A 57,025-nucleotide genomic window follows, 5' to 3' on the forward strand; every position below is an offset into this window, starting at 1 on the left:
CCGCGTCGGGCTGCTTCTTCGGCGTTTCGCGCGCCTTCTTCTTCGACGGCGCCGAGCCTTTGCCGTCGACCGCGACCAGCGCGGGACCCGCGGGGCCGAATCCCTCGTAGCTCGCGGCGGTGGCCAGCGTTCCGGTGCGCACCTGCTCGGCGACCTCTGGGTCGGCGAGGGCCGCGGTCAGCGTCTGGCCCACCTCGCGCAGCGCGCTTTCGCTCAGCGGCTTGCTCACCTCGGCGGCCAGCGCCCCCGCCCGCCGGGCCAGTGCGTTGACCACCTGCTGCCGCTGCGTGGTGAGGGTGCGCAATTGCTCGCCGGACAGCTTGCGCTGCGCTGTGCGCAGGGCGTCGCCGAGCCGCAGCAGGCCGTCCACCTCGTCCGGGACCGAGCGCGCGAGCAGATTCACGGCCCACGCGGTCACCGTCGGCTTGCGCAGCTTGCCGATGGCGGACGCGAGCTCCTTGTCGCCTGCCTCTTTGGCCTCGGCGACCCGCGCGGCGCGCGCCGCGACGAACTCGGCGGGCTGCACCGCGTACAGCTCGCCCGCGACGTCCTCGAGCGTCATACCTGCCAAGAGTAACGACGCGCCGCTCGAGGACGACACAGTCGACGTATTGGACGAACGTCCACCAAGTGGACGATCTGCGGAAGGCATTGCTAGTGAACTACTTTGGTCTGCAACTGCTCGGTCAACTGCTCCCGCGAGTGCTCGGCTTCGCGATCTTGGGAATGTACGGCGCCGGCTTCTGAGCCACCGCCCGCCGTTCGACGAGGCTGATGCGGTCACCGCGATCGTGAAGGTATCCTCACCGCGTTCACGCCCGTGAACGAATTCGGTGAGAGAGGTTTTCCCGTGAAGTTCCCAGGAACGAGGCTGCTGGCACGTGTTGTGCTCGCCCTCCTGGCGGTGGCCGCGCTCGCGGTCGCGGTGACCGGCTGTTCGGCGATCGACAACGCAACCAAGTCCGACGTGGCCAAGACGAAGGTCGGTGACTGCATCAACATCACCGACAACTCGCCGACCGCCACCGAGGGCGAGCCGATCGATTGCTCCTCGCCCAAGGCTGTGTACAAGGTGCACCAGAGCTTCGACCAGCAGACCGAATGCGCGTCGAAGGAGTACACCAGCTACACCGAGCAGCTGGCCAGCGGCGGCACCGCGTTCCTGTGCCTAGCGCCCAACTTCGCCCAGGGCAGCTGCTACAACGACGTCGGCACCTCGCCGTACAAGTGGGTCGACTGCTCCTCGACCGAGGCCACGTTCAAGGTCCTGCAGCGCGTGGACGGTCAGACCGACGAACTGCTCTGCGAAAGCGCCGAGGAGTTCATCACCGTCTCGGACCCCAAGACCCTGTTCTGCGTGGGCAAGCCCAACAGCTGATCATTCCAGCAGCGCGACCGACGCGATCCGGTGCAACGTGAAGTGCCGGACCGCGCCTGTCACCGGGTCCAACGCGTCGAGCTGCCCGTTGCCGACCTTCAACGGCTCGACGACGCGCTGAGACGCGACGCCAGAGGCGTCGACATAGCCGATATTCACCGGCCGCCGCACTCGCGCCGCCAGTTGCAGCAGCGCGAGAGTGGCGGCCGTGCTGGTTCTGGTGCCGTCCGTGCGCACCGATTGGCCCGCGCGGGCGCTTGCCGCGCGCTCGCCCGCCCTGAGCTCGGCGACGAGCAGTTCGAGCTGTTCGGTGCTCGGCGGCGTCGGCCGGTAGGCCTGGCGCGCGTTCGGGCGCACCGAGATGCGGGCGCCGCGCGTGCGCAGATCGACGATCGCGCCCGCCGAATCCTCGCCCGCGGGCGCGAAACCGGCCGCGCGCAGCTGTTCGAGCACCTCGCCCAGCGGCGCCTGGGAGATCGCGACCGTGGGGGCCACCGCGCGCAGCGCCAGCGCGGAAGCGACCGGCGCGGCGAGCACCTGGGCGAGCAGCGTGGGGTCGTCGCTGCGCACGAACGCCTGCGCCATGCCCGCCCGCAGCCTGCCGTGCCTGCGGGCCACGTCATCGATGAGATAGGTCAGCGCCTGCGGGATCGGCGTGCGCGAGTGCGTGGTGAAGAGCGTGTGCAGCTCGGCGGCCGTGAGCCCGGCGTCGAGCGCGCGTCGCACCGAGTTCTCGCCGATTCGGTAAACCGTTGCCGCACCCGCCGATTCGACGTCGGCGACGAGCGCGACCCGCTGCTGTAGCTCGGCCGTCAGCGGACCGGGCGCGATCACGGTCAGGTCGGCCTGCACCAGCACATGGTCGACCGGGGCGGGCAGCGCCGCCTCCATGGCGGCCTCGGCATCGGCCGCACTGGTCACCCCGCCGTGCAGCAGCGCCCTGGCAGGCGACCCGAGCGCACCGCGTCCGACGAGACCGACCTCGGCCGCCTCGCGCACGGTGTTCTCGACCGCCTCGCGCCGGAAGTGCCTGCGCCTGCGCGGCTGCCGCCAGGCCAGGATGCGGCCGACGTCGGCGGGGGCTACGGCGGCGCCGGACGGATACTCGGCCAGCAGTTCGAGGACGGCGCGCCGGTCGCGCGGCGCGGTCGGGGTGCGCAGTTCCAGGGAGAGCGCGGCCAGCGGCTTGTCGTTGGCGTCGCGCATGCCGATCATCCACGGCATCCGGTCCAGGTCGAGCCACACCATGGCGAGCACCGTCCAGCGGCGGGCCGCCGGACCCTCCAGCCATCCGTCGGCGGCGGGAGTCGGCGCCCAGAAGTCGTCCACGGAGTCGAAATCCGGCGGTGGATCCGGTTGCCCCTTCTCGATGAGCTTCGCGGCCGCCAGCAGCTCGACGAGCAGGCCCGCCCGCATCTCGTCGATGCCGGTCTGCTTGGCGATGCGGCGCAGCTCGCGCACGCCGAGCCCGCCTGCGCGCAGGGCGGGCGCAGGCGCTTGTCCGAGCGCTTCCAGGATGTCGGTGCAATGGCGCAACAGCTCGCCCACCTCACCCGCGGCGACGGCGTTGACCTCGGCGGGGGCCTGCTTGGTCAGCTCCGGCTTCGGGGGCATGAGGGCATGCGGATGGCTCACCGGCTCGCGGCGCAGCACTTGGCCGACGGTGATCGGCAGCTCGACGGTCTCGTCATCGATGCGGTGCAACAGCCGGCGGGCGAGCAGCTGCTGGACCGGGCGGTCGGCGGGGGTGCCGGGTGCGGCGTCCCTGGTGCGGCCGCGCGGACCGGTGCCTGCCAGCTTCTCGAGCAGGGCGTGTTCGGCGGGGGAGATCTCGGCCAGCGCCGCGGTGGTCTCGGCTTCGGTGAGCGCGTCGGGCAGCTCGGTGCTGCTGCCCATCGGCCAGGGCAGCGCCTCGGCCGCGGTGGCGACCAGGTGCAGATCGTCACGGTCGAGCCAGACCAGTGCGCGGGCGGTCAGCCGATCGAGCGACTCCTCGATCGCGGCCTTGGTCGCGCGTCCTTTCAGTTGCGCGTGCAACGCCTTGCGGGTCAGCGGCGTGCTGTCGCCCGGCGCTCGCGTCGCACCGTGCACCGCAAGCGTTTCCACGAGGGCGAAGTCGAGGGTGTTCAAATCGTCGGTGGCGCGCAGCACCGAGGCGCGCTGTTCGGCCCTGGCCGCGAGCACCGCCATCGAGGATGGCAGCGGCACGGCGAGATCGGGCCGCAATTGCAGCAGGTGCACCAGTTGGTCATCGCTGCGCGCGCCGAGCCACGCGGCAAGGGCACTGGTCACGGTCATCCAATCCAGCCTAATCTGTCCCGCCTCTCCGCGTTCAAGGCCAGGCTCAGGTGCGGGGCTGGGTTGCGTTGGCGGCCGGCGGCAAGGAGATGGCTGAGTTGGCTCGTCCCCGGTGAGTTACCCGGGCCGTGCGAAATCTGTCGTCGCGTAAGGCATATCAGCGCTGCCGGCGGAGCGGGAGGTTCTCCGGTGGCGCGACCCGGCTCGAGCAGGTCAGAGGGGAAGGAGGCTCGAACGCGGGGGTTTGCACCTCCCGCTAGCATGAGGGCGTGGTGAACAAATCGAAGAAACCCTATGTCGACAACGGTTGGCCCCAGGTGGCCGATGGTGATCACGCGGTCACTGAGCTCTCGTCGACCCGTTCCGGTGGCCTGTCGCCCTACGGCGAGGACACCGAGTTCCCGGTCCCGGCCGAGCAACTGGCCTACGTGCACCCTCAGACGGTGATCAACCGCTGATCTCGCCGATCACGGCCGTAGGTACGAACAAGGCCCCCGCATCCTCGTTGATGCGGGGGCCTTGTTCGTGAACGGCGAAACTCAGGAGGGCAGCAGGCCCTTGTTCGCCTCGTAGAAGTTCACGACCGTGGGGTCCAGCGTGACCCCGTTCGCCTTGGCGGCGTTGAAGAAATCGAGTGCGGGCTGCGGGATCTGCACGCCCTGCTGCTGCACCGCGGCGATCGCGCGGTCGACGGCCTGGAAGATCTCCTGGTTGGCGTCGGCGGCCTGCGCCTGCTGCGGGGCGGATGCCTCGGGGGCCCACCGCGGGGTGTCGACGGTGGCCGGAGCGCTGCGCTGGCTCGGTGAGCTCTTGAGCCCCAGCTTGGACGAGCACGAGGGCCAAGCGCCCCAGCCCTGCGAGGCCAGGACCTTTTCGGCGACGACGATCTGCTCTTCGCGGCTGGCCTGGTTGGCGGTGGCCGCGTACTCCTGGCCGCCGTGGGAGTTCCAGGTGCTCGGGGAGAACTGCAGGCCGCCCTGGAAACCGTTGCCGGTGTTGATGCCCCAGTTGCCGCCCGCTTCACACTGCGCGAGGCGATCCCAGTCGGAGTCGGGAGCCGCGCTGGCGTTTCCCGCGAGGGCAACACCTGCGGTGCCGAAGATCGCGCCGGTGACGGCGACCTTGGCTACGGTGCGCCCGGTGGAGGTCGGCTTGCGATGGCGTCCACTCATATCGGGTTCTTCCTCTCGTCCGCACCTGCGAGGTTTCGCTCGGGTTCGGACTGAGAGGTCGTCCGTCCCGCCCCCGCCCCTGTTTCCGTCGGGGTCCGGTACCCGCGGGGCGAGGTTCGGTGCGGCGGGCCGGTGGTGCCGGGTGTCCCGGCTGGGATAGACCGTACGTCGATCGCCGCGAAAAATCACTATTTGATAACCGGCGTGTACCCGTCGGTCTCGATGTGGTCTCGGCCGCTGCGAAATCGCTTCCGCGCAGCTAGAAGCCGCGGCGCACGGATGGCTCCGGTCCGTTGCCGGTCCGTGACCCGTGCTTGATGTGACGAGGATCACACCGCAGGGTGGGTAACGAAAGGCTCGGGTACCCAGTTGCCGGTCATCTGGACCGGCGGCCGGACCAGAGCGCGAACACGAGCGCGCAGAGGAAACCGACGGGCGTCAGCATCGCGAGCAGATACAGCCACAGTCCCGGCTGCCCGTCGGTGAGGATCGGCGTCAGGAAGATCGCGATGATGGCCAGCAATCCGACCGCGAACAGGCCGAGCGCGAGCTTCAACAACCAATCTCCTGACCGGCGCGGCGAGCTGCTCGGCGGCGGCGGTACGGAAGGGTTCGTCACCTCTCGACGGTAAAACTGATGTGCTTCGGTTATCGCCACCGGGGTAGACTCGATGACAATCGCGTCCTACAGGCTTGTGGGGCGCGTTCTTTACGCAAACTGACAGGAACTGCTCCCGGCGGGAATTCGTCGCGCAGTTTCGAGCAGACAGGTGTGCTCGGACCGACCGGGTCCGGGTGTCGAATGATGAACGGGTGAGCGCAGTGCCGACCGGCAGGGTGAAGTGGTACGACGTCGAAAAGGGCTTCGGCTTCCTTTCCCAGGACGAGGGTGAGGACGTCTACGTCCGCTCGTCCGCGCTGCCCGACGGTGTCGAAGGCCTGAAGCCCGGGCAGCGTGTCGAATTCGGCATGGCCGCGGGCCGTCGCGGTCCGCAGGCGCTCAGCCTCAAGCTGCTCGAGGCGCCGCCGTCGGTGCGGCAGGGCCAGGAGCGCGACCGCAGTGCCCGCAAGGAGCCCACCGGCCCGCGCCGCACGCCCGACGAGCTGCACGGGATGGTCGAGGACATGATCACCCTGCTGGAGACCAAGGTGCAGCCGGACCTCCGCAAGGGCCGGTACCCGGATCGCAAGTCCGCGCGCACCATTTCCGAGGTCGTCCGCGCCGTCGCGCGCGAGCTCGACCACTGACGAGCCGCGAGCGCTCGCTCGGTCGAGCGCCGATGATCCGGTCCCTGTCGTGACCGATCCGCCGGGATGCCGTGTGCGCCCGGCGGATCGAGCGATCAGGCCGTGCGGATCGACCAAGCGGCGTGCGGAACGGTTGTCTCCCTGCCGTTCTCGTCGATCGCGGGCACCGGCAGCTGCAATTCCACGCCGATGAGCCTGAGTTCGGGCAGCGGCCGCGAATCGATGGTCAGCGCGAGCGCGCCCTCGGGGTAGTCGTTGTGGCTCACCACGCGGTCCACGACGTCGCCGTTCGGCAGCGCGTAGACCAGCTGCGCCAGCCACGGCGCGTCGGCGATCGAACGGGGCAGCGACAGTTGCAGCGGATAACCCGCGGGAACCTCGAGATCGATGGATTCGCCACCGCGGCAGTTGGACAGGTCGAGCTGGTCCTCGCCGACGATCCTGATGTCGCAGTACTGGTACGGCGGCACGGTGACCGACCTGCCGTGCGCGTAGGCGGTGATCTCGGGGTCGTGGTCGGGCGCGTTGCGCACCGTCACGGTCACCACGACGGCGACCGTGGCGGCGACCAGCAACAGCGCGACCGCGGACAGCGCGGCGATGGTGCGGCCAGTGAGCTTGTTCACCAGATCGGATCTCCCGTTTCTCGTTGGATGCTGTCGCCGTGCGGTTTACGCGCCGCGGGCACTTCCTGTTCCGCGTGCTGCGGCCGGTTCCCGCCGAAGCCGGGCAACAGCGAGTGGCCGCGATAGCTGACGAAGGTCTGGATCAGTCCGAGCACGAGTATTCCGGAGACGACCGCGAAACCCTTCCAGTAGTCGGTCGGCAGCAGCACGCCCGCCGCGCCGCCGACCACCCAGCTCAGCTGGAGCACGGTCTCCGAGCGGCCGAATCCGGAGGCGATCGACTCCGGCGGCAGGTCGTCCTGGATCGACGCGTCCAGCGACACCTTCGCCAGCGCGCTCGCGCCCGCCGCGACCAGGGTGGCCACCGCCGCGCCGAGCAGGTTGTCGGCGAACACCGCGAAGATCGCGACCCCGGTGCACGCGGCGGTGCAGCCGAGCACGATGAGCGATGGCCTGCCGAGGGCGAGGCGGGCGCCGGTGGCGTTGCCCGTGAAGTTGCCGATCGCGGCGGCCGCGCCGACCGCGCCGAGCATCGCCGCCTGCTGCACCGGCCGATGCTCGGTCGCCTTGGCCACGAACGCCACGTAGAAGGTGAGGAAACCGGTCAGCACGCGGATGGCGCCGTTGCCCCACAGTCCGGTCACCACGGCGCGGCCGAGCGGCTGCCTGCGTTTGCGTGCGGGCACCGCGGACTGCGCGCCCTGGCGCAGCACCTCGGTGTGCGCGTCGTCGCCGTGATAGCTCAGTGTCGCGGGCACCTCGCCCTCGGTCACCTCGACCCAGCTCGGGATGCGCAGGCTCAGATAGGTGCCCGCGCCCGCGATCAGGACGGCGAGCACGAGCGCCCCCGTGGAGCCCGCGATGGTCGCGATCAGCGCGGCGACGGTTCCGGCGCCGATGGTGCCGCCGACCAGACCGAAGACGGTGAGCCGGGAATTGGTGCGCACCAGGTCGATATCCGGTGGCAGCACGCGCGGTGTCACCGCGCTCTTGAGCACCGAGAACGACTTGCTGCCGATCATCATGCACAGCGCGAGCGGATAGAGCGCCCAGGTGTCGAACTGCATGATCAGCACCACCGCGAGCACGGCGCGCGCCCCGAACGAGGTCGCCAGCGCCAGCCTGCGGCCGCGCTGCAGACGGTCGAGCAGCGGGCCGATCAGCGGCGCGATCACCGCGAACGGCGCGATGGTGATCAAGAGATACAGCGCGACATTGGACTTGCTCTCCGCGGTTGCGCTGGCGAAGAACAGCGTGTTGGCCAGTGCCACCGCGATCGCGGCGTCCAGCGCGAAGTTCGCCATGGTGGCGTAGGTCAGCGCGGTGAGGCCGGACTTGTCCGCGCCGTCCGCCTTGGCGGCGCGCTGGAAGGTGGCGATGCCCTTCTCGGTGAGTTCCTTGCCGCGCAGTGCGGCGACCCTGGTGACGGTCAGTTTGCGCGGAGCGCGCTGCTCGCTCGGCGGTGCGGCGGGTTCCTGCCGTTCGGGTTCGGGGGGCCGGTCCTGCGCCTCGAAGCGCTTGGTGTCGGCGGGCCGTTGCGCGGGCGTGTGCGGGAAGACGCGGCGCGGGGTCTTGCGGGTCGGCTCGTCGGGCGGACCGGAGCGGGCGGGCGGCCTGTCCGTCCGTCCGGGCGGATCGAGTTCGGGCGGCGTCTTGCGCAACGGACCGAGTGGGTCGCGCTGCGGCGCGTGGCGGCGGGGATCCAGCGGCGGCAGCGGTCTGCGCCCGGACGGCGCGCTGGGCGGGGGATACCGGTCGTAGCCGGGATGCCGTTCGATCGGCGCTTCCTCGCCATCCCATGGACCACGCTCGGGACCGAAGGGATCGCGCGGAGTAGTCACCCCTCAATTCTGTCGTACTGCGCCGACAGGAACTCACCGGCGCTCCACGGTGCGGGCCAGAAGTGACGTTCCTCGCGTCCCGTGACGGCTCAGGCGGGCACGAAACGGACCTCGAACATGGCCGGCCAGTATTTCCCGGTGATCAGGAAGCGATCGGTGCCGGGCAGCTGGGCGATCCCGTTGAGCACCTCGGCGTCGGCGCGCTGCTCGCGGGTGAGCAGCGCGGAGGCGTCGGCGACGCCGAGCACGACGCCGGAATCGGGGTCGATGCGCAGGATCCGGTTCGTCGGGTAGTCGTTGGCGTAGACCGAACCGTCCGCGGCGCAGTCGAGTTCGTTCAGGTGCGCACCCCTCTGGCCACGGAGGGTGACCGAACCGGTCGGCGTGAAGGTGACCGGATCGCGGAAGGTCAGCGTGTTCGTCCCGTCGCTCATGACCAGCTGGCCGTCGCGGGCGCACAGTCCCCAGCCCTCACCCTGATAGGCGGCCTCTGTCCGGGTGTGGAGGGTGACCGGATCGCGGGCGAAGGCAACGCCGTCCTGCCAGGTCAGCTGCCACAGGGTGTCGCCCGCTCTGGCGATGCCTTCACCGAAATACGGCTCCGGCAACTCGACGCGGGTCAGCTCGGCGCCCGTCCGCAGATCGGTGGCGCGCACGGTGGAGCGGCCGCGCAGCCCGGTGCCTTCGTACAGGGTGTCGCCGTCCACCTCGAGCCCCTGTGTGAAGGCCCCTGGATCGTGTGGACGGACGCCGACGACCTCGATCCGCAGCCCCGGCGGCTCCGGCTCGGCGTCGCCGCAACCGCCCGTCAGGAGCGAACCGACCAGCACACCGATGGCCAACGCACGCGGATTCAGCTCCATACGGCAAAATGTAGGCCGTGAGCGCAGTTTCTGTTTCGGAGCCCGACGTCCGGCCGGTACTCGCCGAAGCCGTGGACCTGGCCCGCCGTGCGCTCCTGGAGTTGGAGCCCTCCGCCGTCGGCGCGCACCTAGGTGTCAGCGCCGAGGACGAGAGCGCGGCGACCCATCGGTTCGAGGCCACGCTGCCCGGCTATCGCGGCTGGCAGTGGGCCGTGGTCGTGGCGGCGCCGCCGGACGCGGACCGTGCGACGGTCAGCGAGTCCGCGTTGCTGCCCGGCCCCGACGCGCTCGTCGCGCCCGACTTCGTGCCGTGGGAGCAGCGCATCCGCCCGGGCGACCTGTCGCCGGGCGACCTGCTCGCCCCGGCGCAGGACGACCCGCGCCTTGCGCCCGGCTACGTGGCCAGCAGCGATCCCGAGATCGACGAGGTCGCGCTGGAGATCGGCCTCGGCCGCACCAAGGTGCTCAGCGAAGAGGGCCGCGTCGAGGCGGCCGAACGCTGGTACTCCGAATACGGCCCCGACACCGACATGGCCAAGGCCGCCCCCGCCACCTGCGGCACGTGCGGCTTCTACCTGCCGCTGGCGGGCGCGCTGCGCGCCGCCTTCGGCGTCTGCGGCAACGCGATGGGCGCCGACGGCCGCGTGGTGCACGCCGAATACGGCTGCGGAGCCCACTCCGACGTGGTCGCGCCGACCGGCAGCGGCTCCCCGCTCTACGAGGCCTACGACGACGCGGCCTTCGACGTGATTCCGTCCGAGGAGCTGGGCAAGCCCGCGAGCCGGTCCGACGTGGTCGCCGGTGACGGGGCGCAGTCCGCTCCCGAAGCCGTGAGTGCCGAAACTGCCGCGGACGAAGGTGTTTCCGCGGCCGCCGAGACCGAGGCACAGGTCGTCGACGGGGAGAGCGTTGCCGCCGCTGTCGATTCGATCGGCGAGCAGACCGCGACCATCGACACGTCGGCCGGTACCGAGGTCGGAGGCGATTCGGCCGAGGGCGTAGCCGCTGCCGAGGATCTCGGGGTCGAGCAGGCAAAGCCGGTCGCCGAAACCGCGGCCGTCGCCGAACCCGTTGCGCATCCGGAAGCGATTGCCGACGCCACCACCGCCGAATCGGCTGTGGCCGCCGCGGTGGATGCCGAAAAGGATTCGGAGCTCGGCGGTTCGGTCGCCGATGAGACCGTGACCCCCGAGCAGAGCGGCGTGCGCGAAGCGGCAGCCGAGGAGCGGGCCGCTGCCGATGCGCCGGTGTTCGACGAATCGGCGAACGCGGAGACGAACGCAGCTGAACCGGTGACCGGTGAAGTGCCGTCGTTGGATGCCGGCCCGGCGGCCGAATCGGTTGCTGACGTAGCGCCTGCGGCCGAGTCGGTTGCGGCTGAATCGGTGATCGGTGAAGCGGCATCGTTGGAGACGAGCCCAGCAGCCGAATCCGTGGCTGACACAGCGCCTGCCGCCGAGGCGAAGACGGCCGAAGCGGTGACCGGTGAAGCGTCGATGGTGGAGAGCAGCCCAGCGGCCGAGTCGGTGACCGACGCAGCCCTCGCCGTCGAGCCGGGCGCGGAAGCAGGCGAGGGGCCGACGGCCTCGGAGTCGAGCACTGCCGAGCCGGGTGTGGCTGAATCGGTGACTGGCGAAGCGTCGACGGTCGACAGCAGCCCGGCGGCCGACGCAACGCCCGCCCCCGAGTCGGGCGCGGTGAGCGTGGACGCAGGCGACGTGCAGCCGTCGACCTCGGATGACGCCTCGGCACCCTCGGAGTCGAATGCCGCCGAGCCGGTGACAGCTGAGGTGCCGTCGCTGGAGGCGACCCCGGCCGAATCCCCGACCGATGCAACACCTGTCGCCGAGTCGAGCGCGGTGAGCGTGGAAGCGGAGGATGTGCCACCAACGGTTTCGGATGATGCCTCGGCCCCCTCGGAGTCGGACGCTGACGAGCCGGTGACGGGTGAAGTGCCGCCGCTGGAGACGAGCCCGGCCGAATCCCTGGCTGATGCAACACCTGCCGCCGAGTCGACCGCGGTCAACGCGGAAGCCGACGATGTGCAGCCGTCGCTTTCGGAGGACGCCGCCACAGCCGCGGGCACCGAAGCGCCCGCGAGCGACGTTGCCGCCGAGCCGGGTTCGACGCCCGCCGCGCAGGCGGGTGCGGATGACGAGGCGGAATCGCGGCCGGAGTCCGGGTCATAGCCGCGGAACTGGTCGGCTCGGCCGACCCGTTCGGCACCGAAGGGCTGCGCGCCGCCGTTCTCGCCTCGTGGCGTGATTCGCCGACCCGGCTTCGGGAGGACGCCGCCACCGAGGCGGATCTGGTCCGCGCCGGTTACCGTGACCGGCTGCTGACCGAGATGGCGCAGAACGCCGCCGACGCCGCGGCCAAGGCGGGCGTCCCCGGCCGGGTTCGCGTCCAGCTGGACGGTCGTACGTTGTCCATCGCGAACACCGGTGCGCCATTGGACGTTTCCGGCGTGCACGCCCTCACGGCTCTGCGGGCTTCCGGAAAGGCCGAGGCAGCCACGGTCGGTCGTTTCGGCGTCGGGTTCACCGCCGTGCTCGCGGTGAGCGACGACATCGAGTTCCGCTCCACCACCGGATCGCTGCACCTCTCCCGCGACAGAACGCGAGAGGCGCTGAGCGAGGGCGGAATAGCCACGCCGAACGCGGTGCGTCCTGATCGGCCTGCCGATGCGGACCCTGCCGCGCCGACCTTCCAACCCCCTGCGCTTCGCTTGGCCTGGCCCGTCGAGGCCCGCCCCGCACCGGGCTTCGATACCGAGGTCGTGGTGCGCCTGCGCGCCGACGTGGACGCCGAGGCCCTACTCACCGCCATGCACGACGAGGCCGCGGATCTGCTCCTGGAACTGCCCGCCCTGCAAGTCCTTCGGATCGATGACGCCGAGTTCACCTCCGTGGTGCGCGAACTCGGCGACGGTCTGGCGGAACTGGGGGTGACCGGTCCGGACGATCGCCGCCGCACCTGGTGGCAGTTCCGTACGCCGCGCGCGCGATGGCTGCTGCCGCTGCGCGACGGCAAGCCCCACGCCGCGCCGCACGACGTCCTGCGGGCACCCACTCGTTCCGACGAGGAACTGTCCCTGCCCGCCCTGCTGATCGCCGATATCCCGATGCAGCCGGACCGGCGCCGCCTGCTGCCCGGCGCCCGCGTCGCCGAACTGGCCTCGGGCTATGCCGATTTCGCACGGGCGCTGCCCCCGGGCGAGCGTCTCGTCCTGGTCCCCGCACCGGGTTTCGCCCGCAGCGAGGCCGACGGCCTGCTCCGCGAGGCCCTCGTCCGCGAACTGCAAACCCACTCGTGGTTGCCCGTGGTCGACACGAGCGCGGGGCGCACCGAATCCGGTCCGGCGGACGCCGGCACCCTGGAAACGGTCGATCGCAGCGGTGAACTCGGCCAGGGCATCGACCTGGATCGAGGCGCGGCACCCACGGCGGTGCCTACTCGCGCGAGCGTCTTCCCCTACCTCACACCGGAATTGGCCCGCCTCCTGGACGACGTGGTCGGCTCCCTCGTCATCCCCGAACTGTCGGACCGCGCCCACACCGAAGCACTCGCGGTGCTCGACGTGCATCGCCTCGGCCTGGCGAGGCTCGCGGAGCTGTCCGGCGGTGTGGATCGCCCGCCCGCCTGGTGGCGGGAGTGGTACGCGGCGCTGGAACCGTTCGTCGTGGACCCGCTGACCGCCGAGGAACTCGGGGCGCTGGCTGTTCCGCTGGCCGACGGCCGCTTGGTGACCGGTCCGCGCACCGTCGTCCTGGACGACCTGCTCGAGGTCGCCATCCCGTTGCACTGGGCGCGCCTCGTGCATCCGGAGGCCGCGCACCCGCTGCTGTCGCGCCTCGGCGCTCGCTCGGCCACCGCCGAGGACCTGCTCGCCGATCCGGCGCTGCACGCGGACCTGGCGGACCACCCGGACGATCCCGACCTGGTCGACGCAGTGCTGCGCTTGGCCGCGCACGCCGATCCGGACGCGCTGCCGCCCTGGCTCGGCATGATCGAATTGCCGGACGCCACAGGCGAATTGCTGCCCGCCGACGAACTGCTGCTGCCCGAGGCGCCGCTGTACGCGTTGCTGGTCGAGGACGCGCCGCTCGGGACCCTCTCCGAGGAGGTCGTGGCCGAGTACGGCACGCAGGCGCTGCGAGCCGTCGGTGTCGGCTGGGATTTCGGCATCGTCGCCGAGTCCGATCCGACCGGACCCGATCACCATCTGGACGACGAAGAGGCCTGGTGGGCAGGCCTGCCCGAGGAACCGTCCGAATTCGTCGCCGTCCGCGATCTGGACCTGGTCGACGACATCGCCTGGCCGGACGCCCTGCACCAGCTGCTTTCCGAACCGCGGACCAGGCGTCTGCTGGCCGACCCGGACGGCTACACCGCCTGGTGGCTGCGCAGGCACGCGCGTTTGGACGGCATCCCGCTCGGCCACTACCGCCATCCCCGCGACGCCGAATTCACCGGCCTCCTCCCGGAATTCGCGGTGCCTGGCCTGAGCCACGCCGATCTGGAGGTGCTGCGCACCGTCCTCGCGAATCCGGAGCGGATCACCCCGGACCTGGCCGACGCCCTGCTGGCCGCGCTGGCCGATCCGGCGAACAGCCCTGAGCCGGAAGTCGTTTCGCGGGCGCACCGCCACCTTGCTGCCGTGGCGGACCGCCTGGACCTCACCGAGCTGGTGCTGCCGGAACGGGTGCGCGCGCTGTCCGGCGCGACGGTGGCCGCCTCGGACGCGATGGTGCTCGACCTGCCGTGGTTCGGCCTCGCGCTGCCGCCCGATCGCCTCGTCTTCGGCGATCAGGAGACCGCATCCGGCCTGGCGACCCTGCTCGACCTGCCGCTGGTGTCGGAGTCGGTTACCGCCGAGGTGCTCGGCGCGGGCCTGCGCACCTCCTGGTCTGCGGCGCCGCTGGGAGTTGTGCTGCGCCAACTGTTCTCGCTCGCGCCGCAGGAGGGCGAGCTGGTGTTGCACGAGGACCTGCGGGTACGTCTTTCGGGGGCGGCGACCGGCACGGTGTCCGTGCCATGGTGGCGTACGGGAACCGAGACGCATGTCCGCATGCCCGCTGCGGTCGACGGAACGTCGCCCGCAGCTTCCTGAGCGGCTGTTACGCCGCGTACCCCGCGATCATCTCGCTCAGCAGATCGAGCTGGGTGCGCACCGCCTCGCTGTCGTTGTCGACGAGCCAGCGCAGCACGACGCCGTCGATGACGTTGAGGGTGAAGCGGCTCAGGGTCTGCACCGGCACCGACCACTCGGTGGCCGTGGCGTCGCGCGCGTGGTCGAGGATGTCGGTGAGCGTCGAGTCGTTGAAGGCGTACTGCTCGCGCGCGATGGCGAGTTTTTTCGGGGTCTGTTCCCCTTCGCGCAACGCATAAGTCGTTGTTTCGTAGGTGAGCAGTTGTCGTTCCGGTGTGGCCTCGATGTTGAGCCACATCAGTTCGAGCCCGGCGCGCACCAATTTTTGAAGCGCTTCTTTTCCACTTTCGACGTCTTGCCAAACTGTTTCATTGGCGTCGACGGAATCGCGTAATTCCATCGACAACGCTTTGACCAGCTCGGTCATCAGCGCGTCCTTATTTTCGAAACAGTAATGCACCACACCGAGCGAGACACCGGCTGCTTGAGCCACATCGCGCGTGGTCACGCCTGCCACGCCCTTTTTTTCGGCAAGGCCGATCGCGGCCTCGATAAGGTGGGCCCGTCGTTCTTCGACGCTCAATCGGGAGGACACCTCAGCGAGTTAAGCGCCCGCAGCGCGCGCAGTCAATTCGCGCCGCAGAAAAATCTGGACTGGACGAATGTCCAGTTGTGTGGTTCGCTGCCAAACGGAAGAAGGGAGGCTCGGATGCCGGTGCCACGCAGAACGGTTCTCGCCCGAACCGCGGTAGGTTCGGCCGCGCTCGCCGCCACGAGCGTCGTGCCGGGGCTGACCGCCACACTCGGGGCGAGCGCCGCCGCCGCACCGGACGCGGGCTACCAGGCCGGCGTCGGCCTCTCCGACCTCACCGGGCCGGCCGCCGAATGCGGGATGATGGGCTACTCCCAGCTCGAGCAGACCACCGCGGGCATCCATCTGCGTCCGCGCGCCCGTGCGTACGTGATCGCCGCGGGCGGGCGGCGCATCGTCTTCGTCGTCGCCGAGAACGGCATGATCTTCCAGTCGGTGCACCGCGGCGTGCTGCTCGAGCTGGCCCGCCGCTTCGGCGATCTCTACACCGAGCAGAACGTGCTGCTCACCTCGACCCATTCGCACGCGACCTGCGGCGGCTCCAGCCACGACTATGCCTACAACCTGTCCATCCTCGGCTTCCAGCAGCAGGTGTACGACGCCGAGGTGAACGGGATCGTCGAGGCCATCGCGGCCGCGCACGCCGATCTCGCGCCCGCCGCCCTAGCGCTCGGCCGCGCGGAATTGCACGACGCCAGCGTCAACCGCTCGCGCGTCGCCTTCGATCGCAACCCCGCGGCCGACCGCGATCACTTCCCCGAGGCCATCGACCCGGCCGTGACCACGCTCTCGATTGCCAAGGGCGGCAAGCGGGTCGGCGCCATCACCTGGTTCGCGACCCACAACACCTCGATGACCAACGCGAACCGGTTGATCAGCGCCGACAACAAGGGCTACGCCTCCTTCACCCATGAGCACACCGAACACGGCGTCCGATACCTCGACGGCGCACCGGACTTCGTGTCCGCCTTCGCCCAGACCAATGCGGGCGACATGTCGCCGAACCTGAACCTGCGCCCCGGCTCCGGGCCGACCGAGGACGAGTTCGAGAACACCCGCCTGATCGGTGAGCGGCAGTACCGCGCCGCCAAGAACGCGCTGACCGCAGCGCGCGCGCTGAGCGGACCGATCGATTCCCTCCTCTGCTACATCGACCTGGCCGATATCGCGGTCGACGGACGCTTCACCCCGGACGGTCAGCCGCGGCACACGGCCTCGGCCGCCGCGGGCGTCTCGTTGATCGCGGGCAGCGTCGAGGACGGGCCCGGCCTGCCGGGCGGGCCGATTCCCGAGGGCGTGCGCAATCCGTTCCTCGGCGCGCTCGGCGATCCGAACCAGCCTGCGCCCGCTTGGCTCGCGGATGCCCAGGCGCCCAAGGCGATCGCCGCGCCGCTCGGTCTGCTGCCGCCGGTGCCGTGGGTGCCGAGCGTGGTGCCGATCCAGCTGGTGCGGATCGGCGAGCTGTATCTGGCGGCCGCGGGCGGTGAGTTCACCATCGTGTCCGGGTTGCGCGTGCGCCGCGCCGTGACGGAGGCGCTCGGCGTCGGTCTGGACCAGGTGCTGCTCCAGGGCTATGCCAACGCCTACCACGAATACGTCACCACGCCGGAGGAATACGACGCCCAGCAGTACGAGGGCGCGTCGACGCTGTACGGGCGCTACACCTTGCCCGCCTACCAGCAGGAATTCCACCGCCTGGCAACGGCTTTCGCGGCCCGCACCGCGGTTCCGCGCGGCCCGGCCCCGCGAGACGTGTCGAACCTCCAGCCGAACTTCGTGCCCGCGCCGGGGCCGGACGCCACTCCGCCGGGGCGTGGCTTCGGCGACGTGCTGATCCAGCCCGCCTCCTGCGCTCGCGGGGAAAGGGTTGTCGCCGAATTCGTTTCGGCGCATCCGAAGCACAACCCGCGCCGCAACGGCACCTTCCTCGAGGTGCAGCGCCGAACCGGAAGCGGCTGGGTGCGCGTCGCCAACGAGGGGGAGTGGGCGGTGAGATACCACTGGAGCACACGCGGCTCGGCCGAATCGGTGGCCGGGTTCAGCTGGGACGTGCCCGCCGACGCGGAGCCGGGCGACTATCGGTTCGTGCACTTCGCCGACAGCCTCGGCGCCGACGGCGTGCTGCGGCCGTTCACCGGGGTGAGCGCGGAATTCCAGGTGAGCTGATCACCGCAGACCGGTCTGCGCGCCCTTGTCGCCGCGCCGGGCGCCGCGGCGCTGGATCAGGAAGATGGTCAAGCCGATCAGGCCGACCACCAGGCCCATCAGGCAGACGGGCCGGGCCGACTCCCAGCGCTCGCCGCTCGCCCACACGACGATGGTGGCGATCACCCACAGGGCGCTGCCGACGGCGAGCACCGGCCGCGGATCGGTCAGCCGCGGCGGGATCTCCGGCACTTTCTGGGTCACGGCCTCAGCGTAGCGGCGGGAACAGGCGTCCCGCAGTCGGCCGGTCCCGTATCGTTTGCCACTGTGACAACGCCATCGGATGTTCGAGCCCTCGCCGGTGAACTCTCGCTGGCGGTGGTTCGGCTGACGCGACACCTGCGGGGGCGTCGCGCCGACTCACAGATCTCGCTCACCCAGCTCTCCGCCCTGGCCACGCTGGCGCGCGAGGGTGCGATGACACCGGGCGCGCTGGCCGCCAAGGAGCGGGTGCAGCCGCCGTCGATGACCAGGGTGATCGCTTCGCTGTCCGACCTGAACCTGGTGGAGCGCAAGCCGCATCCGACCGACGGACGCCAGATCATCGTCTCGCTCTCCGAATCCGGCCGTGCGTTGATCGCCGACGAGGCCAGCGCACGCGAAGCCTGGATGACCGAGCAACTCTCGTCCCTCACCGACGACCAGCTTGCGGTCCTCACCCAGGCCGTCACCATCATGAAGCACATCGTCTCCGAATCGGAGTAGCCCTCGTCGCACGCGTCCCCCACGCCTCGCAGCGATTGCGAGCGCTGCGAAGCGTGCGCACGGTCCCCGAACTCAGCCGGCGCCGAAGGGGCGGTCGGAGTCGACGATCTCGCGGCCGAGGGGGAAGAGCGAGAGGGGGATGAACTTGAGGTTGGCCCAGCCGAAGGGGATGCCGATGATCGAGAGGAACAGCGGGATGCTGGTGAGCAGGTGGCCGAGGGCAAGCCACCAGCCGGCCACGATGAACCAGATGATGTTGCCGATCAGCGAGCCCGCGCCCGCGCCCGGTTTCTCCACCGTGGTGCGGCCGAACGGCCACAGAACATAGGCCGCGATGCGGAACGAGGCGATGCCGAACGGGATCGTGATGATCAGGATGAAGCAGATGATCCCGGCGACGACGTAGCCGAGCGCCATCCAGAACCCGGCGAAGATGAGCCAGAGGATGTTGAGAACCAGCTGAAGCGGCTTCATGTTCTCCAGGATGCCAGCCTGTCGCCGACCCGTGGGGACATTCCGGGTCGGGCGCGGAACCCGCACCCGGTCCGAGGAAGCCGCGGTCAGAAGAACCAGCCGAGCACCGCGTCCCGGTCGGCGCCGAACGCCTCCTCGAGCGCGCGCAGCGTGCCGTAATCCTTGACCTGGAGCCGATTCGCCGCCGCGAACGCGCGCGCCGAGTAAGCGCCGAGGTACATGCTGCCCAGGACGTCGATGCCGAGCTCGATGTCTGCCGCCCGGTCGGTGGGCGCGCACTCGGCCTGTCCGTTGCGCACGGTGAGCGCGAACGTGCCACCCGCCGCGCGGAACGGGTCGGTGACGCCGAGGACGACGTCGAGATCGGTCCCGTAGTCGCGGGCCGTCAGCGCGCCGGGGACGTTCATCAGCCGCAGCCAGAGGTTGTCGTAGCGCGCGGTGGTGCGGACCAGCCGGGGATTCCGCAGCAGGTACGGGAGCGGGTCGTTGTCGCTGAGCTCGGCCTTGACCTGCGTGACCAGGTCCAGACCGAACAGTGCGCGCCAGAGCGCGGCGTGCGCGTCGGTGGTGACCGTGCGCATCTCGACGACGTCGACGATCATCTCCCTGCCCTCGCGGTAGTAGCGATAGAGCGCGTAGCCGTCCGGGTGCAGCAGCGTGAACAGATCCGAGCCGCCGCCGCGGAACCGCTCCGGATCGGCGAACAGATGGCCCCACGACGCGTCGGGCCGCACTTGCGCGCCCGGGGTCGGCCTGCGCCAGCGGTCGTAGATCTCGCGCACCCGGTCGGCGACGTCAGCGAGCATCACGAGCTCGACGCCGCCGGGATCCGGTGTGCTGGGCAGGAATTCGACGAACCTGCGATCGATCTCGACCGCGTTCAGCCGCACCGTCGGCCCGTACCCGAACCGCCCGTAGATGCCGCCCTCGCTCGCCGTGAAGATGGTCAGCGGCAGGCCCTGCGCCTCGGTGCGCCGATGCTGTTCGGTGTACATGGCGCGCAGAATGCCGCGCCTGCGGTGCGTGGGCGCGACGCCGACTCCGGCGATGCCGCACGCCGAGACGGTCCGCTCCCCGGGCACGGTCAGGATCATCTCCCGCGACCGGACGTGCCCGACGACGCGGTCGCCGTCCACCGCCACGATGACGTCACGCGGCGGGAACAGTTGCGCCGACCGCTCCAGCCACGCCTCGTCCGACCTCGTGCCGAACGAGGTCTCCACGAGTAGCCGCACCCCCGCCGCGTCCTCCTCGGTGGCCGATCGGACGGTGATGCCGGGTACGAGCGTCATGCGCCGATCGTCACACGACTCCCGCCCCGGCGCACCCGGTTTTCCGGCCGAGACCCGGTCGGGAAAGCCCGATCGCCGTGTCCGCACCGGCCGGTCGTTGTCCGGTCCGTACACCGGATCCAGCGGGTGGACCTGGGCCGTTGCCGAGCAAGTGCGGGTCGAGGTCGAACGCGGCGATCCGCCGGTATCCGGTCAGCAGTTGGGCCGTGAAACGCGTCGCCTCATCGACGGTCGCCCCGGTGACGGCGGTCACCGTGGCGGTATCGGACGTGTCGGTTCTAGCGTCGACCTCCTTGGCCAGTCGCAGTGCCGACTCGGCGACCCGTGCTGCTCGATCGAGATCGGCAGCAGCACAGGGAGTTTCGGTCGTGCGCAGGGCGCGCGTCCGAGCGTTCGGTGTAGGTGTGCCATCTTCTCCCCCGCACTCGCGCGCGATGAGGTCGGACCAGTCGCGCGTCAGCTGCTCGTGCAGGGTGCTGATCGTGCAGGGTCTCGGAATCGCCTGCGGCCGAGCAGATCATCCGATCGGGATCCGACCACGCCGGGCCGGTGGTGACGGCACGGCCCGTCGGTCCGGCGATGGCGAAAGCGAACAGAATCGCATGCATCTCGCGGTCACCCTGCCTCGTGCGCTTCCGCTGATTCGGCGGCTCGACTCGCCGAATCAGCGGCGTCCCGCGCGGTGGACGGGTGCGGTTTCGAGCGCCCGGCCGGGGCGGGCAGGATATGGCGGTGGCCGAAGTGATCGATATCGATGATCCCAGCGATCCCCGGGTCGACGATTTTCGCGACCTGGCGTCGGCGGATCGGCGGCCGGACCTGCCCGGTCGCAAGGGACTGGTGATCGCCGAGGGCGTAGTGGTCGTGCAGCGGATGCTGGACTCTCGGTTCCGGCCGAGCGCACTGCTCGGAGTGGCGCGCCGGTACGAGCAGTTGACCGAGGATCTGGCGACGGTCGACCTGCCGTATTACCGGGCCAGCGCCGAGGTGATGGCGGAGATCGTGGGCTTCCACCTCAATCGCGGGGTGCTCGCGGTGGCGCGGCGCCCGCCCGAGTTGACCCTGGACGAGGTGACCGAGGGCGCGCGCACCGTCGCGGTGCTCGAGGGGATCAACGACCACGAGAATCTCGGGTCCATGTTCCGCAACGCGGCCGGACTCGGGGCCGAGGCGGTCCTGTTCGGCGATCGCTGCGCCGATCCGCTGTACCGGCGTGCCGTGCGGGTGTCGATGGGCCACGTCCTCCGGGTGCCGTTCGCTCCGGTGCCGGACTGGCCGAACGGCCTGGAGGTGCTACGGAGCAAAGGATTTCAGATCATCGCGCTCACGCCGAATCCCGCGGCGCCGAATCTGGCCACCGCCATGACGGGCGAACGGGTCGCGTTGCTGCTCGGCGCGGAGGGGCCCGGCCTCACCGAGGACGCGATGCGCGCGACCGATGTCCGCGCGCGCATTCCGATGTCTCCGGGCACCGATTCGCTGAATGTGGCCACGGCCGCGGCGATGGCGTTCTATGAACGGGTGAGAACGTCGTGAGGGACAAGGACATGGTGGATCACCCGACGAACGGTGCGTACCGTCCCTATCCGCCCGCGCAGGATCCGACGCCGTGGGCCGCGGGTATCACCGTGACGGTGATGGTCGCGCTGCTGGCGGCCGTGGCCGTCTACGCGTTCGGCATCGCCCTGGCCCAGGTGCATCCGCTGCTGGCCGTGGTGGTGAACCTGGTGGCGGCGGGTGGCGCCGCGCCTACCGCCTGGCGTGCGCGGTTCACGCCGGTGACCAGGTGGGTGTTGCTCGGCTGCGGAGTGGGCGTGGTGCTCGGCTGGCTGGCGCTCGTCGTCGAGGGTCTGTCGGCGCTGTGAGAAGACCGGCTGTGCAAAGGAAACGGGGCACTTGACGCTCCGCGGATCCGACGCGGGGGTTGGTCCAACGTCGCTTTGGTTCGATGCCGGGCCGGTCCGATTCAGCCGACCCGGTCGCCTCCGCGCAGCCAACCGAACAGCCCACGCCTCGGCTTGATCTCGGTCCGGAGCCTTTCGGAATCGACCAAGGTCGAGTGGTCGGGCGCCGCGCCTTTCGCGTACAACGTGAACCCGCACACCGCGATGTCACCGGGCACCAGCGCGCCTTGGGCCGACGGGGCGCGGTAGTGGAAGCCGAGCCACTCGTTGTTGGCGGCATCGGCGAAGTCGGGCGGGTCGAAGGGCAGCGTCTGCGGGTCGGGCAACTCCCCGGCATGCCAGCGAACGGGATGCTCGCCCGCCCAGAAAGGTCGCTCCCACACCAGCGGAAGGCCCTCGTCCTCCAGGATGTTCACCCTGGTCGAGCTGAACGCGCGGCGGAATTCCCCGCGCTCCCAATGCGCGAACGCGCCCCAGTTGATGGCGGTGTCGAAGGAGAGCAGGTAGGTGTGGTCGGAGGCGAGCGGGCGCACCAGAAGCTCCGGCAGTTTCGTCGGCCGCGGCAGTGCGGCCTGCGCCGAACACACCACGGTGACACCGGGATAGCAGCCGATGTACACCTCGTCCAGGTCAGGGCCCGCGCAGCCGCCGAGGGTGCCGACCATGATCGGCACCACGTCGCGGTCGGCGTAGAGCTGCTTGGCCAGTGCCAGCGCGGCGTCGGGGTCCGGGTCGTGGTCAGCGCGCAGTACCGCCAACGGGTCGGGGGCGTCGACATACCAGAGGGACGAGGCTTTGGACAGCATTTTCCGGCACCTCCCGATGGTCGCACGAAACTACTCCGCGAACTTCCCGCTACCTTTCGTGTCCGGTGACGGTGCGCGTCATCCGGCACGTATCGAAAAATCTACTCGCCTCGGACGACCCGCGACGCAGCTTCCGTGACGGAACACGCCAGCGCGCCGAAAATTTCGGGTCCAGCAATCTGGGCGAGTCACCCAGCAAACTCTGCGGGGAGATGGTACGAGCCGGAGCGCGTCGATTCGACTCAGTGACCCGAGCTGCGCACGCCGAGCAGCACGTCCTCCCAGGACGGCATGGGCGCCTTCCCGCGCTTGGTGCGGTTCGGCTTGGCGGGAGCGGACTTGCCGTTCGCGTTGCCGGACTTGGTGTTCTCCTCGGCGGGCGCGGGGTTCGCTGCCGGTGCCGAGGTGTTCGCGGACTGCGCGCCGTTGGTGGGAGCGCTCGCCGCAGGGGCGGCGTTCGTGCTCGCCGCCTGCGTCGTGGTGCTGTTGCTCGCGGCCGGTATCGCTGCGGAACTGCCGCCTGCGGCCGGTATCGCTGCGGAACTGCCGCCCGCGGCCGGTATCGCTGCGGAACTGCCACTCGCGGCCGGAATTGCCGCGGCGCTGCCGCCGGTGGCCGGGATCGCCGCGGCGCTGCCGCCTGCGGCGACCGCGCGCTGCTCGAAGTACTCGTCCAGCGTCGGCTGCTGCTGCCGGGCCGTCGCGGGACGCGCGCCGGTGGCGGCGGGCGTTTCCTTGCGCGGCTCGACGACGGGCTCGGCGGGCTCGGGCGCCTCCAGCTCGGCCTGCGGCGGAAGCACTGTCGCCAGACCGCGCAGCGCGCGACCGAAATCGGGATCGATCAGATCCGCGGCGGGATCATCGAGCGGCGAGACCGAACCGCCGTGCGCGTCGGGCTGGTAACGCCAGTGCGCGGCGATCTCGGAACGTCCGTTCTGCCACTGCAACTGGGCCACCCAGTAGCCCTTTTCGTCCTTCCACGCATCCCACTCGGCATTCTCGAGCGTGTGCCCACGCTCGGTGAACGCGGCGGTGACGATATCGATCAGAGTTTCCACGGCGGGGCCGTCGGGACGCACCGGGTGCGCTTTCTGCGCGAGCTCGGCGGCCCGGGCGCGCTCCAGCAACACCGGATACGCGAAACGCTCGACCCGGCTCGCGGGCATGCCGGATTCTTCGGTGACCTGTTCGACGGAGGCCCCGGCACGGATACGGGCCTGGATATCGCGGGGACGCATAGACGCTTCCATTTCGATCTCGATCTGGCCGAATCGGGCAAGGTCTCCGCGCGCGGCGGCTCGTAGCTTGTCGTCTGCGGGCAGCCGGAACTTCTGGCCGGACTCGGTGTCGATGCACACGATGTGCGTGGAGTCGGGCGTCACCCCGATCACTCGAAGTTCACGCACCGTTACCTCCTTATCGCGTCGGCTCGCGACACCGCCCACTTTCCGAAACAGTAGTGCACAGTCGATGATCTCGAGGCAAGACACGCGGCACCAAAATCTGCCGCGCTTTAGAGGAAACGGCTAGTGTTTGCTCTTTGGTTCGGTGCGCGAGGGGTTCACTGGGTTGCTGGCGCACATGCCCAGGGCGGGTATGCGGGCTGTGTTTTTGGCGCGCTGGCGCGCGCGTGTTCGCGGCCCTTATGTCTCGCTTCCGAGCGGTCGGGACTCGCGACTTCGTCGCATGCGCTTCGACCGCTCGGAAGCGAGACGGCCGCGAACGGGCTCGTAAGACTCGCCCTGGACGGGGCTGGGAGGCGGGGAATTTCGGTTGTTCAGTGGGGTTTACCGCTTTTCGGCGGGGTGCCCACGTAATCGTGGTTCGAGCGCGGCGCCCGCGGTCTGGGGTCAGACCACGGGCACCGGGAAATTCGCTCAGGAAAGCTTTTCGACGACCCAGTCGATGCTGCGGGTGAGCTGGCTCACGTCCTCCGGGTCGATGGCCGGGAACATGCCGACGCGCAGCTGGTTGCGGCCCAGCTTGCGGTAGGGCTCGGTGTCCACGATTCCGTTGGCCCGCAGCACCTTCGCGACCTGCGCCGCGTCCACCGAGTCGGCGAAGTCGATGGTGCCGACGACCTGCGAGCGGTGCGCCGGGTCGGTGACGTAGGGGGTCGCGTATTCGCTCGACTCGGCCCACGAGTACAGCCGCGAAGAGGAATCCAGCGTCCGCTTGACCGCCCAGTCCAGACCGCCGTTGGCGTTCAGCCACTCGATCTGGTTGGCGAACAGCAGCAGGGTGCCCAGCGCCGGGGTGTTGTAGGTCTGGTCCTTGGTGCTGTTGTCGATCGCGACCGGGAGCGAGAGGAACTCGGGGGTCCAGCGGCCGCTGTCCTTGATCTCCTCGACCCTGGCCAGCGCCGCGGGGCTCATCAGCGCGACCCACAGGCCGCCGTCGGAGGCGAAGCACTTCTGCGGCGCGAAGTAGTAGACGTCGGCGTCGGCGATGTTCACCGGCAGGCCGCCCGCACCGGAGGTGGCGTCGATGGCGATCAGCGCGTGCTCGGAACCGGCCGGACGCTGCACCGGAATGGCCACGCCCGTCGAGGTCTCGTTGTGCGCCCAGCCGATCAGGTCGGCCGACGGGTCGGCCACCGGCTCGGGAGCGCTGCCCGGCTCGGACGAGACCACGATCGGGTCACCGATGAACGGGTTGCCCTTGGCCACGGCGGCGAACTTGCTGGAGAACTCGCCGTTGGTCAGGTGCAGCGAGCGCTCGCGGATCAGGCCGAACGCGGCGGCGTCCCAGAACGCGGTGGTGCCGCCGTTGCCGAGGACGACCTCGTAGCCGTCGGGCAGGGCGAAGAGCTCGCGCAGGCCGCTGCGCACACGCGCGACCACGTCCTTCACCGGCTTCTGCCGGTGGGAGGTTCCGAACACCGAGGCCCCCACCTTGACGAGGGACTCCAGCTGTTCCGGGCGCACCTTGGAGGGGCCACAGCCGAACCGTCCGTCGGCGGGCTTGAGGTCGTCGGGAATGGTCGGGAACGCAGTGGTCATGGCCAACAGAATAAAGAGTGTCCGACCTGCTCGGTTCGTGCGGGTGGGTACCCGAGGCCCGTGACGTCCCGGAAATCGGCGAAGGTGTGATCAATTACTCATAGAACCAACGTATTGCTGTGGCGCACGCCACAGTCCGGCTACCCTTTCCGGCCATGGGCATGGCGTCGGCTGATTCCGGGTGGCGGATTCGCGCCCGGCGACCACGGAATTTCGGTCTGCGGGCGGGCGCCCTGTCGGGCGCGGCGCGGCGCGAATTGCTGATCCGCGGCACGGCGGGATCGGCGACCATCCTCGGCATGCGGAAGAGCTCGGCGCCGTCGTTCGCGCTGCCCTTCGTGGCGGGTCCTGGGCCGCAGCCGCGGCGAGGTGAGCCGAGTCACGTGTTCTGGGTTCGCGTGCAGATCGACGAGGAACTCCCGTACGAGACCAGGGTGCGGCAGCGGGTGCGCGAGGAAGACCTGGAGTGGATGCAGCCCGCCGACGTGGTCGCCTGCCGGGTCGATCCGGGGGACCGGGACCGGCTGGTGCTCTATATCCCCGACGCGGACGAGGCGGCCAGGGTGAGCATCGCCAAGATCCTCGCCGATGGGCGCAGGGCCGACGCCACCGTGCTGGCGGCCGCGCCGGTGGCGGCCGACTACTCCGGCCGCGACGATCCGGTGCTCCGCCTCGATCTCGAGCTGCACGCCTGGGACGAAGCGCTGCCGTGGCGGGTCCGCCTGATCCAGCCGGTGCCGCTGGCCGCCCTCGGCCTGGTCGACCTCGGCCAGCACCTCGAGGTGGCCTTCTTCACCGTCGATCACGGTGAATCCGTCGCGGTGGACTGGGCGGCTTCGCTCGGCGACGAATAAGGGCGTCTCGCCCCGGCGTGCGGGGTGGATTCGGGCCGCTCGCACTAGGGTCGTCGGATGTGAGTGCGGTGCGGTCGAGACACAGTTACGCCGGACAGTCGGTCGCGGAGCGGCAGGTCGAGCGGCGCGCGTTGTTCTTCGAGGCCGCGCTCACGGTGTTCGCGGAGAAGACGTACGCGCACAGCTCCATCACCGATATCTGCGCGGCGGCGGGGTTGTCCCGCAGGCAGTTCTACGAGCAGTACGCCGGCCGCGAGGAACTGCTCGTCGAGGTCTACGACCGGATTCACGAGCAGGCGCGCGACGCCGTGGCGCGGGCGCTCGCCACGGCGGACATCGTCGAGCCGCGCGTGCTGGTCGACGTGGCCATCCGCGCCTACATCGAGGCCGTCGTCGGTGACATCCGCAAGGCGAAGGTCGCGTTCGTCGAGATCGTCGGGGTCAGCGAGGCGGTGGAACGGCATCGCGCCGACGTCAGGGATCGGTGGGGCGCGGTCGTCGAGGCCGCCGCTGGATCGTTGCCGGGAGTGCGCACGCCGCCGGGTGGCTGGCGGGTGGCCATGGCGGCGTTCATCGGGGCGGTCAACGGCCTCGTGCACCAGTGGAGCCTCGACGATCCACGGCCGCCCGTCGAGGTGCTCGTCGACGTGCTGACCACGCTGCTCACCGCACTGGCACTGCCGGACGACGCCTCGAACTGATTGCGTCCCAGACACATCCGTGCCATAGTGTGCCCCAGATTGAGACGCAGGCGTCTCAATCTCGGAAATCGTGAGGATGTGGGTCGATGAGGACCAGTACGAGGCCGGGTCGGATACGCCGGTTCTGCATGGTGTCCATGAGCGCGGCGGTCGCCGTCTCGCTCGCGGGGGTCGGGGCGCAGGCGGGAGCGGAGCCGGACGCGCCGGTCGGTCCTCCCGTCGAAGCCGCGCGCGTGCTGCCGCTGCCGCCTGAACTCGATCAGGCTTTCTACCGCCAGCTCCCGGACGTGCTGGCCGCGGCCGCGCCCGGCGAGGTGATCGCGGTGCGCCAGGTCAACCTAGCGAATTTCGGCCTCATCCCGCTCAATGTGGATGCCTGGCAGGTCTCCTACCGCTCCAGCGACAGCAGGGACCAGCCGATCTCGGCCGTCGCCACGCTGATCAAGCCGCGCGGCGTCGCGCCGGAGCCGCGCAAGTTGCTGTCGTTGCAGATCGCCGAGGATTCGACCGCCGGCTACTGCACGCCGTCCTACGCGCTCCAGCACCTCTCCGTCGCGCCGCTGCTCGGGCAGATCGTGGCGCCGGGCGAATTCGTATTCGCCCAAGCCGCATTGCAGCAGGGCTGGGCCGTGGTCATCCCCGATCACCAGGGGCCGAATTCCGCGTACGCCGCGGGTCCGCTCGGCGGTCGCATCACCCTGGACGGCATCCGCGCCGCGACGTCGTTCGCGCCGCTGGAGGTGGGACCCAACGCGCCGGTCGGCCTCTACGGCTACTCGGGCGGTTCCATGCCGACCGGTCACGCCGCCGAACTACGGGCCACCTACGCGCCCGAATTGAACATCGTCGGCGCGGCGCAGGGCGGTGTCGGCGCGGACCTGGGCGCGACGCTGAACATGGCCAACAACCAGGCCACCGCCGGACTGGTGTTCGCCGCGGTGATGGGTCTGGCGCGCGAGTACCCCGAGTTCGCGGCATTCCTCGACCGAAAACTCGATCCGCTCGGCAAGGCACTCGTGGCGGTCAAAGCGCCGCTGTGCGTGCAGTACCAGTCGGCCCTGTTCCCGTTCCTGAATCTGAAGGGACTCATCAAGACCCAGGGCGATCCGCTGCTCGATCCGGTGGTGGCCGCGATGCTGGAAGACACGAAGCTGGGTAAGACCGTGCCCGACGTGCCGATGTTCATCTGGCATTCGGCGTGGGACGAGATCCTGCCGCTCGGCTCGACCAACGACCTGGTGAACACCTACTGCCAGAACCCGGACGCACGGGTGCAGTTCACCCGTGACCACGCCAGCGAGCACATCGTCGCGGAGGTCACCGGCGGCCCCGCGGCCCTGCTGTGGCTGCGTGACCGGCTCGATGGCGTGCCCGCTCAGCCGGGGTGCAGCACCAGCGACATGCCGACAATGCTCGCCACCCCGGGCGAGCTGCCGTTCCTGGCCGCGGTGTTCGGCGAAACCGTCGCCTCGTTCTTCGGGAAGCCGATCGGCGCACGGTAGTTGGAAGATGAAGCACCGCCCCGGGATGTGCGTGGCACGTCGCGGGGCGGTGTGGTCTTCGGACGGTCGCTATCGCGTCGGTCTCACCCGGAAACGCTGCGAGCCGGATGCCGTGGCGGGCAAGGAGACCCGCCGGGGCATCCGGCTCGCGATCGTTTGTGCGGTCAGCGCCTCAGAGGTGGGCGATGGCCGCCCAGCCCGCGACCTCTTCCGGCCTGCGCGCGGCGGGACCGGTGTAGATCGCGGCCGGGCGCACCAGCTTGCCCAGCTGCTTCTGCTCCAGGATGTGCGCACACCAGCCCGCGGTCCGGCCGCAGGTGAACATGGCGGGCATCATGTGCGCGGGCACCTCGGCGAAGTCGAGGATCACCGCGGCCCAGAACTCCACGTTGGTCTCGATGGCGCGGTCGGGGCGACGCTCGCGCAGCTCGGCGAGCGCGGCCTGCTCCAGCGCGGCCGCCACCTCGTAGCGCGGGGCCTGCAAACGCTTGGCGGTGGCGCGCAGCACGCGGGCGCGCGGGTCCTCGGCCCGGTACACCCGGTGACCGAAGCCCATCAGCTTCTCCTTGCGGTCGAGGATCCCCTTGACCAGCGCACGGGCGTCGCCCGTCTTCTCGACCTCTTCGATCATCGGCAGCACGCGGGCCGGGGCGCCGCCGTGCAGCGGACCGGACATCGCGCCGATCGCGCCGGAGAGCGAGGCGGCCACGTCGGCGCCGGTCGAGGCGATGACGCGGGCGGTGAAGGTGGAGGCGTTCATGCCGTGCTCGGCGGCGGAGACCCAGTAGGCGTCGATGGCCTCGGTGTGCCGCGGGTCCGGATCGCCCTTCCATCGGGTCATGAAGCGCTCGGTGACCGTGGTGCACTCGTCGATCTTCTTCTGCGGCACCGCGGGCTGGTAGATGCCGCGCGCCGACTGCGCCACGTAGGACAGCGCCATCACCGAGGCGCGAGCCAGGTTCTCGCGCGCTTCCTGGTCGTCGATGTCGAGCAGCGGCTGGTAGCCCCAGATCGGCGCGAGCATGGCCAGACCGGCCTGCACGTCGACGCGCACGTCGCCGGTGTGCACCGGAAGCGGGAAGGGCTCGGCGGGCGGCAGGCCGCGGCCGAACTCGCCGTCGACAAGTAGCGCCCACACGTCGCCGAAGGTCACCCGGCCCGCGACCAGGTCCTCGATGTCGACGCCGCGGTAGCGCAGCGCGCCGCCGTCCTTGTCCGGTTCGGCGATATCGGTGGTGAAAGCCACCACGCCCTCGAGGCCGCTGACGAAATCGCTGGGTACGGTGGCCTGGCCACCGGGAACCGCGGGGCTGGTAGTCATGTTGTGACTCTCCTTGCACTTCGGGTCGCATGGGTTCTCGCCGATGAGGGTGCTGCTCGCCGAGCACATGCCGATCACCAAAACCTTAGCCCCCTGCTACCGCGGAGTAACGTCTGGCCCATGCGTGACCTGGACAATTCAGCGCCGGATCCCGTCCTGCTCCCGCCGGACGCGGGACGCAACGCGATCGAGCTCCCGGTGGACACCGACCTGTCGTCGATGCGGGCCGAGTACGGCGGCGCGCCCTTCGGCTCCGGCGAGGACATCGACCTCGACGAAACGTGGCTGGCCGGGGGCTGGGAGCCGCTGCTGCGCCACTGGATCGAGCAGGCCACCGCCGTCGGCATCGCCGAACCCAACGCGATGATCCTCGCCACGGTCTCGCTGGCGGGCGGCGCGCCGCGACCGGTCGCCAGAACGGTGCTGTGCAAAGGACTCTCACCGGAAGGTGTGACTTTTTACACGAATTACGACTCCGCCAAGGGCGCGCAACTGGCCGCCGTCCCGTTCGCCGCGGCGACGTTCCTGTGGCCCGCCCTCGGCAGGCAGGTGCACGTGCGCGGGCCGGTCGAGCGATCCTCCGCCGATCAGACCTCGGTGTACTGGCGCTCGCGTCCACGTGACTCCCAGCTCGGGGCGTGGGCCTCGCACCAGTCCCGCCCGATCGGGTCGCGGGCCGAACTGGATCGCGCGCTGGCCGAGACCACCGCGCGGTTCGCCGACGTCGACGAGATCCCGGTGCCGCCGCACTGGGGTGGCTATTTGCTGCGTCCCGACGAGGTGGAGTTCTGGCAGGGCCGACGCGGCAGGCTGCACAACCGGATTCGGGTGCGGATCGCCGAGGGCCGGATGATGGTCGACCGTTTGCAGCCCTGACAAGATCTGATCATGTGATGAATCTCGCGTCGTCTGGCCGGCCGGAAACTCGCTAATCTCCGGCCGGTGAAGCTGCTCGCCGACACCACCCCGCTGCGCAATCCCGACTACCGCAGGCTGTGGACGACCAACATCGTCACCGTCATCGGGGCCCAGCTGTCGGTGGTCGCGGTGCCGCAGCAGATCTTCCAGATCACCGGAAGTTCCGGATATGTCGGACTTTCCGGGCTTTTCGGACTCGTGCCGCTGATCCTGTTCGGGCTGTGGGGCGGTGCGCTCGCCGACGTCATGGACCGGCGCAAACTGATGGTGATCACCACCGCGGGCACCGGCGTCACCGCGGTGCTGTTCTGGGCGCAGGCGGCGGCCGGGCTCGACAACGTCTGGGTGGTGCTGGTCCTGTTCGCCGTGCAGCAGGCGTTCTTCGCGGTGAACCAGCCGACCCGCAGCGCGGCCATCTCCCGCATCCTGCCGCCCGAACAACTCGCCGCCGCCAGTTCGCTGAGCATGACCGTGCAGCAGGTCGGCGCCATCGCGGGGCCGGTGCTCGCGGGTGCGCTCATCCCGCTGATCGGGCTGTCCACGCTCTACCTCGTCGACGCCATCGCCCTGCTCGTCACGCTGTGGGCGGTGTGGCGGCTGCCCGCGTTCCCGCCGACCGGCGACACGCGCAGGGCCGGATTCCGCACGGTCCTGGACGGTTTCACGTACCTGGCCACCCAGCGCATCCTGCTCGCCTCGTTCCTGGTCGACGTCATCGCCATGGTGTTCGGCATGCCGCGCGCGCTGTTCCCGCAGATCGCTCACGAGACCTTCGGCGACCCGGCCAGCGGCGGCGTGGCGCTCGGCCTGCTGTTCGCGGCCATGTCGGCGGGCGCGGTGCTCGGCGGCGTGTTCTCCGGGTGGATTCCGCGCATTCGCCGCCAGGGTCTCGCCGTGATCGTCTGCATCGCGCTGTGGGGCGTCGCGATGGTCGGCTTCGGGCTCGCGGTCGGCTTGGCCGGGCAGCTGTTCGGGCTCGGCGTCTGGCTGTGGATCGCGGTGGCGTTCCTCGCTTTCGGCGGAGCGGTCGACATGGTGTCCGCCGCGCTGCGCACCACCATGTTGCTGACCGTCGCCACCGACGAGATGCGTGGTCGCCTGCAGGGGGTGTTCATCGTGGTGGTCGCTGGTGGCCCGCGGGTCGGTGATGTTGCCCACGGTTTTGCTGCCGCCGGCCTGGGTACCGCGGTCGCCGCGGCGGGCGGCGGCGTGCTGGTGGTGATCGGTGTCGTGCTGGCCGCGTTGGCCTTCCCAGCATTCGTTCGCTACCGGGTCGCCCGCCCGCACACCGAATCGCTGCCCGCCTGACCGGCGAAACCTCACGTGACGACACGGCGTTTGTGAGGTCGCTCGGTGGGCACCCTCGTGGCTGGGCCGCGTGGACAGCGACTAGCGTCTAGGTAATCGCACCGCCGTGCCGACCGCACTTCGATGCCGACGGTCCTAGCCTGAGAGGGATCCTTCCGTGCCCGAGAAAGACATCAACGACGCCAAACCGGTGCTGAGCTACCCGGGTGGCGAATACGCCATGACGATCACCGAAGCCTCCGAAGGCAACGACGGTGTCGACCTCGGCAAATTGCTGGCCAGCACCGGGTACGTCACGTACGACCCCGGATTCATGAACACCGCCCCGACCAAGTCGGCGATCACCTACATCGACGGCGAAGCGGGCATCCTGCGCTACCGCGGCTACCCGATCGACCAGCTGGCCGGTTCCTCGACCTTCATCGAGGTCAGCTACCTGCTGATCTACGGCGAGCTGCCGACCCAGGCTCAGCTCGACGAGTTCACCGACCGGATCCGCCGCCACACGCTGCTGCACGAGGACCTCAAGCGGTTCTTCGACGGCTTCCCGCGCAACGCGCACCCCATGCCGGTGCTCTCCTCCGCGGTCAACGCGCTGTCGGCGTACTACCAGGACTCGCTGGACCCGCGCGACCCCGAGCAGGTCGAGCTGTCCACCATCCGCCTGCTCGCGAAGCTGCCGACCATCGCGGCCTACTCGTACAAGAAGTCCGTCGGCCAGCCGTTCCTCTACCCGGACAACTCGCTGAGCCTGGTGGAGAACTTCCTGCGCATGACCTTCGGTTTCCCGGCCGAGCCCTACGAGGTCGACCCCGAAGTGGCGGCCGCGCTGGACATGCTGCTGATCCTGCACGCCGACCACGAGCAGAACTGCTCCACCTCCACGGTGCGCCTGGTCGGCTCTTCGGACGCCAACCTGTTCACCTCGGTGTCCGGCGGCATCAACGCGCTGTGGGGCCCGCTGCACGGCGGCGCCAACCAGGCCGTGCTGGAGATGCTCGACGACATCAAGGCCCAGGGCGGCGACGTCAAGGAGTTCATCCGCAAGGTCAAGAACAAGGAAGACGGCGTGAAGCTCATGGGCTTCGGGCACCGCGTCTACCGCAACTACGACCCGCGCGCCTCCATCGCCAAGAAGCACGCCGACGCCATCCTGCGCAAGCTCGGCGGCGACGACGAGCTGTTCGACATCGCGCAGGCGCTGGAAGAGGCCGCGCTCACCGACGACTACTTCGTCTCGCGCCAGCTCTACCCGAACGTCGACTTCTACACCGGCGTCATCTACAAGGCCATGGGCTTCCCGACCCGCATGTTCACCGTGCTGTTCGCGATGGGCCGGCTGCCCGGCTGGATCGCGCACTGGCGCGAAATGCACAGCGAGCCGCTGAAGATCGGTCGTCCGCGCCAGATCTACACCGGTTACGGCGCGCGCGACTACCGCGAGATCACCAACCGCTGACAATCCAACCCACCTATCGAAGGGGATAGCCGAATGACCAAGCCGGTTGTCGAATTCCAAGAGGGCCCCGCGCCCACCGAGCTCGTGATCAAAGACCTTGTCGTGGGCGAGGGCAAGGAAGCCGTGCCCGGCGGCACCGTCGAGGTGCACTACGTCGGTGTCGAATTCGACAGCGGCGAGGAATTCGATTCGTCGTGGAAGCGTGGCGAATCCATCACCTTCCCGCTGCGCGGCCTGATCCAGGGCTGGCAGGACGGCATCCCCGGCATGAAGGTCGGCGGCCGCCGTCAGCTCACCATCCCGCCGGAGCTCGCCTACGGTCCGGCCGGCGCGGGCCACCACCTTTCCGGCAAGACCTTGATCTTCGTGATCGACCTGCTGAACGCAGGCTGATCGGCTGACTCGCTCGTGGCCCGCACTCCTCGGAGTGCGGGCCACGGTCGTATCCGGGGCAATTGGGTGGAACCGGAACGGCTTCCGTTGCGTCGAAGATGATGTGGGCATCGTCCGGCACCGTCGCCCTCGGCAGAGGGAAGCCACCGCCGCATGCTTTCCGGACCGCACCGATCGGTCGGATCTGCGGTGGGGCCATTGGACATAGTCGCCGGAAGACGTAGGCCGCGGAGGGGAAGCAGGGTGATGCGAGCGATGAAGAAGGCCGTGCTGATGGTGGGGGTGCTTGCCGCGGGGGTCGGGCTGGCGGGGTGTGGGGGATCTACCGGTGGGGAGGCGCAGCCTTCCGGTGGTGTGACGAGCAGTGCGACAACGGCTGTCGGGGTTGGCGGTGGATGTGCCGAAGGGGTCCAACCCGTGTACGGATGTGCCTGAGAGTGTGCTGAAGTCGGAGCGGTTGGTGAAAGGTGTCGCCGACAACAAGGCCAACGCCGACGGACCCAATGGCACCAAGTGGCGAGGCTGTAGATGGGTCATCGCTGGCGGCAACGGTTATTCGGTGGCGATCCAGGCATCGAATCTCACCATTCCGTATGTTCGCGAGCACTACTCGTTCGACGTTCGAGAACTCACAGTCGCAGGTCGACCGGCGATCACTACGCGCCGCAACGAGACTCGCGCCAGCGAGGTTTGCAATGTCAACGTTGAGATCTGGTACAGCGATGCCAACGACCGGTTCCCGCGCCCACTGAAGTACCTCAGCCGGTTCGCCGTGCAGAACGATTTCGATCAGCACCGTCTCGGGGTGCGCGCCCGCTACTCCCGCGACGAGCTGGAGGAGATCGAGTTCGCGATGCAGACGCTGTCCACCTCGGACATGCGCATCGAAATCCTCGGCGGCTCACGGAAACACAAGAACAGCACGGGCGAGGTCAAGCAGTACCGCATCCTCGGGGCGCGCAATGTCTCGCACGCGGTGGTCGCGTTCCAGACCGTGCTCGACGACGAGAACGGCCCCATCCGGCTGCGGACCTGCCCTCCGGAATCGCTGGCCGCCCAGATCGTGCGATCCATCCCGCCGTGCCAGCCGGGCAAACAGCAGCCCGCCACCTTCCATCCCGACGATCTGCGCCCGAATCGCGACACCTATCTACAGGACAATGCCCGCAACACCCCGCGGGAGCAGTATCGACGCCTGCTCGGCAGGCCCGCGGACGGCGGCGGCTCGGCCGGTCTGCGCGTCGGTCCGCTGCACACCCGGCCCGACGCCGTGCACACGTTGCAGTGGTACGACATCGCCGACGACGGCCGCTACACCGAGGTACGCGCCCAGCACATCAGCGTGCGGCCGACGACGCCCGCCGATCTCGCGGCCGCGTTCTCGCGGTGGATCGATGGTGCCGTGCAGCGCTTGCGGGAGGCCGACGACGACCGTCTCGACGACCCGCGCTGGCACAGCAGGCTCGGATAGCGGCGTTCACTCGCGGACGATCTCGACCGGGTCGGTGAGGGCGAGGGCGATCGCGGACTGCTGGGTGGTGCTGCGCATCGGGAGGGCTTCCATGGCCTTGCCAGTCTGTGTATTGAGGTTGGTCACGATCTGCTGTAGCTGGGTGACCCCGCCGGTGAGCTGGCCGATCGCGTCGACCAGCTGCGCGCCGCCCTGTTCGGCGAGCTGGGGGAGACCCTCCGCGAGCTTGGCGCCCTCGTTGAGCTGGGCGCTGGCGGACTGGAGGCGGCCGACGACGGTACGCAGCAGCGCGCCCAGGTCGGTATTCGGGTCGACGGCGCCGCCGACGAGCAGGTCGAGGCCGTCCAGCTGCGAGCCCGCCTGACCCGAAACCGCGCGTAGCGCATCGAGTTTGCCGATGATGTCGGCCAGCGCGGGATCGTGGGCGAAGGGCAGCGCGCGCAGCAGCGGCAGGATCTGGTCGAGGCCGGTGCTGACGGTGCCCGCGGTCTGCTGCACCTGCGCGATCGTGATCCCGGTCGAATCCAGTGCCTCGGCAAGCTGATTCGCCTGCACGGCCGCGCCGTCGATGGTGTCGTTGAGCATGGCGATGGCCGAGGTCAGCTGCGCGGAGCCCGATCTCGCGAAGTCCAGGAAGCCGAGGAGCTGATCGGCGCCCGCGCTGAACTGATCGGCGCCCGAGGCCGCGGCATTCACCCCGGCGCCGAGCAGCTGGGCGGTGAACTGCACGCCGGTGAGCTGGCTGCGGGCCTGGGCGACGGCGGCCAGCGCGGTATCCACGCCGGTCGCGCCGATGCGGTGCGTCACCGCCTGGACGGCCCCGTTCACCAGGTCGCCGTCGGCGTTGTCGTGCGCGGCGACGGTGACGATGGCGCGCTGCGGTTGCGGACCGGCCAGCGTGCCCATGGACTGGGTGAGATCGGCGGGCAGCGTGATCACGGCGGCGTAGTCGTCGGGGTCGGTCTCGCCCGGCTTCGCCATGGTCCACTGGTAGCCCGCGCCGTCCTGCTCGAGCGCTTGCACGATGCGCGCGCCGGTCGGGCCGGTGTCGGCGTTGACCAGTGCGATCCCCGACGGCCCCGAGCCGGGGCCCGCGCAGGCGGTGAGTCCACCTCCGATCGCTCCTGCGGTGACGATCCCAACGGCGAGCAGGGCCCAGCGGGCGCGATGTCCGATCACGAAAACCGACCCTAGGGATCGCTGCTAACGGTCCCGTTGGCGTTTCTCTGAGAGTTCGATAAGGGCGCAAAGGTTTTCGTTGCGCTCAACGCCGCTCTCGCGATGCTCGCCACCATCGCGCGACAGCTGGGCGGCCATCGCCGATTCTCCGAGGGGCCCTCGACACCGCGGTACTCAGCGGCCGCGGTAACCGGACCCGTTCGACGTGAACTGGCCGTCGAGGCGATGCCGCTCCGGCAGGTCGAGCACCAACCGCGCGCCACCGAGCGGACTGTCCTCGAAGTACGCCCGCCCGCCGTGCAACTGGGCCTGCTGGGCGACCAACGCCAGGCCGAGCCCGGAACCGCCCTTGCTCGCCTGGCTGCCGCGATAGAACCGGGCGAAGACGGCGTCGCGCTCCTCGACCGGAATGCCGCGCCCGTTGTCGTCGACGGCGATCACGATGTGGCCCCGCGGTGTTCGGTGCGCCGAGACCACCGCCTCGGTGGCCCCGCCGTGCTTCACCGAGTTGGCGAGGGCGTTGTCCACCGCGAGGCGCAGGCCCGCGGGCAGGCCGCGGGTCACCAGTTCGGCGTCGGTCTCGATGCGCACGGTCAGGCCGGGGAAGTGGCGCATGGCGTCGTGCGCGGCCTGGTCGCACAGGTCGCCGACGTCGGTGTCCACGTGATCGCGTTCGTTGGTGAGATCGCCGGTGGCCAGCCGTTCCAGCGCGGCCAGCGTGGTTTCCACCCGGCCCTGGCTGCGCTGCAGGTCGGCGAGGATCTCCGCGCGCTGCGTCTCGTCCAGGTCGAGGGTGCGCAGCACCTCCAGGTCGGTGCGCATGGCGGTGAGCGGGGTGCGCAGTTCGTGCGCGGAGACTGCGGCGAAATCGCGCGCGGTCTCCAGCGCGGCCGCGGTCTCCTCCTGCGCTTGATCCACCCGTTGCAGCATGCGGTTCACGGCGTCGGCCAGCTCTTCGGCCTCGCGCATGCCCTTGCCGTCGACCGGGGGTTGCGGATTGTCGCGATCGGGAAAGGCGCTACGGGTGCCGACCTGACTGGTGAGGTCGACGATGGGCCGCACCGCGCGGCCTGCGAGCAACCAGCCGAGCGCGCCCGCGGCGGCCACCGCGAGCAGTGCGCCGCCCATCACCCAGCGCTGCTGTTCCGCCGTGGCGCGTGCCGCTTCGTCGGCCGGAATGCCAAGGGAGACAGTGCGATCCGGCGGTTGGTTCTCGGTCGTGGTGAGCACGCGGTACGGGACGCCGCCCACGGTGACGGTGCGCGATCCGGTGGACAGGTCGGGAAGCTGGACCGGGCTGCTCGCCACCACGGAACCCTTGTCGCGCACCGTGATCGCCATATCGTCGTTGAGCCCGGTCAGCCCGAGCACGCCGACCGCGATCACCGGGTCGAGCAGGACGAGCCGGGACGCGACCGCGAGTTGCTGGTCGCTCTGCTGCAAGTTGGTGCGCTCGATCGCCTGCACGGTGATCGCGCTCAGCGCGGTCACGATGATGACGGCGCCTGCCGCCGCCGCACCCGCCACCCGGGTGCGCAGCGAAAAGGTCTTGCGCCCACGCGTTTTCATGGCACGGCCGGATTCATTTCGGCGCTCGCAGGACGAATCCGACGCCGCGGATGGTGTGCAGCAGACGCGGGGTGTCGCCGACCTCCAGCTTGCGGCGCAGATAGCCGACGAAGACGTCCACGACGTTGGTGTCGGCGGCAAAGTCGTAGCCCCACACCAGTTCCAGCAGACGTTCCCGGCTCAGCACCACGCCCACGTTGCGCGCCAGCGTGGACAGCAGCTCGAATTCCCTTTTGGTCAGCTCGATTTCGGTGCCGTGCAGCAGCGCGCGATAACCCGCGACGTCGATCTCGAGCGGACCGACGGTGATGGCGCCGGGGGTCGCGGGGGCGGGTGTGTCGGTGCGGCGGCGCAGCAGCGCGCGGATCCGCGCCACGAGCTCGGCGAGCACGAACGGTTTCACCAGGTAGTCGTCGGCGCCGGATTCCAGCCCGGAGATCCGATCGTCCACCGAGGCGCGGGCGCTGAGCACGCAGATGGGTACTTCGTTGCCCATGGCGCGCAGCGCGGTCACCACCCCGGCGCCGTCCAGCACCGGCATGTTCATGTCCAGCACGATGGCGTCGGGGGCGTGCTCGCTCACGCTGCGCAACGCCGCGGCGCCGTCCCGGGCGACCAGCACCCGGAAACCGGACAGCCGCAGCCCGCGCTCGACGGAGGCGAGCACGTCCTCGTCGTCGTCGACAACGAGGACGGTCGGCGTCGAGGTGGTCACGTCGTTCATTCTGCCGCTCTCGGGTGCGGTCGTCGGTCAGGCGTCGATCAGTAGTTGTGGCAGGACGCCGCCACGGCCTGGATCGTCTCGCGCAGTCCCGCCGCTCGCGGATCGTTCTCCGCCTCGCGCGCGGCGCCCGGGTTCTGGTCGACCAGGCGCTGGAACTCGGCGCGGCGCTGCTCCACCGGCTGATCGAAGCGGCGCTGGAGCTCCGCCTTCCTGGACGGGTTCGCGTCGAGCATCGCGGCCAGCTGCGGCGCCTTGTCGTGCAACGCGGCGTCGACCTGGGCGAAGGTGCAGTCCGAGGCGAGCAGCGGGGCGGCCAGCTCCGCCGGGTCGGCGGACGCGAGCGCCGGGGAAAGCAACATCGCCACCGTGGCCATGCTGCCCGCGGTCAGCGCGGCACGACCGGTGCGACGACGGAAAGAGTTCATCGAGAATGCCTCCAGTTCTTCGAGGGATCGAGCGAAAGCGCATCCGACGCTATTGCGAAGCGCTGGCACGCGTGTGAGCTATCCCTGAGAAAGTTCTGAGGGCACGATCGCCACCGGAGGGGAATCAGGACGGCGCAACGGGATCCGAGTCGGGCAGGGTCGCCTCGCCGTTGTCCGCCGCCGCGTTCGCCTCCTCCTCGTCGGCCCTGGTGGTGATGATCTGATCCTCCAGCGCGGCGAGCACGGCGGGGTCCTCGATGGTGGAGGGCATGTCGTAGGTGTCGCCCGCGGTGATCTGCCGGATCGTCTTGCGCAGGATCTTGCCCGATCTGGTCTTCGGCAGCCCGGCGACGACGATCGCGTCGTGCAGCGTGGCGATCGCGCCGATCTTCTCGCGCACCAGGGCGATGAGTTCCTCGCGCAACTGGACCGGGTCGACCTCGACGCCTTCCTTGAGCACCACGTAGGCGATCGGGCGCTGGCCCTTGAGCTCGTCGGGCAGACCGATCACCGCGCACTCGGCCACCGCCTCGTGCCCGGCGATGGCGGCCTCGATGCTGCCCGCCGACAGCCGGTGGCCCGCCATGTTGATCACGTCGTCGCTGCGGCCGAGGACGTAGAGGTAGCCGTCCTCGTCGAAGTAGCCCGAGTCGCCGGTCAGGTAGTGCCCGGGGAAGGCCGACATGTACGAGCGGCTGAAGCGGGGCTCGTCCTGCCACAGGCCGGTCAGCGTGCCCGGCGGCATCGGCAGCCCGATGACGATGTTGCCCTCGGTGCCCGCGGGGACGGGGTTGCCCTCGGCGTCCAGCACCCGCAGTCGATAGCCGGGCACCGGCACCGAGGCCGAACCCGGCTTGATCGGCAGCTCCTGTAGTCCTAGTAGGTTGGCGCAGATCGGCCAGCCGGTCTCGGTCTGCCACCAGTGGTCGACGACCGGGCAGTCGGGGCGGTCGGCCAGCAAGGTGCCGGTCGCCCACTCGTAGGTGGCCGGGTCGAGCCGCTCGCCCGCGCAGAACAGCGCGCGCAGCGAGGACAGGTCGTAGTTGCGGGCCAGCTTGGCCTCGGCGTCCGCCTTGCGGATGGCGCGCAGCGCGGTCGGCGCGGTGAACAGCACGCGCACGCCGTGTTCGGCGACCACGCGCCAGAAGGCGCCCGAGTCCGGGGTGCCGACCGGCTTGCCCTCGTAGAGCAGCGTGGTCGCGCCGACGAGCAGCGGCGCGTAGACGATGTAGGAGTGGCCGACCACCCAGCCGACGTCGGAGGCGGCCCACATCACCTGGCCGGGGCCGACGTCATAGATGTTGCGCATCGACCAAGCCAGCGCGACCGCGTGGCCCCCGTTGTCGCGGACGACGCCCTTCGGCTTCCCGGTGGTGCCCGAGGTGTAGAGGATGTAGAGCGGATCGGTGGCCGCGACCGGCACCGGATCGGCGGGCTCCGCGTCGCGCACCGCGTCCTCCCAGTCCAGCCACTGCGCCGCCACCGTGGCTTCGGAGCTCGGCAGCGTCTCGGTGGCTGCCTGGGGCGCGGCGAAGGTGATCGGGGTGAACTGGTCGGGCCGCTGCTTGACGATCACATGCCGCGGGGCGGTGGTCTCCGCGATGTCGAGTGCCTGCAACACGATGGGCGGGTATTCGATCTTGCGGCCCGGCTCGATGCCGCCGGAGGCGGTGATGATCAGCACAGGCTGGGCGTCATCGATGCGGGCGGCCAGCTCCGGGGCGGCGAAGCCGCCGAACACCACCGAGTGCACCGCGCCGATCCGCGCGCAGGCGAGCATCGCGATCACGGCTTCGGGAATCATCGGAAGGTAGATGACCACTCGATCGCCCTTGCGGACACCGAGCCCGGTCATCGCGCCCGCGAAGGTGGCCACCTCGTCGAGCAGTTCGGCGTAGCTGAAAACGACCTTGGCGCCGGTCATAGCGGAGTCGTATATTAGGGCCGGCTGATCGGCCAGGCCCCCCTCGTCGGCGGTGCCGGTGCGCACATGACGGTCGAGGGCATTGAAGGAGGTATTGAGGCTGGCATCCGGAAACCACCTGGTCACGGGCCTGGCAGTCGGGTCGACGATCTGGCTGGGGGGCACCTCCCAGTCGATCGCTTCGGCCGCGCCGGCCCAGAACTCGGCGGGATCGACCAGGCTGGTCTGATAGACGGGTCGGTAGTCGTGCTTCGCGTGTCCACCCGTCGACCGGCCACCGCCCTCCACCGAATCACCCTGTGATGCTGTGCTCAAACCCGTGACTCCCTAGCTTCGCCTCGATGCCCGCCTCGATAGATCTGGATGATTGTGGCAGACTTCACGCGACGCCCGGGTGGGTGCCGCGACCTTTGGTTTTGCCTGGAACGGGCAGGTCAAGGCCCGTAGCTATACTCGATGTCACCCAAGCTGTTATTGATCCGTTAGAATCTGATGTCACTTATTTCGGCCGTCGTAGACGCAATTTCTCGGCCAGCCGCAGTTCTCGGCCAGCTCCACCCGTCGAGCCAGCATGCGATTGTGGAGGTTCGCTGATGGCGCGCGTGAATGGGGCCAGTTTGGAAAGTGAGTGGGAGATGCGTGACGCCGCTAGGTCCGGCAAGAAGCGCTGGGCGCTCGGCAATTGGGACCTGCGCTGGAAGGTTACGGCGGTTCTTGCCGTGCCGCTGGCGGTCGCGGTGGGCCTCGGCGTGTCGAGGATTACCTCGGAGTTCACCGAAGCGAACCGCTTGGAAGGGGTCGCAGGGAACGTCGCGGCGATCCCGGCCGTCACCGGTCTGAGTGCGGCCTCGGCCACGGTCGCGGGCTCGCAGATGGTCTCGCTGTTGCCGGGCCAGAGCGTGGTGACCGACCAGGACCTCAGTGATCTGGACAAGGCGATATCCACGGCGCAGAGCGCCGTGAGCAAGCTCGCCGGGCAGCCGAAGGCCGAGGCCGCGCTGCAGAACATGATCACCGAGGCCAAGGGGATCCTGTCCAGAGGCAAGGCCGCCGCGGACTCCGCGGAGGCGCTCGGCGGGATCGACAGGATCCGCAACGACAGCGTGCGGATCGTGGAGAGCACCGTCTCGCAGGTGTCCGACCCCGCGCTGGACGCCGCGAAGCTGCGCCTGGTGGACTCGCTGAACACCCGCGCGACCCTGGTCGGCGAGCTCGCCGCGTTCAACGACGTGCTGCACAGCACCCAGTCCGGCATCGCGTCCTTCCTGACCGCCGCGAACACCGAGCGGCAGCTGCTGAACGTGCTCGCGCACCGCTTCCCCGACGGCGACGCCTCGATCGCGGACATGCGCGCGGGCGTCGACAACCGGGTCTCGCTGCTGGGCAGCCCGGAGGCGGCGGCGGGCAAGATCCCGCTCGGCGAGTTGAAGAACTCGCTGACCGGCAGCGTCGACGTCTACGAGCGAGTGGTCGCCAAGGCCACCAAGGACATCGACACCGCGATGGACGCGCTGGCGGCTCAGGCCAACCGCGACGCCTGGACCTATACCGCGGTCGTCATCGCGACCATCCTCGCGGCGCTGCTGCTCGCGGTGTTCGTCGCGCGCTCGATGATCGTGCCGCTGCACCGGCTGCGCCTCGCGGCGCTGCGCGTGGCGGAGAGCGATCTGCCGCACGAGGTCGCCCAGCTGCGTACCGGCGCCCGCCCGGAGGACGTGCCGCTGGAGCCGATGCCGGTGCGTAGCACCGAGGAAATCGGTCAGCTGGCGCGCGCCGTCGACGACATCCACGGCCAGGCGCTGCGCCTCGCGAGCGACCAGGCGCAGATGCGCCGTCAGGTGAACGATATGTTCGAGACCCTGGCCCGCCGCTCCAAGTCGCTGGTCGACCATCAGCTCAGCCTCATCGAGGCGATGGAGTACGACGAGAAGGACCCCCGCCTGTTGGAGAACCTCTTCCGGCTGGACCATCTCGCCGCCCGTATGCGTCGTAACGGCGACAACCTGCTGATTCTGGCGGGTACGAAGCAGCGCCGCGGCAAGTCCGCGCCGGTCGAGGTCGCCGACGTGCTGCGTGCCGCGATCTCCGAGGTCGAGGACTACGAGCGGGTCAAGCTCGGCGCGACGCCTCGCGGTTCGCTGAAGGAACCGGCCGCCTCCGACCTCGCGCACCTGTTCGCCGAGCTGCTGGACAACGCGCTGCGGGCCTCCCCGCCGGAGACCGACGTGAAGTTCACCTTCGCGCAGGCACACGACCAGGGCATGCTCATCGAGGTCGCCGACCGCGGCATCGGTATGCCGCCCACGGAGATGGTCGAGATCAACAGGAAGCTCGAGCAGACCGCGGAACCCGGCCCCGACACCGCCCGGCACATGGGTCTGTTCGTGGTCGGCCGCCTTGCCGAGCGCCACGGCCTGACCGTGCGGCTGCGCCCGACCTTCGACACCGCGCGCGATCCCGGTGTCACCGTGACGGTGCACGTGCCGATCGGACTGATCGTCGCCGGAGGGCCGATCTCGGGCCCGCAGCCCGTGACGCCGACACCGTCGCCCGCCGCGCCGCAGCGCCAGTCGACTCCGTCGTCGTCCATGCAGATGCGCTCGATCACCCGCACGCCGGGCGGCAACATGATGGTCACCGTCGATCCCGGGGTGAGCGGACCGATTCCGGTCAGCAAGCCCGCCGAGACGAGCGACGACGCCGCGGGCGGACTCCCGCAGCGTCAGCCGGGCAACGCGATGCCGACCGGACTGCGCCAGGACACGGCTCAGTCGAGCCCAACCCTGCGTCCGCAGCCCGGCCAGACCACCAACGGTCCGCAGCGCGGCAAGCTCGCCGCGGCGAGCCTGCCCAAGCGCAACCTATCCCCGGGTGGCCCGCAGCGGCCGACGCCGCCGCCGACTGTCAGCGGCGCGAAGCCGGGCGGCACCGGTGCGCCGCCGCAGCGCGAGACGCCGCAGTCCGGTGATCTCCCGCAGCGTCAGCCCGGTACCAACGGCGTACCGAAGCCGACCGTCGGCGGTCTGCCGCAGCGCCAGCCCGGTACGAACGGTGCGCCCTCGCGTGACGCGGCCTCGGGCCTGTCTCCGCGTGACGCCGCCTCGGGCCTGTCCTCGCGTGATTCGGCCTCGGGCCTGTCCTCGCGTGGCGCGGCCTCCGGTGGTTTGCCGCAGCGTGATTCGGCGGCGGGTGGTTTGCCGCAGCGTGATTCCGCCGCGGGTGGTTTGCCGCAGCGTCAGCCGGGCGCCAACGGAATGCCGCCGCGTAAGCCGTCTTCCGGCCTCCCGCCACGCGAGGGCGCCGCGAACGGTCTGTCGCAGCGCGACGCGGCGCCCAACGGTCTGCCGCAGCGGGAGCCCGGTGCGAACGGTGCGCCCGCGCGTGACGCCGCGTCGGGTCTGCCGCAGCGTGACCCGTCCGTCGGTGGTTTGCCGCAGCGTGAGTCCGCGTCCGGTGGTCTGCCGCAGCGCGATCCCGCGTCCGGTGGCTTGCCGCAGCGTGACTCGGCCTCCGGTGGTCTGCCGCAGCGTGATTTCGCCTCCGGCGGCTTGCCGCAGCGCGATTCCGCCGCGGGTGGTCTGCACCAGCGCGATCCCGCAGCCGGTGGTTTGCCGCAGCGTGATTTCGCCTCCGGTGGTTTGCCGCAGCGTGATTCGGCCTCGGGTGGTCTGCACCAGCGTGACTCCGCCTCCGGCGGTCTGTCGCAGCGTCAGCCGGGCGGCAACGGCCTGCCCCAGCGCGAGCCGGGCGCCAGCGGCGCACCGCGGCGCGACCCGTCCTCGGGTGGTCTGCCGCAGCGGCCTGCCGCGGCGGACCGCCTGTCGCAGCGCGAGGCCCCCAACGGCCTGCAACAGCGTCCTACGGCCGCACCGTCGCCCACCGGCCTGCCGCAGCGGGATCCCGGCGCCACGGTGATGCCGCAGCGCGAGGTGCCGCCGGGAGTCGGGCTGCCGCAACGGGAACGGACCGTGCAGCCCGCCGCGACCCACGCGGAACAGGGAGCCGAGCCGAGCACGCAGGCGGGCCGCGACCCCGGCAAGCACAGTTACCGGTCCAATCCGTCGAAGACGGCGTCGTTCTTCCAGACTCGCCTGCAACCCGCGGTCGAGCCCGGTTCGACGATGGACAGCCCGATCTTCGCCGAGATGATGTCGGCGTGGCTGGCCGATCCGAACCCGGACCGGTCCCAGATCGCCGCCTCCTTCGAGGGGGCGCCGGGCGACGAAGGTTGGCAGGCCGCACGCCGGGCCAGCGAGGCGCAAGCCGAAACAAAAACCGCCGCCGGCTTGCCTCAACGCAATCCGGGCGGGAGGCTTGTCCCCGGCGCCGTCAGCGGCACCGCGGATCGGGCGCCGAGCCGAGATCCGGAAACGATCAGGTCCAGCTTGAGCCGTCACCAGCAGGGCGTCCGGGATGGCCGTGCGATGAGAGAAATGAACCTAACCGGAGACAAAGGAGACCGATGAACCCCGATCTAGGTGGTACGAACCGTCAGCTGGATTGGCTGGTTTCGAACTTCGCCAACGAGGTTCCTGGCGTAGCTCATGCCGTCCTGGTCTCGGCTGACGGCCTACTCATGGCCGCGAGCGCCCAGCTGCCCGTCGACCGCGCTGAACAACTCTCGGCGGTCACCGCCGGCCTGGCCAGCCTCTCGGTCGGCGTCTCGAACCTGTTCGAGGGCGGCACGGTGCTGCAGTCGGTCGTCGAGATGGAACACGGATACCTGCTGCTGATGGCGGTCGGCGACGGCTCCTATCTCGCGGTGCTGACCAATACGTCCTGCGATATCGGACAGGTCGGCTACGAGATGGCTCTGTTGGTCGAGCGTGTTGGCCAGACGGTACAGGCCACGCCACGCGTCACGATGGGTTCCTGATGGTGGGATGGACATAGAAGATCACCGCGTGGGGAGCGCCGAGCCGAGTCTCGTTCGCCCATACTCGTTGACCGCGGGCCGGACCAGGCCCACGGTCGAGTTGGCGCTGGAGGCCCTCGTCGCATCGCATCCGGTCGCCCTGGAGCGGCAGTTCGAACTGACCAACATCGAGACGTCAATCGTGGAGTTGTGCAGAGAATCGCCGTCCGTTGCCGAAGTAGCGGCTCGACTCGGAATTCCGATAGGTGTGGCACGAGTACTCGTGGCCGACCTCATCGAGGCCGGGCACGTACGCGTTTCGGCGACTTTGAAAGACGATTCCAGCGACGATGAACGTCGCGAGCTGATCGAAAGGGTTCTCAGTGGACTCCGGCGTATTTGATTCGACGGCACAGGTCGATACCCGCACCAGCAAGCCCACCTCGGCGAAGATCGTGGTCGCTGGTGGTTTCGGTGTTGGCAAGACCACGTTGGTCGGTGCCGTCTCGGAGATCGTTCCGCTGCGTACCGAGGCATTGGTGACCAATGCCAGTACCGGAATCGATAATCTGACCGGCATTCCGATGAAGTCCACCACCACGGTGGCCATGGACTTCGGCCGGATCAGCCTCGCGGACGATCTGGTTCTGTACTTGTTCGGTACGCCGGGCCAGTACCGGTTCTGGTTCATGTGGGACGACCTGATCCGGGGTGCCATCGGCGCCGTGGTGCTGGTCGACACCCGCAGGCTGGAGGACAGCTTCGCGGCCGTCGACTACTTCGAAGCGCGCAACCTACCCTTCCTGGTCGCGCTCAACGAATTCGACGACGCACCGCGTTATCCGATCGAGGACATCCGCCAGGCACTCGCGGTGCCCGCGGACGTGCCGATCCTGTCCATCGACGCGCGGCGGCGCGAGCCCGCCAAGCAGGCGCTGGTCTCGCTCACCGAGTACGCCCTACGCAAGGTGATGCAGGGCTACTGATCGCGGGGGCGGCCGCGGCTCGCCGCGGCTGTCTCGTCACCGACCGATCCGCCGCGCGGACGGCTGTGCCGTCCGACCGTGCGGATATGCTCGCGCGATGCGAATTTCGGCGCGAGAGTGGCTCGGGCAACTGCTCGACGCGGAGTCGTTCGTCAGCTGGGATCGGCCACCACTCGAGGTGGCCGCGTCCCCGCGATATCGCGAGGATCTGCGTAAGGCTGCGTCGACGGCGGGCACCGACGAGTCGGTGCTTACCGGCGAGGGTTTGCTGCGCGGTCGGCGAGTGGCCGTGATCGCCTGCGAGTTCGGGTTTCTGGCCGGCTCGATCGGCGTCGCGGCGGCCGAACGCATCGTCGCGGCCGTCGAGCGGGCCACCGAACTCGGTCTGCCCCTCGTCGCGTCACCGACCTCCGGCGGCACCCGCATGCAGGAGGGCACCGTCGCGTTCGTGCAGATGGTGAAGATCGCGGGCGCAGTCGCCGCGCACAAAGCCGCGGGCCATCCCTATCTGGTCTACCTGCGCGACCCGACCATGGGCGGGGTCTTCGCGTCGTGGGGCTCGTTCGGCCATATGACCTTCGCGCAGCCGGGCGCGCTGATCGGCTTCCTCGGCCCGCGCGTCTACAAGGCCCTGTACGGCAAGGACTTCCCGGAGGGCGTGCAGGTCGCGGAGAACCTGTACCACCGCGGCGTCATCGATGGGGTGATGCCGGTACATGTCTTCCGCCGGATCGCCCATCGCGCGCTGAGCGTGCTCAGCGGAGAAGTACGCGACGAAGAACCGGCCGCGACTCGGCGTGCGGGTCATGCAGCGACCGCGGGCGAGACGACCGCGGATGCCGCCTGGCGCTCCGTGCTGGCCTCGCGCCGCTCCGATCGCCCCGGCCTGCGCGATCTGTTGCGCCATGTGACGCAACGGGTTCCGCTCAGCGGCACCGGCCAGGGCGAGACCGATCGCAGCGTGGTGCACGCACTCGCCAGATTCCGCGGACAGCCCTGTGTGGTCTTCGGCCACGATCGGGCCGGGTGGCTCGGCGAGACCATGGGCCCGGCCGCGTTGCGCGAGGCACGCCGCAGCATGGCGTTGGCTGAGGAGTTGCGGCTGCCGCTGGTGCTGGTGATCGACACGGTGGGCGCGGCGCTGTCCAAGGAGGCCGAGGAGCGCGGACTCGCTCCCGAGATCGCGCGCTGCATCGCCGATCTGGTGACTTTGGACACCCCCACCATCTCGGTGCTGCTCGGCCAGGGCACCGGCGGCGGCGCGCTCGCGCTGCTGCCCGCCGACCGGGTTCTGGCCGCCACCAACGCCTGGCTCGCGCCGCTACCACCGGAAGGCGCCAGCGCGATCGTCTTCCGCGACACCGAGCACGCACCGGAACTCGCCGCCGCCCAACGCATCAGCGCACCCGCTCTGCTCGCCGACGGCATCGTCGACCGCATCGTCCCGGAACACCCCGACGCCGCCGACGAGCCGGTCGACTTCGCCTGCCGCATGGTCGCCGCCATCGGCGCGGAACTGGCCCTCCTGCGCACGCTGCCCCTGCACGATCTCGAACGGGCCCGCCGCGGGCGTTACCGCAGACTCGGACTCCCGGCGGCCTGACCGAACCGAGCCCGTGCGCTGCCGCGGTCTCGTCCGCTAACGGCCCGCAACGACATCCGCTGTCGGCGCGCCTGCCCGAGCACGCGGGCGAAATGCCCAGTTCAGGCGTTTTGTCGCGTGTGAACACGCGGGTAAGCGTCGTTGACGGTTTGCCCGCGCGCTTCTACGGTCGAACGGTGAGCTTCCGAAGCGAGACCTCCGCCGTGCCTTCGATCGTGCTGAACGACGGCAACGTCATCCCGCAGCTCGGGTTCGGCGTGTTCCAGGTGCCGCCCAAGGACGTGGCCGACGTCGTCACCTCCGCGCTCGAGGCCGGGTACCGCAGCATCGACACCGCCGCGATCTACGGCAACGAGGAGGGCACCGGGCAGGCGATCAACGCGTCCGGCCTGCCACGCGACGAGGTCTACGTCACCACGAAGCTGTGGAACGCCGACCAGGGCTATGACGCCACGCTGCGCGCCTTCGACGTGAGCATGGCCAAGCTCGGCCTGGACTACCTGGATCTCTACCTGATCCACTGGCCGGTGGCCATCGCCGACAAGTTCGTCGACTCTTTTCGCGCCTTCCAAGAGCTCAAGCGTCAGGGCAGGGTCCGCTCGATCGGTGTGTCCAACTTCACCGTGGCGAATCTGCGGCGGGTGATCGAGGAGACCGGCGAGATCCCCGCGGTCAACCAGATCGAGCTGCACCCCGGCCTCGCCCAGCACGAGCTGCGCGAATTCCACGCCGCCAACGCCATCGCCACCGAGGCGTGGAGCCCGCTCGGCCAGGGCACCCTGCTGGAGGACAAGACCATCACCGCGATCGCCGACGAGCTCGGCCGCACCTCCGCACAGGTGATCATCCGGTGGCACCTGCAGCTCGGCAACATCGTCATCCCGAAGTCGGTCACGCCGTCGCGCATCGCCGCCAACTTCGACGTGTTCGGCTTCGAGCTGGCCCCCGCACAGATGGACGCCATCGACGCGCTCGACCGCGGCGGCCGCCTCGGCCCCCACCCGGACAGCTTCACCATCGGACTCTGATCGGCGGCTCAGCGGCGGTCGCCGAGACCGAGATGCTCCGTCAGCTCGACGGCGGCCGCCCGGCCCGCGCGGTTCGCGCCGATGGTGCTCGCCGACGGGCCGTAGCCGATCAGGTGGATGCGCGGATCGACGGCCACCTGCGTCGCGAGACGCCCGGTCATGGTGATCCCGCCGCCCGGCCCGCGCAGCCGCAGCGGGGCCAAGTGGTCGAGCGCGCTGCGAAACCCGGTGGCCCACAGGATGACATCGGCCCGCTGGAACGAGCCGTCGGACCAGCGCACGCCGTCGGGTTCGATGTGGTCGAACATCGGACGCCTGCGCAGCGCGCCGCGCGCGTCGGCGGCGCGCAGCCGGTCGTCCCAGCGCAAGCCCGTCACCGAGACCACCGAACCCGGCGGCAGGCCGTTGCGCACCCGGTCCTCGACCAGCGCGACGGCCGTCCGCCCCGCCTCGTCGCTGAACTCGGCGTCGCGGAACACCGGCTCGGTCCTCGTGACCCAGGTGGTCGTGGTGACCTCGGAGATCTCGTCGAGCAGCTGCACGGCGGAGATGCCGCCGCCGACGACGACCACGTGTTGTCCGGCGAACTCCTCGGCGGTCCGATAGTCGCGCGTGTGCAGCTGACGTCCCGCGAAGTTCTCCTGACCTCGGTAGCGGGGGATGAAGGGCCGTTCCCAGGTTCCGGTGCCGTTGATCAGTCCGCGCACCCGGATCGTGCCCGCGGTGTCGGTCTCGGCGTTGAGGACGGTCCCGCGCCCGTCGCAGCGCAGGCCGTCGTCGGTGCGGTCGCACACCACGCCGACCGACACCTGCCTGCGCACCCGCAGATCGAAGCGCTTCTCGTACAGCTCGTAGTAGTGCGGCACGGCCGTGGCCGCGGGCGCGCTTTCCGAACCGGGCGGCAAGGTCTCGGCGAACGGCATTCCCGGCAGATCGTGCACTCGGTTGACGGTGCTCAGCGTGAGCGATGGCCAGCGGAACTGCCAGGCCCCGCCCGGACCCGGCGCGTGGTCGACGACGAGAAAATCGACTTCCGGGCGCAGCCCGAGGCGACGGAGGTGGTAGCCGGCCGACAGTCCCGCCTGACCAGCGCCGATCACCAGGATGTCGAAGTCGGTCGGCACAGCCGCCGATCGTATCGCCTGCGACATACCGCTCCGCCGCCTGTGGCAGAGTGAAAGCAACCAAACGACACGTTGAGTCGGGGAGGATGCATGCTCGGAGTTAGCCGAGATGGTGACGTCGTCACCATCGAATTACAACGCGAGGAGCGGCGCAATGCGCTGAACCACGAGCTCGTGACCCGGCTACGCGAGGCCGTCCTAGCCGCCGTCGCCGAGGGGGCGCGGGTGATCGTCCTCACCGGGCGCGGTCCGATCTTCAGTGCGGGCGCCGACCTGTCGGGTGTCTACTCCGACGATTTCCTCTCCGGTCTGCTCGACATGCTGCACACCATCGAGTCGGTCCCGGTGCCGGTGATCTCCGCCATCAACGGCGGCGCGCTCGGCGCGGGCGTGCAATTGGCGCTCGCCTCGGATCTGCGGGTGATCGCGCCGGATGCCTACATCGCCGTCCCGGCCGCCAAGCTCGGCATCACCGTGGACCGGTGGACCGCGCGGCGGCTGGTCTCGCTGATCGGCGGCGGTCCGGCCCGCACCGTTCTGCTTGGCGCCGAACGGATTCCGGCCGCCGACTGCTACTCCTTCGGCTTCGCCAACAAGCTCGGTACCCTCGCCGACGCGCAGGAATGGGCGAGATCGATCGCAGAGCTGGCGCCGCTTTCGCTGCGCCACATGAAACTGGTGCTCAACGACGACGGCACCCGCGAACCGGAATCCGCGCAGCAGCGCGCGGCGCTCGAAGCCGCGTGGTCCAGCGCCGACGCCCATGAGGGCAGGACGGCGCGGGCGGAGAAGCGCGCGGCGAAGTTCGTGGGGCGATGATGAGGACGAAGAAGATGTTCGGTTTCGCAGCAGGGGCGTTCGGTCTCGCCTGGGTGGTCAGGGCCGCGTGGGACATCCCGTCGGCGATCGGCGCCTCGATGTCGGCCATCCAGCCGTACGCGGCCGGATCGGTGAGTTATCGCAACCGTCAATTCCACAACAGCGAGCCGAGCACCCAGATCGCCGCGGGTTCGGTGCCCTCCCTGCTGTATTCGGCGTTCACCAAGCGCAATTTCGGGCGCCCGCGCGGGGTGGTTCCGCTGCAGAAGCCGCAGCCGCCCGCCGAGGCCGCCGATCTCGCGGTGACCTGGTACGGCCACGCGTCGGCGCTGATCGAGGTGGACGGGTACCGGATCCTCACCGATCCCGTTTGGAGCGAACGGGTTTCGCCCTCGCCGCTGGTCGGGCCCGCGCGGTTGCATCCGGTGCCGGTCCCGCTCGCCGAGCTGCCGCAGGTGGACGCGGTGATCATCTCTCACGACCACTACGACCACTTGGACAAGGAGACCATCCGGGCGCTCGTGGTCGGGCAGTCGACGCCGTTCCTGGTCCCGATCGGGATCGGCGCGCACCTGCGGCACTGGGGTGTTCCCGAGCATCGCATCATCGAATTGGATTGGGGCGGTTCGATTTCGCTGGCGGCGCTGGGCCGCGAGCGGGACGGGACCGATCTGGTGCTCACCTGCACCGAGGCGCGGCACTTCTCCGGTCGCGGCCTGGTGCGGAACACCACGCTCTGGGCGTCCTGGTCCATCGTCGGCCCGACGCGGCGGGTGTACTTCGGCGGCGACACCGGCTACACCAAGTCGTTCGCCGAGGCGGGCGCGGCACTCGGTCCCTTCGACCTGACGCTGCTGCCGATCGGCGCTTACGACGAGCGCTGGGCCGACGTGCACATGAACCCGGAGGAGGCGGTGCGCGCGCACGCCGATCTGTGCGTCGGCGATGCCGGCCACGGCCTGCTCGTGCCGATCCACTGGGCGACGTTCAATCTGGCCTTCCACGGATGGTCGGAGCCGGTGCACCGGATGGTCGCCGCCGCGGAAGAAGTGGGCACCTCGGTCGCGGTACCGATGCCCGGACAGCGCGTTGTTCCGCAAGCTCTGCCTCCCCGCGATTCATGGTGGGAAAATGTAGGTTGACCTGTCGGTATCTCCGACATCCGATTGGCGGCAGGAAAGGAACGACGGCGATGAGCCTGGCGGACACTCTGAAGGGCCTGGTCGGTAAGGGCAAGGAGGCGGCGTCCAAGAACGCGGGCAAGATCAACGAGGCGGTCGACAAGGCCGGCGACTTCATCGACCAGAAGACGCACGGCAAGTACACGGACAAGATCGAAAAGGGCAAGGAAGCCGCCAAGAAGGTGGTTCCGCCGGAGCAGCCCGGACAGCCGGGCCAGGGCCCGGCACCGCGGGCCTGACGATCGCACGGCCGGGGACCGCCGACCTGTCGGTCCCCGGCCGTACTATCGAGTCATGGTGTCCCGCCGTGCATTCGGCGGTGGTCCGGGCCGACCCGATATCGAGGTCGAACTCAGCAATCTCGACAAGGTGCTGTATCCGGCGACCGGGACCACCAAAGGCGAGGTGATCGCCTACTACGCGGCCATCGCTCCGGCGATGTTGCCGCATATCGCCGGGCGCCCGGTGACGAGAAAACGCTGGCCCAACGGGGTCGACCACCCTTCCTTCTTCGAGAAGAATCTCGCCGAACACGCGCCGTCCTGGATCGAGCGCCGCACGCTGGTGCACTCCGATCGGCGGGTGGTGTATCCGCTGATCGATTCCGAGGCGGGTCTGGCCTGGCTCGGACAGCAGGCGTCGCTGGAAGTCCATGTGCCGCAATGGCGTTTCGACGGCGATCGGATGGGTCCGGCCACCAGGCTGGTCTTCGACCTGGATCCGGGGCCGGGCGTCGGCCTCGCGGAGTGCGCGACCGTCGCCCTCGCCGTGCGGGAGATGGTCGAGGGCATCGGACTGCACGCGTTCCCGGTCACCAGCGGCAGCAAGGGCATTCACCTCTACGTGCCGCTGGATCGGGTGCTGAGCCCCGGCGGCGCGTCGACGGTGGCCAAGCAGGTGGCTGGCAATCTGCAGAAGCTGCACCCGGACCTGGTCACGGCCACCATGGCCAAATCCGTGCGGCGCGGCAAGGTGTTCCTGGATTGGAGCCAGAACAACCCGGCCAAGACCACCATCGCGCCCTATTCCTTGCGCGGCCGCGCCGAGCCCAATGCCGCGGCGCCGCGCAGCTGGGCCGAGATCGAGAACCGGAAGAAGCTGCGGCACTTGCGTTTCGAGGAAGTGCTCGTGCGCTGGCGGGACGACGGCGATCTGCTCGCCGAGCTGGACCCGCCGGACGCGGGCGGGGCCGACGCACTGAGCAAGTACCGTTCCCTGCGCGATCCGGCGCGCACGCCGGAGCCGGTGCCGTCCGCGCGGCCGGCTCCCGGCGCCGGAAATCGGTTCGTGGTGCAGGAACACCACGCGCGCCGCCTGCACTGGGACGTGCGGCTCGAACGCGACGGCGTCCTGGTGTCCTGGGCGGTGCCGAAGGGTCCGCCGACCTCCTCGCGGCAGAACCGGCTCGCGGTGCACACCGAGGATCATCCGCTGGAGTACCTGGACTTCCACGGCGAGATTCCCAAGGGGGAGTATGGCGCCGGGGAGATGACCATCTGGGATACCGGCACCTACGAGACCGAGAAGTGGCGCGACGACGAGGTGATCGTCTGCTTCCACGGCGAGCGGCTCACCGGTCGCTACGCGCTCATCCAGACCAACGGCAACCAATGGCTGATGCACCTCATGCAGGATCAGCAGCCGGAACCGGAAGACGCCGAGACACAGCATGATTCGTCGCGGAGCCGGGGGAAGCGTGCGGCGTCCGATGGATCCGGCGGCAAGTCCGCCGTCAACGAACCGCTCGAACCGCGGGCGCAGGCAGGCGGCGACGCGCCGTTTCCCCGTGGCCTCGCGCCGATGCTGGCGACCTCGGGCGATGTCGGCGAACTGGACGAGGCGGAATGGTGCTTCGAGACGAAGTGGGACGGCTTCCGTCTCGTCGCCGAGATCGATTCCGGCGCTGTGACCTTGCGCAGCCGCGCGGGCAACGTGGTGACCTCGCGTTATCCGGGTATCGGGGTGCTCGCGAAGGAACTGGACGGCCACCGGGTCGTCCTCGACGGCGAGGCGGTCGTCTTCGACGACCACAGCGTCGCGAATCTGGGTCTGCTGCAAGCGGATGCGGCCCGCGCCGTCTTCGTCGCCTTCGACGTGCTGTATCTGGACGGCACCTCGCTGGTCCGCAAACGGTATTCGGACCGCAGACGGGTGCTGGAGGCGCTCGCCGCCAACGCGCCCTCGCTGCGCGTGCCGCCCAGGCTGGACGGTCCCGGGTCCGTGGCGCTGCACTACAGCCAGGAGCACGGCATGGAGGGCGTCGTCGCCAAACGCAAGGATTCGGTGTATCTGCCTGGTAAGCGCGGACATTCGTGGGTCAAGCAGCGCAATTGGCGCACCCAGCGGGTGGTGGTCGGCGGCTGGCGACGCAGCGATGCGCGCGAGTTCAAGTCGCTGCTCGTCGGTATTCCATACCAGGACAGGTTGATCTACGTCGGCCGCGTCGGCACCGGCTTCGGCGATACCGGCATGCGCGAGCTGGCCGCCAGGCTGCGCAAGCTGGAACGCAAGACCAGCCCGTTCGACAACCCGCTGAGCGCCGAGGAACGCAAGGAGGCGGTGTGGGTGACCCCGAAGATCGCGGGCACTGTGCGCTTCATGAACTGGACCGAGACCGGACGGCTCTGGCATCCGGGTTGGGTCGGTGAGATCGACTGACGCGTGCGGTGTGGCGCCGATCGCCAGTAGTTTGCCAGGCCGGTCGTGCGCGGGCTCGGTATCGTGAATTCGAGTTGTTTCGACTCGAGAACGGGGAGTGCACGGTGGACTTCAAGAACCTGGCAGCCAAGGCGATGGACCTGGCCCAGCAGAACGCGGACAAGGTCGACACGGTGATCGACAAGGCGGGCGACATCGTCGATCAGAAGACCGGGAGCAAGTTCGCCGGCCAGGTCGACGCGGCTCAGGACGCCGCCAAGAAGGCCATCCGCAAGGAAGGCTGAGCGAGCTCCCGTCGTCCGGCCCGCGCCGGACGACGGGACGGTCTCACTCCTTCTCGCCCGCGAGCAATGGCGTGATGGTCGCGGAATCCGTCACGATCGCATGCGCCTGGAATTCGAAATCCGCGTACGCGCGCGCGATCGCGTCCTGATCGCGGCCGCCGCACGCGTCGCTGATCACCACCGGGACGAACCCGAGATCGGTGGAGTGGATGACGGTCGGCGCGATGCCGATCTCCAGCGCGACGCCCATGATCGCGTACGCCCCGATGCCGAGATCCCGCAGCGTGCTGGCCAGCGGGGTGCCCTCGAAAGCCGACATCGAGGTCTTGTCGAAGACGATTTCGTCGGGCCGCGGCCGCAGCTCCGGCACCAGCTCGAAGGCCGGGGTGTCGCGCTGCAGAATGGGTTTGAGCTCGTCGATCGAGTCCACCCCCTGCCAGCTCATCGCCATCCGCAGCGCGAACTTGCCGCTGAGCCGGTGCGGCAGGAAGAAATGCCGCAGGAATATCACCGGATAGCCGCCGCGGCGGGCCGCCTCCACCACGGGCACCACCCGCTGGATGATCTCCGGGCCGTCCGGCAGTTGCGACAGCACCCCCACCTGCATGTCGTAGACGATCACCGCCATCCGATCCGGACCGCACACATCGGCGAGTCCCTCGGGGATGTCCAGTCCGTTGCCGTACCGCATCGTCAGCTCTCCTTCTCGATGATCGAACGTCGCCGAGACCCTCGTCGGGCGCGATTCGATTGCGCTGAGGGCACTTTCGCACCACTGTAACCACGCGCGCCGAGCCTGTTGCCGGGCGGCCGCCCCCGCAGTACCGTCGAGTGTGTCGAGGCGGAGATAGCCGCGCCTCGGTGAGTCTTGGAGTCGGGATGAGTACGAAAGGCCTACGTTCGCCACGGGCTTTCGGTGCGCTCCGCGAGCGCACGCTTGCCAAGCTTTCCCGTACGCCGAGGGGGGTGAGGGCCCGGAGTCGGCCCCGGTTCCGCGCTTTCGGTGTCGTCCTGCTGGCGGCGGTGCTGTCGCTGAGTCTCGCCGTGCCCGGCGCGGCGATCCCGCGACCCGACGACGATCCGTTCTACGCCGCTCCCGCCGACCTCGCCGACTACCCCGCGGGCGCGATCGTTCGCTCGCGGCCGATCACGCTGTTGGGTCTGCCGCTGCCGGTTTCGGC

51 protein-coding genes (2 of these 51 cut by a window edge) are annotated in these 57,025 nt (G+C 69.6%); 29 read left to right on the forward strand and 22 right to left on the reverse strand.

All coding sequences use genetic code 11. From position 1 onward, the window contains the following. On the reverse strand, positions 1 to 562 hold the 5' portion of the coding sequence (locus tag ACRWNM_RS04530) for a hypothetical protein (protein ID WP_431963794.1). It extends 278 nt beyond the left edge of the window; 562 of the gene's 840 nt are visible here — the first part of the coding sequence; the start codon lies at positions 560 to 562; its stop codon lies beyond the left edge, outside the window. A 288-nt stretch (positions 563 to 850) separates the two neighbouring features. Between ACRWNM_RS04530 and ACRWNM_RS04535 the strand changes: the two genes are divergently transcribed. Continuing rightward, entirely contained in the window at positions 851 to 1,378 is a 528-nt protein-coding gene (locus ACRWNM_RS04535) for an LppU/SCO3897 family protein (RefSeq protein ID WP_431963796.1), read from the forward strand. Here ACRWNM_RS04535 and ACRWNM_RS04540 read toward each other — a convergent pair whose 3' ends face one another. Next, entirely contained in the window at positions 1,379 to 3,676 is a 2,298-nt protein-coding gene (locus ACRWNM_RS04540; protein WP_431963798.1) for a helicase-associated domain-containing protein, read from the reverse strand. It abuts the gene before it with no gap. 269 nt (positions 3,677 to 3,945) lie between these two features. On the opposite strand from ACRWNM_RS04540, the gene ACRWNM_RS04545 reads away from it, so the two are divergent. Next, positions 3,946 to 4,134, forward strand: a complete 189-nt coding sequence (locus ACRWNM_RS04545) for a hypothetical protein (RefSeq protein WP_068056142.1) — start codon at positions 3,946 to 3,948, stop codon at positions 4,132 to 4,134. An 81-nt stretch (positions 4,135 to 4,215) separates the two neighbouring features. Here the strand turns inward: ACRWNM_RS04545 and ACRWNM_RS04550 are convergent, their stop codons facing one another. Both ACRWNM_RS04550 and ACRWNM_RS04555 read right to left on the reverse strand, forming a co-directional pair. Continuing rightward, entirely contained in the window at positions 4,216 to 4,848 is a 633-nt protein-coding gene (locus tag ACRWNM_RS04550) for a resuscitation-promoting factor Rpf1 domain-containing protein (protein ID WP_431963800.1), read from the reverse strand. A 376-nt stretch (positions 4,849 to 5,224) separates the two neighbouring features. Further along, positions 5,225 to 5,467 (reverse strand): hypothetical protein, encoded by a 243-nt coding sequence (locus tag ACRWNM_RS04555; protein ID WP_431963802.1) that lies wholly within the window; start codon positions 5,465 to 5,467, stop codon positions 5,225 to 5,227. Between the two features lie 203 nt (positions 5,468 to 5,670). On the opposite strand from ACRWNM_RS04555, the gene ACRWNM_RS04560 reads away from it, so the two are divergent. Then, positions 5,671 to 6,096, forward strand: a complete 426-nt coding sequence (locus ACRWNM_RS04560; protein WP_431964515.1) for a cold-shock protein — start codon at positions 5,671 to 5,673, stop codon at positions 6,094 to 6,096. 95 nt (positions 6,097 to 6,191) lie between these two features. On the opposite strand, the gene ACRWNM_RS04565 is transcribed toward ACRWNM_RS04560, so the two are convergent. The 3 genes from ACRWNM_RS04565 to ACRWNM_RS04575 form a co-directional block, all read right to left on the reverse strand. Further along, the gene (locus tag ACRWNM_RS04565; protein ID WP_431963804.1) at positions 6,192 to 6,722 is read right to left on the reverse strand and encodes a DUF2771 domain-containing protein; all 531 of its coding nucleotides are present in this window, start codon (positions 6,720 to 6,722) and stop codon (positions 6,192 to 6,194) included. After that, positions 6,719 to 8,563 (reverse strand): MFS transporter, encoded by a 1,845-nt coding sequence (locus tag ACRWNM_RS04570; RefSeq protein ID WP_431963806.1) that lies wholly within the window; start codon positions 8,561 to 8,563, stop codon positions 6,719 to 6,721. Before ACRWNM_RS04570 ends, ACRWNM_RS04565 begins: the two co-directional genes overlap by 4 nt. A gap of 89 nt (positions 8,564 to 8,652) precedes the next feature. Beyond that, complete coding sequence (locus tag ACRWNM_RS04575; RefSeq protein WP_431963808.1) at positions 8,653 to 9,426, reverse strand: glutaminyl-peptide cyclotransferase; 774 nt, start codon at positions 9,424 to 9,426, stop codon at positions 8,653 to 8,655. Positions 9,427 to 9,443: 17 nt separating this feature from the next. Here ACRWNM_RS04575 and ACRWNM_RS04580 point away from each other — a divergent pair, with 17 nt between their 5' ends. Continuing rightward, entirely contained in the window at positions 9,444 to 11,615 is a 2,172-nt protein-coding gene (locus ACRWNM_RS04580; protein ID WP_431963810.1) for a DUF3027 domain-containing protein, read from the forward strand. Positions 11,616 to 11,773: 158 nt separating this feature from the next. Beyond that, positions 11,774 to 14,539: a sacsin N-terminal ATP-binding-like domain-containing protein gene (locus ACRWNM_RS04585; protein WP_431963812.1), complete on the forward strand. Its 2,766-nt coding sequence runs from the start codon at positions 11,774 to 11,776 to the stop codon at positions 14,537 to 14,539. Positions 14,540 to 14,546: 7 nt separating this feature from the next. Here the strand turns inward: ACRWNM_RS04585 and ACRWNM_RS04590 are convergent, their stop codons facing one another. After that, positions 14,547 to 15,161 carry a TetR/AcrR family transcriptional regulator gene (locus ACRWNM_RS04590; RefSeq protein WP_431963814.1) on the reverse strand — a complete coding sequence of 205 codons (615 nt, stop codon included), beginning with the start codon at positions 15,159 to 15,161 and terminating at the stop codon, positions 14,547 to 14,549. Positions 15,162 to 15,287: 126 nt separating this feature from the next. On the opposite strand from ACRWNM_RS04590, the gene ACRWNM_RS04595 reads away from it, so the two are divergent. Next, positions 15,288 to 17,336, forward strand: a complete 2,049-nt coding sequence (locus tag ACRWNM_RS04595; protein ID WP_431963816.1) for a neutral/alkaline ceramidase — start codon at positions 15,288 to 15,290, stop codon at positions 17,334 to 17,336. Here ACRWNM_RS04595 and ACRWNM_RS04600 read toward each other — a convergent pair whose 3' ends face one another. Further along, on the reverse strand, positions 17,337 to 17,579 hold the full coding sequence (locus tag ACRWNM_RS04600; protein WP_357409388.1) for a DUF2530 domain-containing protein: 243 nt from the start codon (positions 17,577 to 17,579) through the stop codon (positions 17,337 to 17,339). A 63-nt stretch (positions 17,580 to 17,642) separates the two neighbouring features. Here ACRWNM_RS04600 and ACRWNM_RS04605 point away from each other — a divergent pair, with 63 nt between their 5' ends. Continuing rightward, on the forward strand, positions 17,643 to 18,080 hold the full coding sequence (locus tag ACRWNM_RS04605; protein ID WP_431963818.1) for a MarR family winged helix-turn-helix transcriptional regulator: 438 nt from the start codon (positions 17,643 to 17,645) through the stop codon (positions 18,078 to 18,080). A gap of 72 nt (positions 18,081 to 18,152) precedes the next feature. On the opposite strand, the gene ACRWNM_RS04610 is transcribed toward ACRWNM_RS04605, so the two are convergent. Both ACRWNM_RS04610 and ACRWNM_RS04615 read right to left on the reverse strand, forming a co-directional pair. Beyond that, complete coding sequence (locus ACRWNM_RS04610; protein WP_431963820.1) at positions 18,153 to 18,554, reverse strand: YccF domain-containing protein; 402 nt, start codon at positions 18,552 to 18,554, stop codon at positions 18,153 to 18,155. A gap of 86 nt (positions 18,555 to 18,640) precedes the next feature. Next, positions 18,641 to 19,846 carry a GNAT family N-acetyltransferase gene (locus ACRWNM_RS04615; RefSeq protein ID WP_431963822.1) on the reverse strand — a complete coding sequence of 402 codons (1,206 nt, stop codon included), beginning with the start codon at positions 19,844 to 19,846 and terminating at the stop codon, positions 18,641 to 18,643. Between the two features lie 732 nt (positions 19,847 to 20,578). Here ACRWNM_RS04615 and ACRWNM_RS04620 point away from each other — a divergent pair. Next, on the forward strand, positions 20,579 to 21,382 hold the full coding sequence (locus tag ACRWNM_RS04620; protein ID WP_431963824.1) for a TrmH family RNA methyltransferase: 804 nt from the start codon (positions 20,579 to 20,581) through the stop codon (positions 21,380 to 21,382). Positions 21,383 to 21,393: 11 nt separating this feature from the next. Continuing rightward, on the forward strand, positions 21,394 to 21,711 hold the full coding sequence (locus ACRWNM_RS04625; protein ID WP_431964517.1) for a DUF2537 domain-containing protein: 318 nt from the start codon (positions 21,394 to 21,396) through the stop codon (positions 21,709 to 21,711). A gap of 101 nt (positions 21,712 to 21,812) precedes the next feature. Here ACRWNM_RS04625 and ACRWNM_RS04630 read toward each other — a convergent pair whose 3' ends face one another. From ACRWNM_RS04630 to serC, 3 genes are all read right to left on the reverse strand, one after another. Beyond that, positions 21,813 to 22,556: a DUF6928 family protein gene (locus ACRWNM_RS04630; RefSeq protein WP_431963826.1), complete on the reverse strand. Its 744-nt coding sequence runs from the start codon at positions 22,554 to 22,556 to the stop codon at positions 21,813 to 21,815. A gap of 242 nt (positions 22,557 to 22,798) precedes the next feature. Beyond that, positions 22,799 to 23,962, reverse strand: coding sequence for a septation protein SepH (gene sepH, locus ACRWNM_RS04635; RefSeq protein ID WP_431963828.1), 1,164 nt, complete (start codon positions 23,960 to 23,962; stop codon positions 22,799 to 22,801). Positions 23,963 to 24,433: 471 nt separating this feature from the next. After that, on the reverse strand, positions 24,434 to 25,558 hold the full coding sequence (gene serC / locus ACRWNM_RS04640) for a phosphoserine transaminase (RefSeq protein WP_357409397.1): 1,125 nt from the start codon (positions 25,556 to 25,558) through the stop codon (positions 24,434 to 24,436). A 119-nt stretch (positions 25,559 to 25,677) separates the two neighbouring features. On the opposite strand from serC, the gene ACRWNM_RS04645 reads away from it, so the two are divergent. The 3 genes from ACRWNM_RS04645 (at position 25,678) to ACRWNM_RS04655 (ending at position 28,615) form a co-directional block, all read left to right on the forward strand. Next, positions 25,678 to 26,412: a hypothetical protein gene (locus tag ACRWNM_RS04645; protein WP_431963831.1), complete on the forward strand. Its 735-nt coding sequence runs from the start codon at positions 25,678 to 25,680 to the stop codon at positions 26,410 to 26,412. 59 nt (positions 26,413 to 26,471) lie between these two features. Continuing rightward, positions 26,472 to 27,113 carry a TetR/AcrR family transcriptional regulator gene (locus tag ACRWNM_RS04650; RefSeq protein WP_431963833.1) on the forward strand — a complete coding sequence of 214 codons (642 nt, stop codon included), beginning with the start codon at positions 26,472 to 26,474 and terminating at the stop codon, positions 27,111 to 27,113. Between the two features lie 86 nt (positions 27,114 to 27,199). Beyond that, complete coding sequence (locus ACRWNM_RS04655) at positions 27,200 to 28,615, forward strand: lipase family protein (RefSeq protein ID WP_431963835.1); 1,416 nt, start codon at positions 27,200 to 27,202, stop codon at positions 28,613 to 28,615. A 172-nt stretch (positions 28,616 to 28,787) separates the two neighbouring features. On the opposite strand, the gene ACRWNM_RS04660 is transcribed toward ACRWNM_RS04655, so the two are convergent. Then, positions 28,788 to 29,936 (reverse strand): citrate synthase 2, encoded by a 1,149-nt coding sequence (locus tag ACRWNM_RS04660; protein WP_431963837.1) that lies wholly within the window; start codon positions 29,934 to 29,936, stop codon positions 28,788 to 28,790. Between the two features lie 120 nt (positions 29,937 to 30,056). Between ACRWNM_RS04660 and pdxH the strand changes: the two genes are divergently transcribed. The 5 genes from pdxH (at position 30,057) to ACRWNM_RS04685 (ending at position 35,485) form a co-directional block, all read left to right on the forward strand. Then, positions 30,057 to 30,812, forward strand: coding sequence for a pyridoxamine 5'-phosphate oxidase (gene pdxH / locus ACRWNM_RS04665; RefSeq protein ID WP_431963839.1), 756 nt, complete (start codon positions 30,057 to 30,059; stop codon positions 30,810 to 30,812). 66 nt (positions 30,813 to 30,878) lie between these two features. Then, positions 30,879 to 32,162, forward strand: a complete 1,284-nt coding sequence (locus ACRWNM_RS04670; RefSeq protein WP_431963841.1) for an MFS transporter — start codon at positions 30,879 to 30,881, stop codon at positions 32,160 to 32,162. Between the two features lie 157 nt (positions 32,163 to 32,319). Continuing rightward, a complete protein-coding gene (locus ACRWNM_RS04675; protein WP_431963843.1) occupies positions 32,320 to 33,621 on the forward strand; it encodes a citrate synthase in 1,302 nt (433 codons plus the stop codon). Positions 33,622 to 33,654: 33 nt separating this feature from the next. Next, positions 33,655 to 34,014: an FKBP-type peptidyl-prolyl cis-trans isomerase gene (locus ACRWNM_RS04680; protein ID WP_431963845.1), complete on the forward strand. Its 360-nt coding sequence runs from the start codon at positions 33,655 to 33,657 to the stop codon at positions 34,012 to 34,014. Between the two features lie 397 nt (positions 34,015 to 34,411). Beyond that, positions 34,412 to 35,485 carry an ESX secretion-associated protein EspG gene (locus ACRWNM_RS04685; protein ID WP_431964519.1) on the forward strand — a complete coding sequence of 358 codons (1,074 nt, stop codon included), beginning with the start codon at positions 34,412 to 34,414 and terminating at the stop codon, positions 35,483 to 35,485. Positions 35,486 to 35,491: 6 nt separating this feature from the next. Here the strand turns inward: ACRWNM_RS04685 and ACRWNM_RS04690 are convergent, their stop codons facing one another. The 5 genes from ACRWNM_RS04690 to ACRWNM_RS04710 all read right to left on the reverse strand — a co-directional run bounded on the left by ACRWNM_RS04690 (position 35,492) and on the right by ACRWNM_RS04710 (position 41,594). Continuing rightward, positions 35,492 to 36,664, reverse strand: a complete 1,173-nt coding sequence (locus tag ACRWNM_RS04690; RefSeq protein ID WP_431963847.1) for a hypothetical protein — start codon at positions 36,662 to 36,664, stop codon at positions 35,492 to 35,494. A 174-nt stretch (positions 36,665 to 36,838) separates the two neighbouring features. Further along, positions 36,839 to 38,233 carry a sensor histidine kinase gene (locus tag ACRWNM_RS04695; RefSeq protein WP_431963849.1) on the reverse strand — a complete coding sequence of 465 codons (1,395 nt, stop codon included), beginning with the start codon at positions 38,231 to 38,233 and terminating at the stop codon, positions 36,839 to 36,841. A 13-nt stretch (positions 38,234 to 38,246) separates the two neighbouring features. Further along, a complete protein-coding gene (locus tag ACRWNM_RS04700; RefSeq protein ID WP_431963851.1) occupies positions 38,247 to 38,957 on the reverse strand; it encodes a response regulator transcription factor in 711 nt (236 codons plus the stop codon). A gap of 38 nt (positions 38,958 to 38,995) precedes the next feature. Continuing rightward, complete coding sequence (locus ACRWNM_RS04705; protein ID WP_431963853.1) at positions 38,996 to 39,382, reverse strand: hemophore-related protein; 387 nt, start codon at positions 39,380 to 39,382, stop codon at positions 38,996 to 38,998. 124 nt (positions 39,383 to 39,506) lie between these two features. Next, positions 39,507 to 41,594, reverse strand: coding sequence for an AMP-binding protein (locus tag ACRWNM_RS04710; protein WP_431964521.1), 2,088 nt, complete (start codon positions 41,592 to 41,594; stop codon positions 39,507 to 39,509). A 305-nt stretch (positions 41,595 to 41,899) separates the two neighbouring features. On the opposite strand from ACRWNM_RS04710, the gene ACRWNM_RS04715 reads away from it, so the two are divergent. From ACRWNM_RS04715 to ACRWNM_RS04740, 6 genes are all read left to right on the forward strand, one after another. Further along, positions 41,900 to 45,772 carry an ATP-binding protein gene (locus ACRWNM_RS04715; protein WP_431963855.1) on the forward strand — a complete coding sequence of 1,291 codons (3,873 nt, stop codon included), beginning with the start codon at positions 41,900 to 41,902 and terminating at the stop codon, positions 45,770 to 45,772. Next, a complete protein-coding gene (locus ACRWNM_RS04720) occupies positions 45,769 to 46,182 on the forward strand; it encodes a roadblock/LC7 domain-containing protein (protein WP_011207200.1) in 414 nt (137 codons plus the stop codon). Before ACRWNM_RS04715 ends, ACRWNM_RS04720 begins: the two co-directional genes overlap by 4 nt. Before the next feature lie 7 nt (positions 46,183 to 46,189). Continuing rightward, positions 46,190 to 46,564: a DUF742 domain-containing protein gene (locus ACRWNM_RS04725; RefSeq protein ID WP_067785475.1), complete on the forward strand. Its 375-nt coding sequence runs from the start codon at positions 46,190 to 46,192 to the stop codon at positions 46,562 to 46,564. Continuing rightward, entirely contained in the window at positions 46,545 to 47,147 is a 603-nt protein-coding gene (locus ACRWNM_RS04730; RefSeq protein ID WP_174414979.1) for a GTP-binding protein, read from the forward strand. Before ACRWNM_RS04725 ends, ACRWNM_RS04730 begins: the two co-directional genes overlap by 20 nt. 97 nt (positions 47,148 to 47,244) lie before the next feature. Then, positions 47,245 to 48,750: a carboxyl transferase domain-containing protein gene (locus tag ACRWNM_RS04735; protein WP_431963858.1), complete on the forward strand. Its 1,506-nt coding sequence runs from the start codon at positions 47,245 to 47,247 to the stop codon at positions 48,748 to 48,750. 176 nt (positions 48,751 to 48,926) lie between these two features. Continuing rightward, complete coding sequence (locus ACRWNM_RS04740) at positions 48,927 to 49,778, forward strand: aldo/keto reductase (protein ID WP_431963860.1); 852 nt, start codon at positions 48,927 to 48,929, stop codon at positions 49,776 to 49,778. A gap of 8 nt (positions 49,779 to 49,786) precedes the next feature. On the opposite strand, the gene ACRWNM_RS04745 is transcribed toward ACRWNM_RS04740, so the two are convergent. Then, a complete protein-coding gene (locus ACRWNM_RS04745) occupies positions 49,787 to 50,929 on the reverse strand; it encodes an NAD(P)-binding domain-containing protein (protein ID WP_431963862.1) in 1,143 nt (380 codons plus the stop codon). Between the two features lie 63 nt (positions 50,930 to 50,992). Between ACRWNM_RS04745 and ACRWNM_RS04750 the strand changes: the two genes are divergently transcribed. The 5 genes from ACRWNM_RS04750 (at position 50,993) to ACRWNM_RS04770 (ending at position 55,844) form a co-directional block, all read left to right on the forward strand. Then, positions 50,993 to 51,721 carry an enoyl-CoA hydratase gene (locus ACRWNM_RS04750; RefSeq protein WP_431963864.1) on the forward strand — a complete coding sequence of 243 codons (729 nt, stop codon included), beginning with the start codon at positions 50,993 to 50,995 and terminating at the stop codon, positions 51,719 to 51,721. Next, positions 51,721 to 52,863, forward strand: coding sequence for an MBL fold metallo-hydrolase (locus ACRWNM_RS04755; protein WP_431963866.1), 1,143 nt, complete (start codon positions 51,721 to 51,723; stop codon positions 52,861 to 52,863). Before ACRWNM_RS04750 ends, ACRWNM_RS04755 begins: the two co-directional genes overlap by 1 nt. A gap of 50 nt (positions 52,864 to 52,913) precedes the next feature. Continuing rightward, positions 52,914 to 53,141 carry an antitoxin gene (locus ACRWNM_RS04760; RefSeq protein ID WP_431963868.1) on the forward strand — a complete coding sequence of 76 codons (228 nt, stop codon included), beginning with the start codon at positions 52,914 to 52,916 and terminating at the stop codon, positions 53,139 to 53,141. A gap of 55 nt (positions 53,142 to 53,196) precedes the next feature. Next, complete coding sequence (locus ACRWNM_RS04765; protein WP_431963870.1) at positions 53,197 to 55,560, forward strand: ATP-dependent DNA ligase; 2,364 nt, start codon at positions 53,197 to 53,199, stop codon at positions 55,558 to 55,560. 104 nt (positions 55,561 to 55,664) lie between these two features. Next, positions 55,665 to 55,844 (forward strand): antitoxin, encoded by a 180-nt coding sequence (locus ACRWNM_RS04770; RefSeq protein WP_431963872.1) that lies wholly within the window; start codon positions 55,665 to 55,667, stop codon positions 55,842 to 55,844. Positions 55,845 to 55,887: 43 nt separating this feature from the next. Here ACRWNM_RS04770 and ACRWNM_RS04775 read toward each other — a convergent pair whose 3' ends face one another. Beyond that, entirely contained in the window at positions 55,888 to 56,535 is a 648-nt protein-coding gene (locus tag ACRWNM_RS04775; protein ID WP_431963874.1) for a cysteine hydrolase family protein, read from the reverse strand. Between the two features lie 275 nt (positions 56,536 to 56,810). Here ACRWNM_RS04775 and ACRWNM_RS04780 point away from each other — a divergent pair, with 275 nt between their 5' ends. After that, positions 56,811 to 57,025: the 5' end (the start) of a lipase family protein gene (locus ACRWNM_RS04780; RefSeq protein ID WP_431963876.1), read on the forward strand. The gene runs 1,009 nt beyond the window's last position; the window shows 215 of its 1,224 coding nt (coding positions 1-215); it begins with the start codon at positions 56,811 to 56,813; its stop codon lies off the right edge, out of view.

Origin of the sequence: Nocardia sp. bgisy134, from assembly GCF_965341865.1 — a bacterium.
Classification (GTDB): Bacteria; Actinomycetota; Actinomycetes; order Mycobacteriales; family Mycobacteriaceae; genus Nocardia.

Bases quoted from the DNA above. Each gene is read 5' to 3' on its own strand.
- ACRWNM_RS04550 (WP_431963800.1), bottom strand. From the start codon at position 4,848: ATGAGTGGACGCCATCGCAAGCCGACCTCCACCGGGCGCACCGTAGCC.
- ACRWNM_RS04700 (WP_431963851.1), bottom strand. From the start codon at position 38,957: ATGAACGACGTGACCACCTCGACGCCGACCGTCCTCGTTGTCGACGAC.
- pdxH (WP_431963839.1), top strand. From the start codon at position 30,057: ATGCGTGACCTGGACAATTCAGCGCCGGATCCCGTCCTGCTCCCGCCG.
- ACRWNM_RS04735 (WP_431963858.1), top strand. From the start codon at position 47,245: ATGCGAATTTCGGCGCGAGAGTGGCTCGGGCAACTGCTCGACGCGGAG.
- ACRWNM_RS04720 (WP_011207200.1), top strand. From the start codon at position 45,769: ATGAACCCCGATCTAGGTGGTACGAACCGTCAGCTGGATTGGCTGGTT.
- ACRWNM_RS04655 (WP_431963835.1), top strand. From the start codon at position 27,200: ATGAGGACCAGTACGAGGCCGGGTCGGATACGCCGGTTCTGCATGGTG.
- ACRWNM_RS04760 (WP_431963868.1), top strand. From the start codon at position 52,914: ATGAGCCTGGCGGACACTCTGAAGGGCCTGGTCGGTAAGGGCAAGGAG.
- ACRWNM_RS04715 (WP_431963855.1), top strand. From the start codon at position 41,900: ATGGCGCGCGTGAATGGGGCCAGTTTGGAAAGTGAGTGGGAGATGCGT.
- ACRWNM_RS04540 (WP_431963798.1), bottom strand. From the start codon at position 3,676: ATGACCGTGACCAGTGCCCTTGCCGCGTGGCTCGGCGCGCGCAGCGAT.
- ACRWNM_RS04575 (WP_431963808.1), bottom strand. From the start codon at position 9,426: ATGGAGCTGAATCCGCGTGCGTTGGCCATCGGTGTGCTGGTCGGTTCG.
- ACRWNM_RS04610 (WP_431963820.1), bottom strand. From the start codon at position 18,554: ATGAAGCCGCTTCAGCTGGTTCTCAACATCCTCTGGCTCATCTTCGCC.
- ACRWNM_RS04595 (WP_431963816.1), top strand. From the start codon at position 15,288: ATGCCGGTGCCACGCAGAACGGTTCTCGCCCGAACCGCGGTAGGTTCG.
- serC (WP_357409397.1), bottom strand. From the start codon at position 25,558: ATGACCACTGCGTTCCCGACCATTCCCGACGACCTCAAGCCCGCCGAC.
- ACRWNM_RS04725 (WP_067785475.1), top strand. From the start codon at position 46,190: ATGGACATAGAAGATCACCGCGTGGGGAGCGCCGAGCCGAGTCTCGTT.
- ACRWNM_RS04765 (WP_431963870.1), top strand. From the start codon at position 53,197: ATGGTGTCCCGCCGTGCATTCGGCGGTGGTCCGGGCCGACCCGATATC.
- ACRWNM_RS04630 (WP_431963826.1), bottom strand. From the start codon at position 22,556: ATGCTGTCCAAAGCCTCGTCCCTCTGGTATGTCGACGCCCCCGACCCG.
- ACRWNM_RS04750 (WP_431963864.1), top strand. From the start codon at position 50,993: ATGCTCGGAGTTAGCCGAGATGGTGACGTCGTCACCATCGAATTACAA.
- ACRWNM_RS04705 (WP_431963853.1), bottom strand. From the start codon at position 39,382: ATGAACTCTTTCCGTCGTCGCACCGGTCGTGCCGCGCTGACCGCGGGC.
- ACRWNM_RS04585 (WP_431963812.1), top strand. From the start codon at position 11,774: ATGGCGCAGAACGCCGCCGACGCCGCGGCCAAGGCGGGCGTCCCCGGC.
- ACRWNM_RS04615 (WP_431963822.1), bottom strand. From the start codon at position 19,846: ATGACGCTCGTACCCGGCATCACCGTCCGATCGGCCACCGAGGAGGAC.
- ACRWNM_RS04680 (WP_431963845.1), top strand. From the start codon at position 33,655: ATGACCAAGCCGGTTGTCGAATTCCAAGAGGGCCCCGCGCCCACCGAG.
- ACRWNM_RS04775 (WP_431963874.1), bottom strand. From the start codon at position 56,535: ATGCGGTACGGCAACGGACTGGACATCCCCGAGGGACTCGCCGATGTG.
- ACRWNM_RS04625 (WP_431964517.1), top strand. From the start codon at position 21,394: ATGGTGGATCACCCGACGAACGGTGCGTACCGTCCCTATCCGCCCGCG.
- ACRWNM_RS04755 (WP_431963866.1), top strand. From the start codon at position 51,721: ATGAGGACGAAGAAGATGTTCGGTTTCGCAGCAGGGGCGTTCGGTCTC.
- ACRWNM_RS04660 (WP_431963837.1), bottom strand. From the start codon at position 29,936: ATGACTACCAGCCCCGCGGTTCCCGGTGGCCAGGCCACCGTACCCAGC.
- ACRWNM_RS04745 (WP_431963862.1), bottom strand. From the start codon at position 50,929: ATGTCGCAGGCGATACGATCGGCGGCTGTGCCGACCGACTTCGACATC.
- ACRWNM_RS04695 (WP_431963849.1), bottom strand. From the start codon at position 38,233: ATGAAAACGCGTGGGCGCAAGACCTTTTCGCTGCGCACCCGGGTGGCG.